Here is a 57,671-nt window from a genome sequence, read left to right on the forward strand (position 1 = left end):
TCAGAGGCCATCCTTTACTACATATGCAATAAACAAATGCAGACCATCCGGTATTAGCTCCGCTTTCGCAAAGTTGTCCCGGTCCTCTCGGTAGATTATCCACGCGTTACTCACCCGTGCGCCGCTTTACTCAGGGACCGAAGCCCCCTTTCTCGCTCGACTTGCATGTGTTAGGCACGCCGCCAGCGTTCATTCTGAGCCAGAATCAAACCCTCCAGTTAAAATAACTAGAAAGCTACCTATTAGTAACTCATTCAAAACAAACTAGACCCGTAAGCTTCCACTCGAAAATGAAAAACCTACTTGAATCTTAAAAATCGGCTCACTATTTAATTGTCAAGGAACATGATGTCGAAACTATAATTTTTAGATGACTTTCAATTTCTTGTCAATCATTTTTTTAATTATTTAAAGTTTCGACTTTATAGCTGAGAATCAAAGATCACTTCCCGACTTTTCCGAGCCGGGAAGAGAGTATTTAAATACTTGTAACTGGATTGTCAACAGAAAGTTTGCAAATCATCACTATCCACAGCAGCTTGAAATCATTAACAAGGCAAAACAGATAAATCTGGGAGGCCACGTCTGTGGCTGATGGAAGAAAAAACTATTTTGTTGTTTGCACAAATAAATTTTCCGGATCCATCCAGGAAATTCACCCATGAGGGCCAGGACATCAGGTGTCCTTGCCAGGCCCTGCCAGGAATCCTATATATGAATAATGAGTAAATGAGCCACAGACCGGCTTGCCAGAGATAAAAAACTGATCAGAATCGGCCATGACCAGCAGGCCATGGTTAAGCAAGGCAAAGCAGACAAGCCTTCAATTAGGTTTCTTAATGAATCAATTGATTATACAGCCAGCGATAAACACCCAGGGAGCAAGAAATGAGTCATGACCGGCCTTCCAGGGCCAACCTCAAAAACATCCTGACCCCCATCCAGTTTATGGTCACCCAGGAAAACGGAACCGAACCCCCTTTCAGGAATGAATACTGGGACAATAGGGAGCCGGGCATCTATGTTGACGTGGTGTCAGGGGAGCCTTTATTCAGTTCAACCCATAAGTTTGAATCAGGAACAGGCTGGCCAAGCTTTACCCGGCCCATAAGCCCGGACAGTGTAACAGAGCACCAAGACCAAAAGCTTTTCATGGTCAGAACTGAAGTCCGAAGCAGGCAGGCCGACTCTCATCTTGGCCATGTCTTTGATGACGGACCTGAACCAGACCGAAAAAGGTACTGCATCAATTCAGCAGCCCTGAGATTCATCCCGGTCAGCAAGATGAAGCAAGCCGGCTATGAAGACTATCTGCATCATTTTGACTGAACCGGGGTTCATCCGACTGCAGCCTGCTTATGAGAAAAGAACTGCCCCTTTGGGTAAAGAAACAGAATATGTCATCTCCAAGCTGAAGCAGGTCTTGAACTCTGGAGTAAAACCCGGGAATAAAATCTGATATCCATACCCACCGAGGCAGTGGCCAGGAGTAGTCTGCCCCCTGTCCAGGACAAGAGATCTTTTCTCATTGCTGCACCTGGCAGACAACCTGTTCAGCCCTGGCCGGAAAGCAGGCAAAAGAAAAATATCAATACACTTTGCTCCAAAAAGGACCTCAATTGTCAGGCCTGCCATGGACGCCTGCCTTCCTTCAGAAAGCACGGTTCGAACCTTTTCCCGGCTATATTAAGAAGACTGCAGGACCTTAGGTCAGCTTTGCCCGGAACATGCCCCGGACCGAATTGATCAAAAATACTCCGGAGCATTTTTGCATATCTTCTAAATAAAGAACCTTTTCCTGCAGGACACCTGATGCCAGCAGAAACTGTCTGTAAGTCCCGGCCAGCAGACCGCTTCTTACAGGAGGAGTCCAGAGAATCCCCCCTATTTCCAGGGCGATGTTGGCCATGGAGGCTTCAGTGATCTCCCCCCTTTCATTCCAGAAAAGAGTACTGTGGGCCTTGGGGTTTGAAGACCCTGCGTCATCAAATGCCCTGCGGCTGGTTGTCTTATGATACAAAAAAGGGTCATCAGAACTTATTCCCCCTGCTGCCAGACTCAGCAGAAAGGGACTGGGAAGATCTTCAACCACCTGCTTTTGAATCCTTATCCGGCCTGTTTTATCAACCAGAAGCCTGACCTTCCAGTCCCTGGCTCCGAGATTTTTTCCAAACTCCCGGAGCGAACTCAGTACCTTTTTCATATCTACGCAAAAATCAAAATAAACACCTGACTCTTTAAGCCTTGCCATGTGGGCTCCCAAAAGGTGATAGCCGCCCTTTCCGGTCCAGAGAATGCTTTCCAGGAGTGAAAACTCCGGGCTGATCCTGTGCAGAGCCCTGCTCTTGGTTTTGCATTCATTCCACTCGTCTTCCGGGGTTGAATCCCAGACTATCCCTCCGCCCACACCATATTCGGCCTGTCTGGTTCTGTTATCCACCAGGACAGTTCTGATGGCCACATTGAACTGAGCCCGGCGTCCTGGCCCGGCATATCCGATGCAGCCGGTATAGATACGCCGGGGCGAAACTTCCAGACCGGCAATGATCTTCATGGTGGACGGTTTGGGAGCACCGGTAATGGAAGACGGAGGAAACAGGGCCCCCATGACCGAGCCGAGCCTTGCCCTGGTCCGACAACTGACCCTGGAAGTCATCTGCCAGAGAGTCGGATACTTTTCAGCCTGGAAAAGGTCTTTAACCTCAACGCTGCCCGGGTCGGCAATTCTTCCCAGGTCGTTTCGGACCATGTCTGTAATCATGACATTTTCAGCCCTGTTTTTGTCGCATGACCGGAGCATTAACGCCTGGGACTGGTCCGGCCAGAATGCAGGTCTGCGGGCAAGGGTCCCTTTCATGGGCCTGGATTCCAGAATATCTCCGGTCAGCTTGAAAAAGAGTTCCGGAGAAAAGCTGCACACAGAGTATTGCCCGGTGTCAACAAAAGCTGCAAAAGGAGGATCATGACTTTGGGCCAGGCAGGTGAAAAAACAAAAAGGATCCTGTTCCAGCCGGGTCCGCAGACGGTAGGTGTAATTGACCTGATAAGTATCACCCTGTTCAATATGCTTCTTGATGACCTTGATCCGGTTTTGATATTCCGGAAACTTGAGTTCCGGAACCCAGACCGGTCTGCCCGGCCTTATTCCAGGATCAGGCAGGGCCTCAAGTTTACGTAAGGACTGGAAAAGTCCGAACCAGAGCTTGGGAAAAACATCATCCGTAACAGTCTGATAAGAATCATCAAAAGCAGGCCCGGCCTCATAAGAAATAAACCCCGCAGCATAAACCCCTTTAAGCCGGATCTGATCCTGGATCTTAAGCAAGGCATCCTGAACTTCATCCAGGCTGAAGGTCTCAATTACTGCCACTGGCCTCTCAAAGCAAAGCCAGCAGTTCTCAGGCTGCGCCCTGAGCAGGACCCTGTGGCTGTCAGCCCTGGCCGTCATAAGATAGCCCTTTTATACCAGTGAAGGAGTAAAAAAAACTGGCCGGCATCAGTTCAGGAGCACCAGACCCAGGTTGAGGTAAGCGGCAAAAGCCACCCACAGGGCATAGGGAATAAAAAGGATTGAAGCTGCTCTGCTCAGCGGGCGGGCCTTCCTGATAAAGACCAGGATAAGGAGAAACAGCATTAAGATGTTGACAAAGGCAGCTCCAGGACTTTGCAGGCCAAAGAAAAGCCAGGACCACAGCCCGTTCAAAACCAGCTGTCCGGCCCAGAGCAAAATGGCCGGCTGTCTCAGGACCGGTCTTTGAATCCACACCAGCCAGCCTGCCACAGCCATGAAAAGATACAGGACCATCCAGACCGGAGTGAAAATCCAGCCTGGCGGGGTCAAGGCAGGCTTGACCAGTTCATCATACCACGGACCAGGCCTGAAAAAAGCTCCGAACATAGAGGCAGCAGCAACCAGGACCATGAACCCTGCCAGGGAAAGAATATGCTTTTCCCTGATAAGCTTGAAAAAAAACCCGGCAGATGATTGTCTACCGGGTTTTTGGGGGGTGCTTTTCAAAAAAGGTGCCTTTGCTATCTGTTAAGTTGGCCTTTAAGGGCCTTAATGCGATGATCCAGAGGCGGGTGGCTCATAAAAAGCATTTTCCAGTCAAACCCGTCCGCCTTGCCATTAATGCCAAAAGAAGCCATCTGATCAGGAAGGGGCTCCTGAATTCCTTTTTTGAGCTTTTCCAGGGCTGAAATCATTTTTTCTGTCCCGGCCAGCTTGGCCCCGCCGGCATCTGCCCTGAATTCACGCTGCCTGCTGAACCACATGACAATGGTGCTGGCCAGGATACCGAAGACGATCTGGGAGACGATGGTGGCCACGAAAAATCCGATTCCATGTCCTTCCTCGTTTTTCAGGATCACCCGGTCCACAAAATGCCCCACCAGCCTGGAAATGAATATGACAAAAGTATTTACCACGCCCTGAATCAGGGTCAGGGTAACCATGTCCCCATTGGCCACATGGCTGACCTCGTGCCCCAAAACAGCTTCCACTTCATCCTGGTTCATGTTCCTTAAAAGTCCGGTGCTCACCGCTACCAGGGCATTATTTTTGTTCATGCCGGTGGCAAAGGCATTCGGGGCTGGGGAATCAAAAACAGCCACCTCAGGCATGCCGATGCCAGCCCTGGAAGCCTGCTGTCTGACTGTCCGCACCAGCCAGCTCTCAAGCTCGGTTTTGGGCTGGGTGATCACCTTGGCCCCGGTCATGCGTTTGGCCATCCACTTGGATATAGCCAGGGAAATGAACGATCCACCAAAGCCCAGCACAGCTGCCAGAATCAGCAGGTTGCCGTAATCAATGCCCACCCGCTGCTCATCCAGAATTCCGCTTACCCCTAAAAGGCTCAGAACCACGAACAAGACAGCCAGAATGGCTATGTTAGTCACCAGAAACAGAAAAACTCTTTTCATTTTGTATAGTCCTCCGGATAAATTATATTCCATGAGTTAAAAGCAAATCAACAAGCATAACAATCTGTTATATCAAAAGTTATTATTATACAAAGGCTGCAGATTGTCAACATTGGCCCTGTCAGCCGGTCCTTGACAAGAGCAGATTCTTTACAGTCCGGTTTGTTGCAGGTAAAAGAAAAATTTAAGGAAAAATAAGACCGTGCCGGGCCATGGTCAACACCAAAAACGGAGAACATGATGATATCCAGAGACCAAGCCCTGGAAATGCTTAAGCAGAATCTGAAAGAAGAAAACCTTGTCAGACACTCCCTGTCCACAGAAGCTGTTCTGAAAAACCTGGCCAGAGAGCTTGGTCGGGATGAAGAAGTGTGGGGTCTGACCGGACTCCTGCATGACCTGGACTATTCACTTACTGCGGATAACCCTTCCCAGCATGGAATAGAGAGCTCGGCCATGCTCACAGGCCAACTCCCTGAAGAGGCCTTGCAGGCCATAAAGGTGCATGCAGCTGAAATGAACCGGTCCGGTCATCCTGAATCTGAACTGGACTTTGGCCTGCGCTGCGGCGAAACAGTAACCGGGCTGATCATGGCTGCCGGGCTGGTCAGGCCCAATGGTCTGGATGGCATGAAGCCCAAAAGCCTGAAAAAGAAAATCAAGGATAAGGCATTTGCTGCTTCGGTCAACAGAGAAATCATCCAGGAGCATGAAAAACTTGGGTTGGACCTGACCTCGTTTTTGGCCCTGTCCATAGCCGCCATGCAGTCCATAAGCCGGGAAATCGGATTTGCTCAATCACCCTGAGAAGAATATACTACATCCAGGATCTCCCTGCCACCGCCATCCAGAACCTTTCTGGCCAGCTCAACCCCGATCTTTACGGCGTCCTTGGGCTTTCCGGTCTTGGTCCGGCGGATAACGGTCTGACCCAGGACATCCGACACCAGACCGGTGGCATAGAGACGATTGTTTTCCTGCAGGCACAGGCAGGCAATGGGGACCTGGCACCCTCCTTCCAGTTCAGCCAGAAAAGCCCGTTCACAGGTCACGCAGAATCTGGTACTGGAATGATCCATAAAACCCAGGAACTCATCAAGCTCAGGCCGGTCTGAGGCATATTCAATACCCAGCGCCCCCTGCCCCACTGCCGGCAGAAAATAGGGCGGCACAAGTTCGCTCTGGTACGAAGCCCTGAAACCCAGCCTTTTCATGCCGGCAGTAGCTATGATGATGGCGTCGTACAGGCCGTCTTTCAGCTTTTTCAGCCTGGTATCCAGATTGCCCCTGAGCATTTCTATCTTGAGATCAGACCTTAAATGAAGAATCTGGGACTGCCGTCTCAAACTTGATGTACCCACCACTGCCCCCTGGGGCAATGACGCCAGATCAGGGTATTTCTCAGACAAAAGCAGGTCATACCGGGACTCTCTTTTAGGAATGATTCCCAGCTTGAGCCCCTCAGGCAGCACTGCAGGCACATCCTTCATACTGTGGACAGCAATATCGGCCCGTCCATCCAGGATGGCCTCTTCAATCTCCTTGACAAAAAGACCCTTGCCTCCAACCTTGGCCAGGGGCACGTCCAGGATTTTGTCTCCTGTCGTCTTGATCTTCAAAAGCCTGACTTCAAGCCCGGGATAGCGTCCCTTGAGCCTGGAGCCGATGTGTTCGGCCTGCCAGAGGGCCAGCTTGCTTCCCCTGGTGGCAATGGTAATTTTATTCATACGAGTCTGATCCAGAGTTAAACATTTTCTGCGCAGGGTATGAATTCTTTTCTGACCGGCAGTTCTTTTTTTCTTCCCTGTTCATCCACCCGAACAAAGGTAATCCGGTTGGCAAAGACCCTTTTCTCCTGGTCCTGGCCGGGGCCATCAGAATAAACCACAACTTGGTAGGTGGCAGAAGTCCGGCCCTGGCGGACAAAATCAATACTAAAGCGCAGGATCGATCCCAGGGGCACCTGTTGAGAAAACCTTATCTCATCCATGGCCACGGTGACCAGTTTACACCCCCGGAACTCCTTGCTGGCGGCCAGCCAGGCAAATTCATCCACCCACTTGAGCATGACTCCGCCAAAAAGAAACCCGTGGTGGTTGAGATGTTCCGGCCGAACCAGAGTATAATTGTTCATTTAATTATTCACCGAATAAGGAAATATCCTTTTAAAAGGCCGAAGCACCCTGCCAGCATCATGTCTCCGCCTGGACACAGAAAATTCACATCAAAGCCCTGAAGCATTGATCTTTTAGGCCCAAGCACAAAAGTAGGCTTGAAGTCATGATCCAGGGCCGAATCCAGAATCAGGCAGCCATGGCCGTTTTCATCAAAGACCTGCTGGTTGGTCAGGTGTCCGTGCTTGAAAAGATTTAACTTTTCCCACAGGCTTTGTCCATCCAAAAGACCGGTGTGGTGTTCCAGGATCCCATGAACCCTGTCCTGGTAAACCAGAAAAGCAATTGTATGGCTGTTGCCCACGTTGACCACACAGATCCCCCTGTTCCTGGCCAGCTCTTCCACTTCCGGGACAAAAAGGGCTCCCAGCAGGGCAGCTGCACCGGTATCAGCCACAAAACCGGCTCCAATGGACTCTTTCAGACTGATCAGCCTGGTCATTTCAGCTGGCGGACGGGAAAAGATCAGCCTTTGAACATGACCGCTGCTCTGAAGCAGAAATTTCTTCCAGATTTCAAAGCGACCAAGCCGGTTGCTTGCCCCTGGATGAAAACCGTGATCCTGGGCACAGGCCAGAATCATCTCAGGATAGGAAAGACCGGCCTGGGCCAGAAATGAACCCCAGAAGCCCGGATCAAAATCGGCCAGATAAACAGGAGCGTACCCCTCAGGACAATGGGCAGAGATCTCCAGCCCCATGCCTTTAACCGCCTCCATGGAATCGGAAAGGGAGTAAGCCGCCTCCGGATGGATAGCCGCCTGAAGTCCCTGCCCGAGACATTTTTTAAGGACCCTGTAGAATCCTCCGCCCATATTCCGGCCATACAGGTAAATGCTTCTTCCGGCCCGGTGCAGTTCTTCAATCCTTTTTGCTGTTCCCAGAGCTGGAGATGGCAGCACAAACTTGGGACAGTTTTCCAGCTCCCGACCGGACATAAAATAAAGCACATCCTGGGTTCCGCTTCCGATATCCAGGCAAAGTATGTTTTGATCAGTCAAGACAGGACTGCTCCTTTGGTTGCGGTTAATTACAAAAACAATCAGGTCATTACTCTGAGAGCTTTGATCCTTGGGACCAAACATCTGAAATTCAGTAATGACTCTGCCAGCCTGCTTTAACAAATAAAAGGCAGGTAAAATACCTGCCTTTTATTGACCCGGTTTGTCCAGGTCTCAGGAAGAAGTAATTTTCAACTGCCCGTCTTCCGTGTCCACCAGAACCTTATGACCATCCATGAGTCTGCCAGAAATAATCTCCTTGGCCAGCGGGGTCTCGATCTTCTGCTGAAGATACCTGCGCAGCGGCCTGGCTCCATAAACAGGATCATAAGCTTCCCTGGCAATAAATACCCTGGCCTGGTCTGTAAGTTCCAGCTCGATCTTCCGGTCAGCCAGGCGACTTTGGATATGCTTAAGCAGCAGATCAATGATTTTTTCAATTTCCTCAATAAGCAGGGGCTTGAAAAGAACCACTTCATCAATACGGTTCAAAAACTCCGGCCTGAAATGGGAGCGAACTGTTTTCAGGACCTGATCCCTGGCCTCCTCCTGCAGTTGTCCAGCGTTGGAAATCCCTTCCAGCAAAAACTGGGAACCGAGATTGGAGGTCATGATAATCACCGTGTTTTTGAAATCAACTGTCCGGCCATGGCTGTCAGTGAGACGACCATCATCCATGATCTGCAGAAGCACATTAAAGACATCGGTATGGGCCTTTTCCACCTCATCAAAAAGGACCACACTGTAGGGTTTGCGCCGAACCGCTTCGGTCAGCTGCCCTCCTTCATCGTATCCGATATACCCTGGAGGAGCGCCAATGAGTCTGGCCACAGTATGCTTTTCCATATATTCAGACATATCCAGGCGAACCATGTTTTCCTCTGTATCAAAAAGGTTCTGGGCCAGAGTCTTGGTCAACTCGGTCTTACCCACCCCGGTGGGGCCAAGAAACAGAAATGATCCAATGGGCCGGTTGGGATCCTTGAGCCCGGACCTGGCCCGGAGCACGGCATCAGCCACGGCATCCACAGCCTCATCCTGGCCGATGACCCGTTCATGAAGGATATCCGACAACTTGAGCAGCTTTTCCCGCTCACCCTCCATAAGCCTGGATACCGGGATGCTTGTCCATTTGGAAACTATATCCGCAATATCATCCGGACCCACTTCTTCCTTTAAAAGGGTCTTGGTGTCAGTGCCATGGCCCAGGGCCGACTCTTTTTCTGCCAGCTCCTTTTCCAGCTGATTGAGTTTACCGTACCTGAGTTCAGCTGCCTTATTCAGATCATAGGCCCGTTCTGCATTTTCAATTTCATACCTGGTCTTTTCAATGGCCTCCTTTAAATTGCGCAGAGAGTTTATGGAGCCCTTTTCCCTTTCCCACTGAGCCTTGAGGGTGGTCTGGGCCTCCTTTAATTCGGCCAGCTCCTTGCCCAGTTTTTCCAGCCGATCCCTGGAAGCCTCATCCTTTTCCTTTTTCAAGGCCTCCTGCTCGATCTCCAGCTGCATGATCTTTCGGTTGATCTCATCAAGTTCAGTGGGCAGGGAATCGATCTCACTCCTGATCTTGGCAGCTGACTCGTCAATCAGGTCAATGGCTTTATCCGGCAGGAAGCGGTCGGAAATATAGCGATGGGAAAGGATGGAAGCTGAGACCAGGGCGCTGTCACTGATCCGTACTCCATGATGGACCTCAAAACGCTCCTTGAGCCCCCTTAATATGGAAATGGTGTCCTCCACGCTGGGTTCATCCACCATGACCGGCTGAAATCTGCGTTCCAGAGCCGGGTCCTTCTCAATATATTTTCGATATTCATCTATGGTGGTGGCCCCGATGCAGTGCAATTCTCCCCTGGCCAGCATTGGTTTGAGCAGGTTGCCGGCATCCATGGCTCCCTCGGCCTTTCCAGCCCCCACAATGGTATGAATCTCATCAATAAAGAGCAGAATCCGGCCCTGTGAATTCTGAATCTCCTTTAAAACAGCCTTGAGCCTTTCTTCAAACTCCCCCCTGTACTTGGCTCCGGCAATCAGGGCACCCATATCCAGGGCGAAAATGGTCTTGTCCTTGAGTCCTTCAGGCACATCCTTATTCAGAATCCTCTGGGCCAGTCCCTCGGCTATGGCTGTTTTACCCACACCTGCCTCACCAATGAGCACAGGATTGTTTTTAGTCCTTCTGGACAGAATCCTGATGCAGCGCCTTATTTCGCTGTCCCGGCCAATGACCGGGTCCAGCCGGCCCTGTCTGGCCTCATCCACCAGGTCCCGGCCATATTTTTTCAAAGCATCATATGTTTCTTCAGGATTGGCAGATGTCACCCTCTGATTACCCCGGACCTCGGTCAGGGAAGCCAGGATCCTGTTCTTGTCCAGCTTTAGTTCCTGAACCACTTTGCCCGCTCCGGTGGAAGGAGATTCATCCAGCAGGGTCAGGAGAATATGCTCCACACTCACATATTCATCCTGCATGGCCTTGGCCAGATCCTGGGCCTTGAGAAGCAGGGAGTTGAGCCTCTGAGTAACATATATCTGGCCGGGCTGAACCCCGGGACCGCTGACGCTGGGCATTTTTGTCAACTTGTCATCTATGGCTGTTCTGACTGCTTCCGGGTCATAGCCTGCATGCTTGAGCACCCTGGGAGCCAGGCCATTGTCCTGATCCATAAGGGCCTTGAACACGTGCTCCACATCCACCTGCTGATGTCCAAGACGGACTGCGGTTTCCTGAGCCAGGGCCACAGCCTCCTGCGATTTCTGGGTAAATTTATTGATATCCATGCTTATCCTCCATTGTTCATTATTGTGGATCTTAAGAAGACGTCATCAGATCAGATTTCTGAGCTGAGTAATCTCTTTTTCCATGACCTCTATTCTCTCCAGAAGGTCAACAATTATAGTTCCGCCAATGGTGGGAAGCTCAAAATCCCGGCAGATTCGCATCAGCTTCTGGACCCTTAGGATCTCCCTTTCCGGAAAATGGAAATTTTCATCGGAAATCCGAATGGCTTCAACCCAGCCCATCTCCACAAGCTCAGAAAGACGATACGGACAGACTCCGGTTCTCTGGACGAACTGAGACCAGTGGATGAGGTTGGATCTTATCAGAGACCCTTGGGTTTTCTTCTGAATTCCATGGTTTTGCATATAATCGGCCTCCACCTTGCTGAACAGACGATCCAAAGACCGCCCTGCTAAATAATTCTATCCCCGGGGATTATAGTCCGAAGCTTTGGACAACTCCTCCCACAGCTCCCTTTCCCTGAGTGACGCTTCTCTGGGAACCCGGATCATGATCCGCACCAGCTGGTCACCCTTGGCAGATCCCCTGCCCATGCCTTTTCCCTTGATTCGCATTTTCTGGCCGCTGCTGATTCCCTGGGGAATTTTCATTTCCACTTCTCCGTCCAGGGTGGGTACCCGGACCATGCTTCCCAGGGCGGCCTCCCAGGGAGCCAGAGGCAGGTCATAGATAATATTATTACCGTCAAGCTTAAACACCGGGTGTGGGATAATCCTGACCTTCAGATAGAGATCGCCGGATTGTCCGCTTCCCATACCCGGGGACCCCTGCCCGCTAAGCCTGATCCTGTTCCCATCCTTGATTCCCGGCGGAATATTCACGCTCAGGGTCTTGTTCTGGACCATGGGTCTTCCATCAGGTCCAATAACCTGCTCCTGAAGGGTTATACTTTTGCTCCCGCCCTTATAGGCTTCTTCCAGGCTGAGTTCCAAGGCTGCTTCAGCATCCTGTCCTTTGCGGGCAAAAGTCCTTCCGGAAAAAGGGTCCCTCTGGAAGCCCTGGGCACCACCCCGGCTGAATCCCCCACCAAAAATCGTTTCAAAAAAATCACTGAAATCAAAGCCTGCTCCCTGCTGGTCTCCACGAAATTCAAAATGGACGTTTTCATAACCAGGAGGCGGCTGAAAATTCTGGCCGTGCTGCCAGTTGGGACCAAGGGAGTCGTAAAGCTTTCTCTTTTCATCATCCTTGAGCACTTCATAGGCTTCGGTGACTTCCTTGAATTTGTCCTCTGCCTTGGGATCATTGGGATTGAGGTCTGGATGATACTTCTTGGCCAGCTTCTTGTAGGCCTTGGAGACCTCCTCCTTGGACGATTTCTTGTTAACTCCCAGGATTTTATAATAATCCTTGTATTCCATATTAAGATGATCCCCCTTGACATTTTTTTGCCTGATCAAAGCAATTATTATATTGACCGCCAAAGCTGCCATCCCATGGCCCTGGCCTGACAAAACTGACTATAATACTGGCCCCATGAACAGGTAACTTTTTAAAAAACCGTACCAGGTCCGGCACTTTGCTGACCTGTTGAGTTCGCTGCTGCCTGTCCCGGTCCAGACCCAGAAAGCCTGGAATAACAACCAAAAAACTTTGCCTGGTAACGGTTTCCTGAACTGCAACCAGCCGGACATTGATGTCCCTTAAGGTCTGCACATCATAATAACCCGACATTCTTAATTAAGTCAGGATGCATCCAAGTCAAGTCATGACCTCCTCCGAGGTCTTGGCCAAGCCATAGCACAACCATCCAAAACCTTTCAACGAAAAAGGTGGAGGGGTTAAATAATCAAATGCCCCGGCCCCTTGAGGTACCGACCGTTTACTTGGTCAGCTTCCCAAAGGATCGGGGCATTGCAGGACCGGGAAAGCCCTGTTAACCGGACAGACCCGGGTTAGAGCTTTTCCAGAATACTCTGGGCAACCTTTTTACCGGACATGAGCATACCCCCGAAGATAGGTCCCATGCGAAAAGACCCAAAAGTGGCATTGGCCGACATCCCGCAGACATAAACCCCTGGGAATGCCTCCCTGGTATTCTCCAGGGTGCTTTGCTCGGCCTTTTCCGCCCACATGGACTTTTCTCCTTCAAGACTTCCGGAAGGAGTATTCAGTCTGGCATCTATCTTTCTCTGGATGACCTGCATGACTTCTACCGGATGTCCAGTGGATTCCACCATGTATTTGGTCCGTACAGTCAGGGGATCAACATGCAGACCAGAGGTTTCCACTGCTGACCAGTTTATGACCAGGCCGGTGACCCTGTTTTCCCTGATCATGACGTCTTCCACAGAAACCAGATTAAAGAACCTGGCCCCGGCCCGGCAGGCTGCAGACCCAATGGTGCAGACCGCTTCCACTGAATCAGCAGTAAAGTATCCGGGCTGATATTCCCGGGACCTGACTCCAAGCTCGTCCAGGATTTCCTTGGCTTCTTCCTGAATCACGATCTCGTTGAACATCATTCCTCCGCCCCACATTCCCCCTCCCAGGGAAAGCTTTCGCTCAAAAACCGCAACTTTCTTTCCTGCACCAGCCAGGTAATAGGCTGCAACCATGCCCGAAGGGCCTGCCCCGCAGATGGCCACATCAAGTTCAAGGCAATCCATCAGCTTTCTGGTGTAGGTGTCGATGATAGCCCGGGAAATAATGATCTCATCCAATGCCATGTTCTTCTCCTTTGGTTGGGGTTAAAAAAAAGGGCTGATTCCGGAGAAGGAAACAGCCCTGAAAAACACCCCAATCAGGAGGAATGTCCAAATTACTTCCAGTGCCGCTTTCCTACGCCGGTATTAACCGGATCAGGTTCCAGGGGTCTTCCGGCAAACCGGAATCTCAGGAAAAACCTCCCCCAGCGACTTAAACACAGGCTCCACAATCAGCCCGTAAACAAAGAACGTCAAACTGACCCCAGCTATACCTCAAAAAAAAAATCCGGGCAACTGCCCCAAACCGGAAACTTTCAGTACCAGGTCCGGATAATGACATTCAAAGGCTTTTGTATTACCAGGACCCATGAATTTTATTTCCAGGTTAAGCTCCCTGGCCCTGAAATGGCTGGCTGTATTTGTAACCGGAGCAGCCCTTTTGGGGGCTTGGCAGCCTGAATTTTTCTCCTTTTTTACCGGCCATGTCCCCCTTCTTCTGGCCATCATCATCTTCGGCATGGGCGCCACCCTGACCCTGCCTGACTTTGGCCGGGTCCTGAAACATCCTGGAAAGATTTTCTTTGCAGCTCTGCTTCAGTACACCATCATGCCGGTGGGAGCCTGGGGCATTGCGGTTCTGTTCAGCCTTCCTCCTGAACTGGCCGTGGGTCTGGTCCTGCTGGGTTCATGCCCAGGAGGCACAGCATCCAACGTCATCACCTACCTGGCCAGGGGTGACGTGGCCCTGTCCGTGACCATGACCGCCTTCTCAACCATGCTGGCTCCCCTGGTCACGCCTCTGCTGGTCTGGAGCCTGGCTGGTCACTGGCTGGAAATTCCCGTGGCCGGCCTGTTCAGGTCCATCCTGACCATCGTCATTCTGCCTATTGCCCTGGGCCTTGCCTGCAGAAGCCTGTTCCCCAGGACCATTCAGGCAGGGATAAACATCCTGCCCATCATATCCATGCTGGCTATTTGTCTGATCGTTGGAGCCATCACCGGCCAGCACGCCCGGGAATTTTTCAGAATCAGCCTCATGGGAGCTGCTGCCATTCTGGCCCACAACGTACTGGGACTTGGGCTGGCCTGGACAATGGGCTGGTGGGCAGGGTTTAAAAGACCTCAACTCAAGGCCTTGACCCTTGAAGTGGGTATGCAGAATTCTGGCCTGGCCGCCACCCTGGCCCTGGCCCATATCCACCCCCTGGCCACCCTGCCCGGTGTCCTGGCCAGCGTCTGGCAGAACATCACCGGCCCGGTTCTGGCCTCGTTCTGGACTTCAAAACCGGATTCAGGACCTGATGCCCTGGGTAAAAACAGGGCAGCCTGCCAAAAGAATATCACCTGACAAAAATAATTCAGATGCAATGATCAATCCGGAAGATTTTTTCAAAAAATGGTTTAAAAAGGCCTTTGCCCTGGGCCGGAAACGGACTATGCAGTCCTGCGCCATCAAGCTTGAGCAGACTGATTTTCCAGGTACTGGAAACAGCAGGGTCCAGGTGGAAAAAAAGGAGATATTGCGGCTCAACAACACTTTGATCAGTCCGGAACAGGGGAAAAAATTCGTTGAGTTTGTGCTGAAGGATTTAAACAGGGGCCTGCAGGTGGAAGTGAATTTCTCCCGGCGCACAACCTCCAGATGCTGGGGAAGCGTCACCAGGAAAGGGAAAAGAATCAACATCTACCGCTGGTCTGCCTGGGTGCTGATTCATGAAATTGGACACGTCCTGACCAGAGTTGAAAAAAAACAGAACGGACGCAGAATTATCCATGGCCCCGAATTCGGCTGGGCTACAACTCAAGTCTACAGACTCTGGCTCCAGTTCAGCCGGGATGACAGGTATTACTGACCCGGTTGCCTGCTGATCCTTTTACCGGACTCTCAGATGATCCTGTATAAAGGACCGCCCCGCTCTCCCAGCCTGTCTACCCGTTTTTCAACTTCAGGATCATCTTCCAGCACTGGTGGATGATACTGTTTAAGCCTGGCATCAATGAGCATGCCCTTGGTCGCACCAAAATGCTTGCAATGGACGAATTCGCCGATGCCGTAAATATCTGTGGCCGGATCAGACCTGGTAAAAACAACCCACAAAAAATTGTTCCAGCCGGCAGCCGTAAAATCAGCATCATCCGCCACCACCACCAGGGGAAATTGTTCCATTCCTGGAACCTGCTCCAGCCTGGAGCCCAGCTCAGCCATGGCTGGATCATGACTGTCCCTGTTCCGGGTGTTTCCAGGTCCCTGAACCACCATGATCCCCGGCGCCATGAACCTGACCCTGCTGAATCCCTGGCCAAGGTCCAGATCCCTGGGCAGCCTGGTACCCAGATCCCTTTTGATCCGACCGGCAGCAGCCATAATCAGCTTGGACCCCTGATTCAGGCTGATACCAGAATAGTCCAGGGTATCCATGGTCGTTCTGGTGATGAAATGCAGGTCCCTGGTAAAGTCCAGGCGTTTAAGCACATGGCTGAAAAAAGCTGGAATGCGCTTGGCAGAAAGGCCTGGATCATCTTCCCTGGCTGCAATGATCAGGTACTTGGATAAAGAGGTCTGACTCTGGCCAAGCAAATTCATGGCACAGGTCAGAAGCTCCTGGGGCTGCCTTTCCCGGGCAAAGGGTACATAACTTTCCCGGCCCACTGCCAGAAGCAGGGGGTGAACCCCGGCTGCATCCACGGCATGGACCTCGTGCACACCACTGAATACCGAAGGAATGAGCTGGTGGGTCAGTTCATGAATAAGTGTTCCAAAGACTGTATCCTCCTGGGGAGGTCGACCCACTGTGGTAAAGGGCCAGATGGCATCCTTGCGGTGGTGGATCTGGTCAACCCTGAGCACTGGAAAATCGTGTTTCAAACTGTAATAGCCCAGGTGATCCCCAAAGGGACCTTCAAGGAGTTCCCTGTTCAGATCGACCCGGCCTGAAATGCAGAAGTCCGCTTCAGCAGGCATGGGCAACCCATTGGCGGCTTTAACCATCTTGATCCTGTGTCCGGCCAGGGCCCCGGCAAAGATCAGTTCAGGCACGTTTTCCGGCAAGGGCATGACCGCAGCCAGGGTCATGGCCGGTGGTCCGCCGATGAACACGTTCACCCGCAATGGTTCATTCCTTTCAATGGCCTGCTGGTGGTGCAGACCAATGCCCCGGTGGATCTGGTAATGAAGCCCGACTTCCTGATTCAATTTGAAATCATTGCCTGTCAACTGGACCCGGTACATGCCGATGTTGGAATTCATAAGGCCCGGCCTGGCCGGATTCTGTGAATAAACCTGAGGCAGGGTCACATATGCACCGCCATCCATGGGCCAGGAAACAAGGTTTGGCAGATTCTCTATCCTGGTTTGTCCCTGCTGGATCGGTCCGGACTTGACCGGCCTGGGCCAGATCCTGGCCAGCATGGGCAGGACGTCAAAATACTTCCAGGGTGCCTTAAAAAAAAGCAGAGGGTCGATCTTGAGTTTAAACAGTTTGTCCAGGGTGGCCAGGGTGTCCCGGAAAATATACCTGGCCCTGGCCATGGTGCCGAACATATTGGCAGCCATGGGAAACCCGGTTCCCTTGACATTGGTAAACAAAAGGGCCGGGCCCTTGTGCTGGAAGACCCTGCGCTGAATGGCCCCGGCCTCTATGTACGGATCAACTTCCTGATCTATCCGGACCAGATCGCCCCTGGCTTCCAAAGCGTCAAGGCATTGCTTGGTATTCCTGTATCCCATAATATTTATTCCTTGATTACCAAATCAGTAAAATCGACCCGGTCTTTATCCGAACATGACCCAATTGCGAATAAGGCTTTCTTGCTCACTGGTCTGCTGTAGCCAGCTTGATCCCGAGGACTGCAAAACAGGCTGCAAAAGAACGCTGCATCCACTTTGCCACAACCGGAGAGTTCACCACATATTTACGAAAACCATCAGCCGAAATTCCGTAAACAATAAAAACCACCAGGGTCATGCACATGAACGCAATACTCAGCATGGTCATCTGCCAGATCGGAGAACCAGAACCCGGAGCAACGAACAAAGGCAAAAAAGCCAGAAAAAATATCGACAGCTTAGGATTTAAAATATTAATCAGAAACCCCCTCCTGACAATACTCCACACCCCAATATTAGATTGTCCGGAATCAAATTTCAAGGCACCTGATTCACGCCACATGGTCCAGGCCAGATAAAGCAGGTATGCTGCCCCGACATATTTCATGACCTGAAAAGCCACTGCACTCATGTGCAAAATGGCAGACAACCCCAGAACACTGGCCAGAAGATGGGGAACAATGCCCATGGTACAGCCCGCAGCTGCAGCCAGACTGGCCTTGCGTCCGCAGAACAGACCATTGGAAACCGTATAAATGACCCCTGTGCCCGGAATCATGACCACTACCAGGGAAGTAATCAGGAACTCCACACTGAACATAATAGTCCTCAATAATAGTTATTTCAATGGTGTCTAAAAATTATCAGATAACGACCCAAACATGCATACCTTAAAACAGCCTTTTTCTGCCCTGTTCTTAACGGATGATGGCCCTGGGCCGGGTCATGTTTTCCGGCTTTAACAGATCATCCAGCTCTTCCCTGGTCAGCCACCCCTTTTCCAGGACCAGATCAAAAACACTGCTGCCGGTTTCCAGGGCTTCCTTGGCAATGGCCACAGACCGTTCATAGCCCAGGACCGGATTAAGGGCAGTAACCAGGCCGATACTGTTCTGAACGTACTCCAGGCAGCGCTGTTCATTGGCTTCAATGCCTGCAATACACCTGCTGTTCAGGACTATGGCTGCGTTTTTCAGGATCATCAAGCCGTGCAGCAGGCAGTAGGCCATGATAGGCTCGGCCATATTCAGCTCAAGGTCGCCTGATTCAGCAGCCATGGATACTGTAACATCGTATCCAACAATGGTGAAACAGACCTGGTTGACCATTTCCGGGATGACCGGATTGACCTTGCCGGGCATGATGGATGAACCAGGCTGCATGGGTGGCAGGAGGATCTCGTTCAAGCCGCAGCGCGGTCCGGAAGAAAGCCAGCGCAGGTCCTTGCAGATCTTGGAGATCTGGACCGCAGCCCGCTTCATGTTCCCGGCCATCTGGACAAAACTGCCCGCATCCTGGGTGGACTGAACCAGGTTCAAGGCCTGCCGGACCGGAAGACCGCTGACTTCAGTCAGCTTGCTGGTAACCAGTTCAGCATAGCCTGGAGGGCTGTTAATGCCTGTGCCAATAGCTGTGGCTCCCATATTGATTTCCAGAAGACCATGGGCTGCCACCTGCATGCTGTCCATGGCCGAACCAATGGTGATGGCATAGGACCCGAATTCCTGGCCCAGGGTCATGGGCACGGCATCCTGATTTTCAGTCCGGCCCATCTTTAGAACATGAGAAAACTCCTGTTCCTTAATTTCCAAAACCTTTTTCAGCTCATCCAGGGCACCCAGAGCGTCCTGGATGGACAGATACACGGCCAGCTTGACTGCAGTGGGATAAGCATCATTGGTGGACTGGGAACAGTTCACACAATCATTGGGATGGACATGCTGGTATTCTCCCTTTTGATGGCCCAGGATTTCCAGAGCCCGATTGGCAATGACCTCGTTGGCGTTCATATTGGTCGACGTGCCTGCCCCGCCCTGGAGCATATCCACTACGAACTGATCATGCAGTTTGCCGTCCAGGATTTCATCGCAGGCCGCACAGATGGCCTGCATGTTCTGTTTGGACAGAACGCCCAGCTCTGCATTGGCCATGGCTGAAGCCTTTTTCACAAAGGCCAGGGATCTGACCAGGTGGGAAAAATTTTTCAAAGGCGTACCGGATATGGGAAAATTTTCCAAGGCGCGCATGGTCTGGATGCCGTAATAAACATTGTTGGGCACTTCGCGCTCTCCCAGGAGATCATGCTCCACCCGGACATCACGCAGCAAATTTTCTTTTCCACTGCCATTTCCAGAGGTCAGCTTGTCCGTAGCATAGCGCAGCCGGTCATTGATCCTGCGAGCCACCTGGGCCACAATCCGGTAAAATACTTCAGGATTGTCCTGACGCAGCTTTTCCCAGACCTCCCTGGACACCTGGACCACAGTAACCCCTTTACCAGTCAGTGCCCCCACTGCATGGGGCGCATCATCCAGAAGAGCAGCCTCACCAATCATGGCTCCGACTCCCAGGGAGGCAAGATGAACCTGAGAACCATGCAGACCGCGAACCAGCTCGACTTCACCCTCTTCCACAACCCCGAACCACAATCTGGGCGTTGATTCATGAAAAAGCCAGGCACCTGGAGCATAGGTTTTTCTGACCCCTTGGCTCAGGATGGTCTCAAGATCCTTCTGGGCTATCCCGGTTTTGGAAGAAGTGCGTTCAACAACCCGTTCACCTATGGGTTGGGCCTGATTATTCTTGTGCATGCAGGGTTTCCTTTAATTATTGGGCTGGGTTGATTTTGGACTGCTCCCGGCTTGAATAAGCCGGTTATAAAAAATACCATTTTCATCCAGAACTGGATCCGGCTGACAGGCATGAATCCAGGCCGGGCAGAATCAGTACCTGGCAAAGATAAAATGAGTATGGAGAAACATGACTTCTGTCAAATATAAAGCCGGGTTGGAGCAATGCTGAAACAGGCGGGCAATCAGGAGCGGTTTGGCCTGAGCCTTTGCTTGCGCTGGGCAGTATATTTCCACCAGGGCCGGGCCGGGGCACCTTCCATGAACCGGACAATGGAGATAAACACATCCAGCAGGCACGGATCATGTCTCTGCCCGGTTTTTAAGTTGATTTGATCATACATGGCATAAGGGTCCAGGCCGGGCAAGTCCGACGGTTTATCAATACCCAGGGTCCTGAGTCTGGCAGCTATGGCCGGACCCACATTGGGCAGGTCTTCCAGCCTGTTTATCTTTGTCCTGGACTGCTCCATCCTAGACCTGACCTTTGAGGTATTTCTGCCGCAGATCTTCAGGAAACTTTTCAATGGCATATCTTAACATGGTTCGAGGCATACTCTGATAATGGTTTTGCAAAAAAACATCTTCCACCTCTCTGTCCCGTTTGCCGATCTCCCTGAGCATCCATCCCACAGCCTTATGAATCAGATCGTGACTGTCAGATATGAGCTGTTCAGCGATCCTGAGTGTTTCATCAAACTCGCCTTTTTTTATAAAATAAAATGTAGACATGACTGCAATGCGCCGCTCCCAGATGTCGGTTGATTCGGCCAGCTGGTAAAGAAGAGAGCGGGAACGGCTGAAGAGGTAGGCTCCAACAATGTGCTCAGCCGATACATCCACCAGGTCCCAGTTATTGATGTACCGGGTATGATCCAGGTATGCCCGGAAAATTTCCTCCTGCTCGTGCCTGGCCCCCTTTTGATACTTGTGCCCGAGAATAATCAGGGCCAGAAGACGTTCCTCATGAAAAACCGATTTAAGCAGGATCAAAGCCTGATCAAGTTCAATATTCCGGTACTTCTTAGCCACCAGACGGACTAAGGGAACACTGACCCCGAGAAACCGGTCACCCTGGCCATATTCTCCAGGGCCGGTTTTAAAGAAACGCTGCATGGTACTGGCCCTGTCCTGGTCAGCATGGTCCAGGAGTGCACTTCGAATCTCTTCCACCCTTATATCCCCATAGATGACATTTGAATTACCAGCTGCTCAAAAAACTTTATCAGGCAGTTAAAAAACAGTTCCGGTCAACCTTCAATGAAGTAGTCCGTATCCACCTTTTTGACTTCATATACTACGGCAGAACTAACACCAACCCCGTGATCAATCATCAGCTGAACAAGATCGGAGCCATCTATCAACACTACCTTAGGATCAATTTGGCCAACATAGTCCAATGCTTCTTTAGAAAAGTAACTGGTGGTGATAAATACGCCCTTCTTGGCCCGCTGACCATGAAGCGCGCCCACAAACTTTTGAATCTCTGGCCGACCAACAACAGCTTCCCATCGTTTGGCCTGCAGGTAGATAACATCCAGGCCAAGACGATCTTCCTTGATAACACCATCAATACCTTCATCTGCTGTTTTTCGGGTTGCCTTCCCAGCCTCTTTTACAGAGCCTCCGTATCCCATGGAAACGATAAGGTGCACAACTAATTTCTCAAAAAATTCCGGGGTATTGCCTTTGATCAGATTAATCAATTCATTGGCCACTTCGTCCCGCAGCTGTTGATATGCCTGCTCTAATGATTCCTCGGGAGTCGCAGGTGATATTTGGTCATCGTCAGGTTGAATGCTTTTTCCAGTTCGGCTCCTGTTGCTCGCCTGCCGAAACTCTTGAAACTCTTTAAATCTTTCCAAATATTTGATGTCAATTTTTTCAGGACCTTCTAAAATAATTTTCCGACCACGGTCAGAAATATGGAATCTCCCTCGTTTTGGCGATTCCAAAGCTCCGGCTTGGGTCAGGTAAACCTTGGCCCATGCCACACGATTGGCAAAGGTGGTTTGCCGTCCACTTGGCAGCCTTTCCTGAAGATCTTCTTCGGAAAGCTCCATTATTTGTGCCAGTCCATCACGCGCTTCCTGCATCGTGTGTTCAACCCCGTCAGCTGAAAATTTAAGCAGCGGCAACATCAATGATTGGAAATCAGGTACGGCCAAGGATCACTCCTATTCTCTTGCAGGTTATAGTAAAGTACTTCCCAGACTATATGGATATCCTAAAATACGACATTTTCACCGGTTACAGGCTTTGAACTACCAGCACCAAACGCTGAGAATCGTTGTCAAAAACCAGATTTTCAGTCTTCATACAAAATGCAGTTCTATTCCACAAGGAAAAAACTGTATTGCTGCAGGCTGTTTGCGGCAGACAAGTGAATAGTCCAGACCGGCAGGGAGAAATTTTACAATGGCTGGGTGTTGGATCTGAAATACTTGGTATAAGATCCAAAAAACCCTTCACCCGCCTACTTAAAAACCCGTTTTGATGGGCCTGCAATGCCCTTTCCATATTGACTGCACTGACAAAATACACCATATTATAAGAAAAGCCTTTGTCTTTTTGAAAGCAGGGCGGACCAGGTAAAAAATGTCTTTTTGTCAGACTCAGCTGATCAGCTGATGAGTTATTCAATATCTAAAAACAGGACTCAAGTGACTAAGATGCAGAAGAGCACACACCAACACAGCAAGGTGGTCATAGTGGGCACAGGCATGGTGGGCATGTCTTATGCTTACGCCCTGACCACCAAGGGAACAGCCAGAGAAATCGGTCTGATTGATCGCAACCAGGCCAGAGCAGAGGGCGAAGCCATGGATCTCAACCATGGCCTGCCTTTTGTCAAACCAGTGGATATTCAGGCCGGAGGCTATGAGTTATGCAGGGATGCGCAGATTGTGGTCATCGCAGCCGGAGCCAGCCAGAAGCAGGGTGAAACAAGGCTGGACCTGACCAAACGCAACGTCAGGATAGTTGAAGAAATTGTTCCCAAGATCATGGCCTTTAATCCTGATCCCATAATCCTGATGGTCAGCAACCCGGTGGATATCCTGACATATGTAGCCTTGAAAATCTCCGGACTCCGGCCCGAACGGGTCATCAGTTCAGGGACTGTCCTGGACACCATGCGCTTCCGTTACCTCATTTCCAGACATTACAACATTGATTCACGAAATGTACATGGCTATGTCATTGGAGAACACGGCGACAGCGAAGTCCTGGTCTGGAGCAGAGTGAACATTGCCGGAATATCACTGATGGACTGGTGCAGGGCCTGCTCAAAATCGATTCACCCCCACAAACAGCAGATTGAAGACAATGTCCGGGATGCCGCCTATCACATAATCGAAAAAAAAGATGCCACCTACTATGCCATTGCCCTGGCCATGAACCGGATCACTGAAGCTATATTCCTGAACCAGCAGAGCGTACTGACCGTTGGCACCCTGATGCAGGGTGAATACGGCATCAAGGACGTATGCCTTTCACTGCCCTGCACTGTTGGCTCCGGCGGAGTCAGCCATGTGTTCTCCAACCCCCTGGCTGACAATGAAGAAAAGGCCCTGCGTGATTCAGCCCGTATCCTCAGAGAAAACCTGGCTTCTGTTGGGTACTAGTTAGCCTGCTCTGTGGGATCTGACCGAAAAACCATCCCTTTCCAGGTAAAAGGGATGATTAATTCCTGCCAGACAGGAATGAAAGGCAAAGGTCATCTCTCAAGGGGGGGGTAAACCCAAAGCACTACTCATCAGCCGGGTTAATCGTCAGAGGCTCATCCTGGGTACTCGAGTATACGCTCAGTGCAGTAACAGTCACCAGAATCAGCCCCATGCCGAAAAACTGGAGCAGAGCCAGATTTTCATTTAAAATCAGCAGGCCGAACAGCGATGCAGTAACCGGCTCAACCATGGCCACAATGGATGCTACAGCCGGTGCAGTCCGATTAAGGCCGACAATATAAAAGATAAACGACAATCCAGCGCCAAACACTCCCAGGATCACAAACAGCGGCCAGTCAGGTGTTGTCAGCACTGCCACGGCCTGATGGGAATCGCTGAACCAGAAAAGTATGGTGATAAGCACTGCAAAAGCCACCACCAGAATTGCCTGGGGGCTGCCATGGGGGGCTGCATACTTAAAGCCGAAGATAAATACGGCATAGGACAGTCCGGAAAGCAGCCCGGCACCGGCAGCAATGGGGGTGACATCACCCGCTCCAATCTCATACACACCTGTAAGCAGCACAATGCCAAGCATGACCATGGCGATGGCAGTCCATTTGCCCATAGTGGGCCTTTCCAGCTTCAAGGTGAAGGACACAAGATAGACAAACACTGGCGCGCAGTACATCAGGGTGGCTGCAACTGCGACGCTGCCCTTGGCAATGCTGATGAAGTAAAACGCAAAGTTGCCAGCCACTCCTACCCCGGCTATTACTGACCAGAACCATAATCGACTGTTTGCCAGTCCACTGCCCTGGGGTCTAAGGCCCAGCCAGGCCAGAACAAAAAGCAGCCCGATTACCCCCCTGTACAAGGAAACTACAACCGGGTCCCAGCCCTGGGCCGTGAGAATGCCTCCGATCCCGCCGGACAACCCCCAGAAAAGAGCTGCCAGGGCCACAAAAGCTGCACTGATTCCTACCATTTTATCTTACTTTTTCTTGATGAAATATTCACTGTTCCTGGACTCTCTCCAGACTGACGGCCCAGCACAAAACACTGGTCATTACAATGGCCGGCCCTGCAGAGTCAGCTCAATCTTCCAGGCAAACTTCTCCACCTGCTCCGGCAAAAGCTGCTCACCTTTATCCAGCCACAGCAGCTGCCCCTTGCAAGCAGGAGCGGTATTCAAAACCCCCTTAACTGGCTGGGCCAGCCTAACGGACTTTTACTGCGATGTGAATATTCACCTGCCCTGTTTTTTACATAACCAACACAGCATTGACCAAGGCCCTTGCCATTAATGCTGTTCTGCATATATATGGACATAGCCATTTCCAACCCAACAAGGAGGACATAATGAAAGAGCGAACCGGTCTGGTGACCATCAAAGGAAATCCCGTAACCCTGCTGGGCGAGGAAGTACAGGTCGGTCAGAAGGCCCCCGCATTTCAGGTAGTGGACAATGATCTCAAACCGTACACCTTTGAACCAGGACAGGGCAAAGTTACTATCCTGGCTGCAGTGACCTCTCTGGATACCCCGGTCTGCGACATGGAGACCAGGCGGTTCAATCAGGAAGCAGCCGCCCTGGGCAAGGATGTCCAGATCCTGACCATCAGCATGGACCTCCCCTTTGCCCAGAAAAGATGGTGTGCTGCAGCTGGAGTGGACAGTGTCAAGACCCTGTCCGATCACAGGGATGCTTCATTCGGCCTGGCTTACGGCCTGCTCATCAAGGAAGCAAGACTCCTGGCCAGGGCCGTGCTTGTCCTGGACAAGGGAGGGATCATCAGACATCTGGAGTTGGTGGATGAAGTGGGTAAAGAGCCCGACTACACTGCATCCCTGGAGGCTGTAAAAAACCTCATCAGCTGACAGCCTTTTCCTGCCTGATTGCCCGTTGCCTTTCTCCTGAATATATGCTTTAAAGCTCGACATTACATGTCTCAGGGGGAAATCAAGTGGGTATCAATAAGTGGCTGAAGCAGAACTGGTTTCTAGTCGGACTTCTTGGTGCGGCCTTCCTGGCCTGGCTCACCCCGGGCCTGGGAGCTGCAGGAGGGGCCCTCAAGAGTGAGATGACCACTAGGCTGGGGGTGGTCCTGATTTTCTTTTTTCAGGGTCTGACCCTTTCCCTGGCTGTCCTGAAAAAAGGGGTTATGCAGTGGAAACTGCATGTTTTTGCCCAGGCTTTCATATTCCTGGTCATTCCCCTGGTGGCCCTGGCCATGATCCTTGTGGTCGGAGACCTGCTTTCACCGGATCTCAAACTCGGTATTTTCTTTCTAGGTGCCCTGCCCACCACCATAGCCACTTCTGTGGCCTACACCGCCATGGTCAAAGGCAATGTGGCCGGATCTGTATTCAATTCCACCGTGGCCAACCTGGCCGGCATTTTCATTACACCTTTGTGGATAAGCCTGTGGCTGCAGACCAGCGGGGAAACCCTGCCCCTGGGCAGGCTGTTCCTGGACATCTCTCTGATGCTTCTGGCCCCCCTGGTGGCCGGACAGATCATTAGACCCCTGGTTTACCAATGGACCGATCCTCTGAAAAAGCTCTTCTCCACCCTTAGCAGCCTGATCATCCTCTTTATCGTCTATGCAGCCTTCAGCAATTCCTGGCAGCAGAATATCTGGGCAGCCCACGGAACCGGAACCGCTGTCCTGGCCGCTGCTGCAGCCATCATTCTGTTTTTCACGGTCATGGCTCTGGTCTGGTCGGGAATCAGACTTTTCCGGTTCAATCACGAAAACGCCATGTCCGCACTGTTCTGCGGCTCCCAGAAAACCCTGGCTGCCGGAGCACCCATGGCCAACCTCATCTTTGCCTCCCAGCCGGGTCTGGGCATCATCTTGCTGCCTTTGATGTTCTATCACATCATTCAGCTCTTTCTGGGCGGACTTTTGGTCAACCGGATCAACCAGAAGGCTGGGCAAGAAGATTGATCCGGTATTGCCCTGTTCCAGACCCGGCCTGAACAGGTTTATCAGGAATTAACCTGCAATCTGTTGTCACCCGAGCCCTGAAAGGGCCGGACAAGCCGGCATTTATCCCCTGAAGATGTTTCACCTCTCCCGGGTTGGAAAAAACCTTCCAGGCCGGATCAGTCCAGTTCGGATATCCCTGGGCTGGACACTGCCTAGAACCTGCGGATATGCACGTTGCCCTGGCTCATCCACTGGTCTATTTTCTTGATGAGCCAGAACTTGATGGGCTGTCTGGTGGGAGGAAACAGGATAAGTACACCCAGGACATCGGTCAGAAAGCCCGGGGTCAGAAAAACCAGGCCAGCGGCAAAGATCAGAAAGGCATCCAGGATGTCACTGGTGGGTGGAATGCCCTGCTGCATGTTGGTCCGCATCCTGAGCATGGTCTGGGCTCCCTGCATCTTGGCCAGGTATGCCCCTACAAAGGCCGTGGCAATGACCAGAAACACGGTCCATCCGGCTCCGATATAAGATCCGATCTTGATTATCACATAGATTTCCAGGATGGGGATAATCACGAAGGCGGCAAACAATTTCGCTAGCATCTCATGTCCTCTGTTTTTCTGTATCTAAGTTGAAGCTGGGATCTCTATTTAAAGAAACTCATTTCCCGGCTTTGAACTTGTTTATGGTGTTGCTGGGCTGAATGGCCCTTTTAGTTTTTTTCATGGAAAACCTGGTCCAGTCCTTGATCTGGTAAAAATAAAGCATAAGCAGAGCCTGGACAACCATGGAGATGAACATGGCCAGCCAGATACCTGTAGCTTCCTGCATATGGACATGCCCCAGGTACCAGGCCAGGGGAATCCTGACCAGCCAGGCCGAAGAACCCATAACAATCATCTGATAAAAGGTCGCACCAGCACCGGTCAGAGCCCCGCCAAGGATCATGGACACCAGCAGGAAAGGCATGGCAGCCATGTTATATTTCAGATAGTTAACTGCCTCCAGGCTGACTTCAGGATCCGGGGCAATGAATCCGGCTACAGGCTCAATGACCAGCCACAGGAGCAGAGTCAGGGTACTGACCAGCCCCAGACCAAAAAGCATGACCAGATACCCCATTCTCTTGGCCCCTTTTATGTCTCCCTGACCTAAATAGTTACCCACCAGAATGGAAGCTGTAAAATTAAAGGCAAAGCCGGGAAGAAAAAGAAGGGACTCCACCCTGATCCCAGCGCTCATCCCGGCCAGAGCTACCACACTGCCCAGGGGCAGAGCTGCAGTAATGGCATAAAGGACCATATAGGCAGAATGCCAGACCAATTGCATCAGCCCGGCCGGCCAGGCCACCTTGAACAGATATGGGAAGGCCTTTTTTATCCAGCACCACGGGGCAAAGCTTTTTCTCTTTAAAAGACCATGCCTGTAAAGCACCACCAGGCTGAACACCGTACCGCACAAAACAGAACCAAAGGTGCTCCAGGCCAGCCCCTTGTATCCGTATTCGGGAAAACCCCACATGCCCAGGCCAAAGGCGAAATCACCAAAGGTATTCACAGCGGTCACGATCATCATGGCAAACAGGGGAATCATGACCTTTTTCTGAGCCCGGAAAAAAGCATTACAGATGATCAGCAGATAGTATCCTGGCAGGACGTACAAGTAGACTTTAAGGAGGTAGGCGGCAATGGGCATGATTTCATCCGGGACCTGCAGCAGCTCCAGCAGCCCATCCCGGAAAAGGAATCCTGCCACCAGAAACACAAACCCCAGAACAACGCCGATTTCCAGTCCAAGACCGATATACCTCTGAACCCGCCTGATGAGACCGGCACCAACAGACTGGCTTATGGCGGCCACGCTTCCATTAGCCAGGGCAATGGCCACCACCAGGAAAAAAAACAGGGCCTGGGTAATCATGCCCATGCAGGCCTGGACGTCTCGACCCAGTCGGCCCGCCACCCAGACATCAACAAATCCGATGAGGAAATGAAAGAGCATCATCAGAATCTGGGGCCAGGCCAGTTTCCATATGGCTTTATATGAAGAGCTTAATGAATCCAATTCAACTCCGGACACCCCTCGCCAGGATGCCTGGTCCAGTTAATATTCCTCTAAAAGCTGATCAGAAGAGCATGTCCAGGAACCCGTGGCCGAAAAGGGCCATGAGCCAGGATTCAAGCACCAGAAACAGAGCGGACAGGCCAAACAGGAAATCAATTTTTTTCATGTTTTCCACTGTATCCACCATGATCATGACCAGCCAGCCTATGGCAAACCCGGCCAGAAGTCCAAAAAAATGGGCTCCCAGGTCAGTATTCTCCCCTCCCACACCCAGCAGGGCCAGGAGAGCCAGCCCCAGGACAACTGCATTACCTGCTGACAGCCTGGAATGTTTGATGGCATTGATGGACATAATGCCCACTGCCCCAAAAACTGAAGTGGAAAAGCCGATACTCAGGTGGGTCGAGGCCATGACCCAGGCATTGACATAGTTGCCCAGGGCCCCGGCCAGGATGATGCACAGCCAGCCAAGGCCCATACCCAGACTGGAGCACACGGTCAGCACAAAAGGAGCCCCGATGATCACGTTTCCCAGCACATGGGCCGGATCACTGTGCAGGGTCAGGGCTGTGACTGTCCGCCATATCTCACCTTGCATGATCAGGCCGGCATCCGCCCTGCCCTGTTCCAGCCAGGGAAGTTCGGCCCAGGCAGCATCCCCAAGCCCCTCATGGACCACGGTGAAAAAAAGCAGGAGCATGGACAGAACAAACAGATTGACGTAAACATTTTCCTGCTGAAGGACCTGAGACGGCCTGGCAGCCGGAAACAGTTTTTCCTCTTCTTCATAAAGCCTTATCTGTTCCACAGCTTCCGCGCTCAAAGAGACCGGGACCATGAGCTGTCCATCATCCCAGGAATATTCAATATCCATGGCTGTGAGCACCAGGGCCCATTCAGATTTTTTCCTGGAGTCCGGGTTGATTATTCCCGGAATCTTGAGATCATCAATTATGTTTCGTGTATTTTCTGACATCTATTAAATCGCAAAAAAATAATTTCCAGACCAAGGTTCAGCAATATCTAATTTTTCTCCCCTGCAAAGTAAACACCGGATCAGCAGGGCCTGATTCTTGATTTCCGGGATGTCCGGCTATATGAAATCAGGAATGCTTATTGTCCATGCCCGGGAGTAGAAAGATGCTCAGAAAGGCCCTGGAACTGATCCAGACCATCCACAAATCCGGATATGCCGCCCTGATGGTGGGCGGTGCAGTGCGTGACTCTGTCATGGCCCGGCCAATAAAGGATATCGACCTGGCCACCACCATGCCAGTGGCTGAACTGGCCAGGCATTTCCCGGTCTCTTCCATGGGCAGGGGGCGGGATTTCGGCCTGGTATCTCTCAAGTTTCAGGGACAGCGCTTTGAAGTAGCTCAGTTCAGGGTCAGTAAAATACTTGGAGGTGATCCCAGGACCTGGAAGACAAAAGGATCTGAGCTTTTTAAGATGGACGCCCTGCACCGTGACTTTACCATCAATGCTCTGGCCATGGACCCTGCTGGACAGGTACTCGACCCCTTGAGCGGCCTGGAAGATATCAAAACTAAAGTCATCCGAACGGTCACTGACCCAGAATCAGTGTTCAAGGCTGATCCTTTGCGCCTGCTCAGGGCAGTCAGGTTTTCTGTCCAGCTGGGCTTCAGCATTGACCAGAAGGCCTTTGAAACAATTCACAGGCTGGCCAGACTTATTCTGGATGTCGCATCTGAGCGCATTGGCCGGGAGATAATTATTCTTTCGTCCCTTTCAGGACCTGACTTTGCCCGGTCTCTGAGCCTTATGGACCGGACCGGACTTCTGGTCCATGTCCTGCCGGAAATACATGCCCTTAAAGGACTGCCCCATGACCCGAAACACCACCCAGAAGGTGATGTGTTTGAGCATACCCTGGCCGCCCTGAAGGCCTCTCCCGGTCAAGACGCCACCCTGAACATGGCTGTCCTGTTCCATGATGCAGGCAAGGCCTGCTGCCTGGAAATAAAGGGCTCATCACCAGCCTACCCCGGACATGGCCAGGCCGGAATTGAATTGATCCGGGCAGCAGGCAGACGTCTGCACCTGGCCGGCGATATGATCAGCAGCATGTGTTTTGTTGCTGCCGGTCACATGCAGGCCGCCCGGCTGGATGAAATGAGGCCTTCCCGGATATACCGGATCATGGACCATGACTGCTGGCCTCTGTTAAAAAAAGTAGTTCAGCTGGATCTCAGGGCCAGGTCCGCCAATAGGGCCGGCTTGCTGAAAGAAAAATTCCACCGGGCAGAAAAAAAAGTCGAGGCGTGGATAAACAGGGAGCAGGGCAAAATGTCACCGGTCATCACCGGGAGGCAGGTCCTTGAACATACCGGCCTGGCTCCAGGTCCCATGGTGGGCAGGGTGATCAGAATGACCACTCAGTGGGCCCTGGACCATGGAGTCACCGACCAGAGCCGGATTCTGGGCCAGGCCCTGGAAATAGCGGTAAGATTGAGCCAGACAGCAGACAAAAACGGCAATTCATCCTGAATCTACCCCATGCAAAGGAACAGAATTTTTCTTGTTCATTGACAAGCCATGGCTTGTAGTATAAAAATGATCGGCTAAGTAGGAATATTTTTCACATTAAAAAACTATGGAGGTCAAGATGATCAAAAAAAGTATCTTAGCCGGCCTGATCGGCTGTCTTATGATTGTATCAGGACTGCTGGCCGGACCGGTTCAGGCGAAAAAACTGACTGTTGCTGTTGATACTGCGTTTGTGCCCTTTGAATTCAGAGATCCGGATACCGGAAAGTACGTCGGCTTTGATATTGACCTCTGGGACGCCATAGCCAAGAAAATCGGCGTGGAATACACTTTACAGCCCATGGACTTTTCCGGAATAGTTCCAGCTTTGCAGACCGGCAGTGTTGACGCAGCCCTGGCCGGAATTACCATTACCGCTGAAAGGGAAAAAGTGGTTGATTTTTCGCATCCATATTATGACAGTGGTCTGACCATCATGGTCATGGCCGATAATGACGAGATCAACGGACCTGAAGACATTGAAGGCAAGCGTATTGCAGTCCGCACCGGCACCACCAGCGCCAACTACGCCCCCCGCCTCAACCCCGCGGAAATCGTCCAGTTCCCCAACATAGAAGCAGCTTACATGGAAGTCAGGGCTGGCCGCGTTGATGCAGCCATGCACGATACTCCCAATGTTCTTTACTACATTAACACTGCTGGAGACGGCCAGGTCAAGTCTGTAGGCCCCCGCATGCAGGCCCAGTCCTACGGCATCGGGTTTCCCCTTGGCAGCAAGCTGAGAAATGATGTCAATGTTGCTTTCCTGCAGCTGGTGGAATCCGGCGAATATGCCGAAATCTACCGCAAGTGGTTTGGCCAGGACCCCAGCCCTAGGTAAACAACCCACACAACCCCTGGGGAAAATTCCTTTCTCCAGGGGTTGTTTTTTTCCGGCACACCTGACTATAATCCGGCCATCGTCTGAACTGGTATCATGAGACTAAAGCCCTTTCGCGGACCAAGGCCTGATGCATTGCGACCTGCAATCTACAAGTAACTTTTATCAAGCGGTCAACTTATGGACTTTCAATACCAATTTGTGCTGAATACCCTCCCCCAGCTTATGCAGGGGGTCAAACTGACCATCTACATCACAGTCTACGGCCTGGTGGGCGGCATGATTCTCGGCCTTTTTACCGGCCTCTTTCTTGCCTACAAAATACCTTTACTCAATCTCATCGGAGCGGGTTACGTCTGGATTATCAGGGGGACACCCATTGTTGTTCAGGCCATGTTCGTATATTTTGCCCTGCCCCTGGCCATGGGAATCCGCATGTCCGGCATTAATGCCGCTGTCCTGGTTCTGGCCATCAATGCAGGAGCCTATATCGCTGAAATTGTCAGGGGTGCGGTTCTGTCCATAAACAAAGGTCTGGTTGATGCCGGTCTGGCCCTGGGACTGTCCAGACTCCAGGTTACAGCCTTTGTAGTCGGTCCTCTGGCCTTCAGAAGAATGATCCCCCCTCTGGGCAACCAGTTCATTATCGGCCTCAAGGATACATCATTATTTATTGTTATCGGCGTGGGAGAACTCACCAGACAGGGCCAGGAAATCATGGCCTCGTCCTTCCGGGCTCTGGAGGTCTGGACAGCAGTAGCCATCATCTACCTGGTGCTGACAACGGTTCTGGCCCTTTCCCTGCGCTGGCTTGAACGGAGAATGAAGATAATATGAAGATCGTTGAATGTAAGAAAATGTGCAAAAGCTTCGGCAAGACTGAAGTCCTCCATGATATTGACCTGTCCATCAACACCGGGGAGGTGGTAGTGGTCCTGGGCCCATCTGGATCAGGAAAGTCCACCCTGCTCCGGTGCATCAATGTCCTGGAAAAAATCACTTCCGGAGATTTGATAGTAGACGGAAAAAGCGTGATCGATCCCAGAACCGATATCAGGCTTATCCGCCAGGAAGCCGGGATGGTCTTTCAGCAGTTCAATCTCTTTCCCCAGATGACCGCCCTGGAAAACGTGGCCTTTGGGCCAAGGAAAGTCAGGAAAAGTTCCAAAAAGGATGCCAATGCCCTGGCCATGGATCTGCTAACCAAAGTCGGCCTGGCTGAGAGGGCCGGCCACTACCCGTCCCAGCTTTCCGGAGGTCAGCAGCAGCGAGTGGCCATTGCCAGGGCCCTGGCTGTCAAGCCCAAGCTGATGCTTTTTGATGAACCTACTTCGGCCCTTGATCCCGAACTCAAGGGGGAAGTTCTCTCGGTCATGCGCTCCCTGGCCGAGGAAGGAATGACCATGATCGTGGTCTCCCACGAAATCAACTTTGCCCTCAATGTCGGCAGCAGACTGATCTTCATGGACGAAGGAAGGGTGATCCACGATGGTTCACCCAGAGAGCTCTACAACGACCCTCCAACAGACAGACTCAGGGACTTTCTGCACAATATCCAGTAACATGGGAAGACAATGACCACAAACCGTCCCAAGATCCTCATAGTGGACGATACTCCCACCAACATCGAAATTATTGCTGAAATTCTTGAGCAGGAATATGAGATCGTCTTTGCCAAGGACGGACCTGAAGGGATAGCCATGGCTGAGCTGCACCGTCCGGACCTGATTCTGCTGGACATAATGATGCCGGAAATGGATGGTTTTGAAACCTGCCAAAAGCTTAAGCAGAACCCGGTGACCAAAAACATTCCGGTCATTTTCATCACTGCCCTGGACATGGAAGAAGACGAGGCCAGGGGGCTCCAGGCCGGGGCTATCGACTATATCACCAAGCCCATCAGACCATCGGTGGTCCGGGCCAGGATAAAAAACCATGTGGAACTTAAAAGACACAGGGATTACCTGGAGAACATTTCCATGATGGACGGCCTGACAGGAATTCCAAACCGGAGACGCTTTGATGAGTACCTTCTCCAGGAATGGCGGAGGGCTCAGCGTCGCAGGACCTGGATTTCCCTGCTCATGCTGGATATTGACCATTTCAAGCTCTATAACGACAATTACGGACATTCAAAAGGCGACCAGTGTCTGAAAAAAGTAGCCAGGACCATTGAAGACGTTTTGACCCGGCCGGCTGACCTTGCTGCCAGATACGGCGGAGAGGAATTTGCCTGTGTCCTGCCCGAAACCGACCCTGCCGGAGCCTCCACCATGGCTGAGAAAATTCATGCAGGGATTGCTTCCCTCAAAATTCCTCATGAATACTCTCCCATCGACCAATCTCTGACCCTTAGCATCGGTGCCTCCTCAACCATTCCTGAACCGGGTTCATCCCCGGATATCCTGGTCAGAAAAGCAGATCAGATGCTCTACCTGGCCAAACGTTCCGGCCGGAAACAGACCCGGTCTCAGAAGATCTGATCACCTTTGCACATCAGTGGTTCAAGCCTGCCTGCCGTGGTTGGCTGGCCTTGATTTTTTTGTTCCTGCCCGGACAATCCTGAACACCTGACTTGATCAATGCCCTGCAGGCCAGGATTAAATCCTTTGGATCCCTAAATAGCAGGCCCCAATGAATATCAGCTTTTTTCGGGCTTGACTTTTCCCCTGGCAACACCGATTGTGAAAATAAGAACTTAATTGTTTCACCTGGTTTAATATACCATTAAATTATCATGGTTGAACATAAGACCAGAGATTTAAACCTTTCAGGCTATCCGGAAATCAACTGTGCTGAACAGGAGAATATTTCCCGGTTTTTTTTCGACAAGAGCGACTATGAGCTCCTGCGTCTGGTTAATGATGTTTACAAAAAATCCAAATCACCTGAACAGAAAAAACTCCTGACCCCTTATCTCCACCCCCACGGCATCAAAGAGGCTGCCTCTCCCAGAGCCCTCAGGGTGGCATATTCAGTAACCCAGCTTCTGGGCTCCCTGAAAACCGGCCAGGCCAGTGACAGGATCAGCGCTCTGAATTCCCTGCGGGACGAGGTCCTGTCCACTTCCCACGGACCCATGCGCATCAATACGGCCAGGGTCCTCATCGAGATCATGAAAAACCTGGTCCGAAGCCACGGTGACTGCCGAAAACAGCTTGAACTGGCCAGGGACTTTTCCGAGGTCTCTTCGGGTAAACCCAGGCTGGTCCGGGCTCAGCTCCGGAAATACCGCCTCCTGGAAATGCCCGAGGAGTGGAATCAGGTGGCTTTTGATGAACATGTCCACGACGTCAACACCACCGGCCGAAAATCACCCACCCACCTGATCATGGACGCCTGGATCAAGGGCATCAGAAGCATCACCGTGGTCTATTACAACCACGTCCCCAGGGAGGCGGCCCGGGAACTTCTCCAGGCCGCTGCCATCATGGATATAAATGTCAAGATCGGCATTGAGTTCATTGTTCCCTTTAGAGGCAAACAGGTTCAGATGATCTGGATTCCCAGAGGGTTCAGCGGATCACTGGGATTTCTGGAGTTCCTGAGCGTCCCCAGAATTGTAGAATTCATGGACCAGGGAAAGCTGGTTTCCAGAAAAAATCAATCCTATACATTGATGCTTCTTGATTCTTTCAATAAAAATCACCTGGAACCGGTGAATCAGAAATACGGAATCAGGATGTCCAGGCTCAAAGAGTCGGACTTCATCAGTTCAGTAGGGCCGGGGCAGGCCTCAGTCCACCATCTGGGAAGATATATCAGAGACTGCATAGCAGCCCATACCGGGGCCGGAACTGAACCTGACATCAGCCTTCAACCTGTTGGCAGTGACAAATACGGTGCAGACAATACTTTTGAAGCCAGCCTGTCCATTCCGGATATCTACGACATCATTGAAGATTACCTCAGGCCCTCCAGGAACCCGCAGCTCCCCAGCCTGCTTGAGGGTTCGGACCTGCCGGAGCTGCTGACCCTTTCACCTTTTGAGCTGGCCTCCAGAATCAAGTCCCTGCACTCCAATTCCAATATCACCCTGAACCTGTGCGATTTGAAGGTAGAGGATGTCATTGAAATCCTCTATGACTGCCAAGGGCACATCACTCACCTGGAAATTCTCAACCTGAAAAATCAGGTCCTGGGCAGGGAGCATGACAAGGACCGGATCATCAATCTGCAGACCGCCATCAATGCCGGCAATATAATCAAGCTCAAGAAATACCTGAGCAAGATGCTGGACCAGGTCCAGGCCAAGGATGACATGGGCCGGGAAAGAAGAGGCAAGCTCATAGAAATCCTGTGCGACATCCCGACGTTTCAGTCCTTCTACAAAGACAACCCCCTTGGCTCATGCATTGGGTCAGATTCCACCGGACGCTCCCGGAGACTCTACGGTATGGGCCTGGTCCTGGCTGACTCCCTTCCTCCGGGTGCCCGCCGAGAACTCCGGAAACAGAAAAGCTCTTCCTACAGCCGGACCAGCGTTGGGGTTAAGGCATACACCAGACATACCCTGGTTCCGGTCAACAGGTCTCTCTGGCTGGGAGTAGTCCGGCCTGGAAGAATCCCAGGCCTGGGCAGGCTCAGCCATCGAAAGATCACTGACTGGGATATCCACGATTATTTCCCAGTCCCGGCCAGGCAAAGCAATATCTACACCATGGGCGGGATAAAAAAACCTTCTGCCCCAACCCAGACATCAAAGCCGGAAAACGGGCCTGATCAGACCAGAAGAATATCCACCAGGTATCTGAACACCAAGATCAAGATCACGGCCAAGATCGCCCTGGGATTCATTCCTGCCTTTCTGACCTTCTACCTCAACCAGGACTGGTGGCTTCTGGCTTATTTTGGAGCCGTCATCTGGTTTGCCATTACCGGAATCAGGAACATTATCCAGTCGGTCCTGGGCTGCGGAGGTATCAACAGACCATCCCTGGTCAAATGGAACAGCTATGTCAGCTGGGACCGGCTGGCTGACTCTTTGATGTATACCGGATTTTCCGTGCCCCTGCTGGACTACCTCATCAAGACCCTTGTTCTGGATCAATCTCTGGACATGACCGTATCCACCAACCCGGTCCTGGTTTATTCTGCCATATCCCTGGTTAACGGCATCTACCTTTCCACTCACAATTTTTTCCGGGGGCTGCCCAGGGCGGCTATAATCGGCAACTTCTTCAGGAGTATCCTGGCCATCCCCCTGGCCCTGACATTCAACTGGCTGGCCGGAGGAGCCCTGGCCCTGATGGGGGTGGTTGCTGTGGATCTTATTCTGCAGCAGTGGGCAGCCATCATTTCCAAACTGGCATCAGACACAGTAGCCGGAATCATTGAAGGGCTGGCTGACCGGGCTCAATACATCCGGCGCAGGGTCCTGGACTATAGAAGCAAGTTCAACCATCTGTTCAACACCTATGCCCAGCTGGAGGTCCTTTTCCCCCTGGACGACGTACTCTCCCTGCTGGAGTCCACCAAAGAACTGCTGCAAACCATTGAATACGAAAAAAGAGACATGGTGAACATCCTCATAGTCAATGCCCTGGACCTGCTTTATTTCTGGATGTATCAGCCCAGAGCCAGGGACGTCCTCAGGCAGATGTTCAAAAAGATGACCAGGGAAGAAAGAAAGGTCATTCTCCTGTCCCAGCATGTCCTGTTCAGGGAAAAACAGATCAGCCGGCTTCTCCTGGAAGGGCTGGTGGGAAAAAGATTTTCCAGACCACTGGCCTTTTACCTGGATCACTGGAGAACGTATCTTGAAGAACTGGAATATATGGCTGAAAAATGTCCACCCCTGAAAAATGACTCCAGTGCAGGTTCTTTTATGGACGACTTCTCCAGCCCAGGCCAGGCCAGCCTCCAGAATAGAATCTGAACTATACCCGGGATAAATCAGCACCGGGCTGCGTTCCAAAGCTCATCATTCCGGCTGCATCAGGATTTTTATCCTTGTCTGATATTTGATATTGCCATCATCTGGTACGGGGGTTATTAATAGTTCAAAATTTACCAACAATTTATCCCAGATGGAGACTTGCCATGGCCAGAATACTGAAAATATTGGCGTCAGTGATGGGAATTTTCATCATCCTCATCATCCTGGCCGGACTTATCCTGCCCAGAATCATTGATGTAAATGACTATAAAGACAGAATATCCGTGGAAATAGAAAAGGCCACAGGTTTTGAGGTGGTCATGGAAGGGGATATTGAACTTTCAGTCTTTCCATGGCTGGGACTGAGCCTGGGCCACACCTATGTGGCCAACCCTCCTGAATTTGAGGACACACCCATGGCCTCCCTGCAGGAGCTGCAGGTCAGAATCAAACTCTGGCCCCTGTTCATTGGCCGGGTTCAGGCAGACAGAGTGGTTCTTAATGGATTCAATCTTGACCTGATTATTGATGAACAGGGCCGGGAAAACTGGGCTGTCCAGAGGGTCCGGGACCCTGCACTTCCGGATCAGGGACAAGACCAGCCAGAGGAAGCTCCCCAGACCGAGGCCGGGACACTGGTCCTGCCGGAGATTGACATTGACGGACTGACCATTGCCGAGGCAAACATTTCCTACCAGGACAGACAGAAAAACCAGGTGGTCCGGGTCCGCAATCTCCACCTGAACACCGGCAGAATCAGCCTGGACAACCCGTTTGATGTATCAGGCAGCCTGAATTTTGAGGGCATTGACCCGGATCTCACCGCAGCCCTGCAGTTCAGCACCCAGACTTTGCTGGACACCCGCAACGAAATCGTCCAGCTCAACGGCCTTAGTCTTGCCGTGGATGCCACGGGCCAGATCCTGCCCAGGGAGATCAAAGACGCAAGTCTCAATGCTGACCTGATCTATGAGATCGCTGGCAACGCCCTCAGGCTGGACAACCTTGAGCTAAACATCCTGGACGCCAGAATCACCGGCCAGGCCGCAGTTCTGGATCTGGACGGAACCATGGACGTCCGCTTTGACATCCAGGGCCGGGATCTGGATCTGGACAAAATCCTGGCCCTGGATCAGGCCGGGACTGACCAGGCTTCTGCCAGGGAACAGACAGCCCAGAACACTCAGGCAGGATCTTCATCCAATGACCCCTTCAATCTTTCATTCCTGCATGATTTCAAAATCCAGGGAACAGCCGGGTTTGAGCGGATCAAAGTCGCCAACATCCGCGTGGATGAAGCTGGAGCAGACATCAGATCAGGTAACGGACAAATGACCCTGGAGCCGCTGACTGCCTCTTTGTATCAGGGAACTTACCAGGGGCTGATCAACCTTCAGGACTCAGGAGGGGGGGCGCTGGTCCTCAACACTTCCCAGAGTCTGGAAAACATGCAGGTAGGTCCTTTTTTAAGGGACCTGACCGACAATGACCTTTTGTCCGGGACTGCAATGATTCAAAGCGATGTCCGGTCAACCGGCCGAAACAGCGATTCCCTGGTCAAAAACTTGTCAGGCAAGGCCCGGTTCTCTGTGGATGATGGAGCCATCAAGGGGGTTGACCTGGAAAAAATGATCAGAGAGGTTTTTGCCCTGGCTGCCGGCCAAATCGACTCAACCTCGGAACAGGAAGGCGAAACAGAGTTCACCAATCTGGGAGCGACCTTCGACATCACCAGCGGGATAGCCGTATCCAGAGACCTTTCCATGAGTTCACCCGTCCTGGGCCTGCTCGGGGATATGACCCTGGATCTGCCTGAATCGAGCCTGGATTCCAGATCCAGGATCAGCCTGGACGGAGCCCTTAAGGAGGAATTGAGCTCAAGGTACAACCTGAGGGAAGTCACTATTCCCCTGCGGGTCAGAGGTCCTTTTGATAACCTCAGCTTCGGTCTGGACACTGAGACAATAATCAAAAGTTTTGTCCAGGAAAGAGGCCAGGAAGTGATCCGTGATCTTCTGGACCGGGTTGCCCCCCAGGAAGAAGCCGGAGAAAACGGCCAGGCTGAGGACCCGGTTGAGGGTATCTTAAGAAGAATTATTCCCGGCAGATAGGATCAGCCCATAACGCACACTTTTTTGAACAATGCCCAGGGATGTCCGGCAGTGGTTCAACCATGACCAGGACCTGTTCCATGACTAAAAGGACTGAAAATGTCTCGTAATAACTGCCCAAAGCTGACTAAGGTCGGCTGGTTCCTCTGTATTCTTATCTTCTTCTGTTTCAGTCAGGCTTCAGCCAGACCAGTGGAAGTAGTACTTTTTCCGGATTCAGCCAGGGTCTGGGAGGAGGCTGTGCTTCCCATTGAGCAACAGGGCCACCGGCTATCAACAAGATTCAACCTGCCATCCCAGGCTGATCCGAACACAGTTACCATAACTCTGGCCCAGGAAAGTCCCTTTTCAATCACGGATATTGCATGGGAAAAGACAATGGCCCCTGAGACCGATCAGATGGCCGGGCTCAGAGAACAGCTTGATGAATTGCAAAAACAAAAGTCAGGACTTGAAACAACCATCAAGTCCCGAAAAATAGGAGCGCTTTTCTGGGAAAACCAGGCTGGCTTCCAGGCTGATACAGGGGCAGACATGGCAGACCTGGCCGGGATCATCACCACCAGCCTTGAACAGGCTTACTCTGCAATAGAAAAGGACCAGCAGCAGCTGGAAAAAGTAGTCAGCCGGATTGAAGAGATAAAATCAAGGATGGAACAAATTGCCGGACCTGACAATATGGTCTGGAAGGCGCGCATTCTTCTTGACGGGCCCGGTAATGTCCGCCAGCTGGAGGTGGCCTACAGCTACATCCTGGGGAACAGCGGATGGAGTTCATTCTACCGCCTGGAAGCCAGACCAGGACAGGATCTGGTGGAATTTTCATGGGATGCGGAAGTCTGGCAGACTAGCGGCACTGACTGGGATAATGTCCAGATGAGCCTGGCTACCCTGGAACCACAAAGAAAGCTTGATCCCCGCCCTCTGCCCGAATGGATAGTTGGCCCCAGGCAGGTCCTGGGCCCGATGGTCCGCACTATGGACATGGCTAGAAAATCAGAGCCGGCCCTCATGGCCATGGAGTCGCAGCCCATTCTGGAAAGGACCGGGACCTTTTCCCAGTGGCGCCTGGGTCCAAGAAGTCTGGCTGCGGGTGAAAAATCCAGGTTCAACATCCAGCAGGAAGACTGGCCTGCCCGGTTCACCCACCTGTTAAGACCCAGTCTGGGAAACAGCGCCTTTATCAGGGCTGCTGTTGAGTTCGAGCTGGGCGGTGATTATCCCGGGGGACAGGCTCTGTTTTTTCTGGAGAGAGCCTTGACGGGTAAGAAATGGTTCAGTCTGACCGGGACAGAAGAAACTCTTTTCTTTGGCCAGGACCCCTTTGTCAGTGCCGAACTGATAACCAGGGAAAAGAAATCAGGTGCAGCCGGCTTCCGGGGAAACCGGCAAACCTATCTGTGGGACTTTGTAATTGGTCTGGAAAATAACCATTCATACCCGGTGGACTTAAGGGTGGAAGAACCAAGACCGGTTATCAGTGATGAACGAGTCAACGCCTCCTTTGATTTCCGACCAGAGCCCACGGAAAAGACCCAGGATATGTTCATCTGGGAACTGCCCCTGGAGCCCGGGCAAGAGGCTGAAATTCATATCAGGATAAACATGCAGGCTCCCAAAGACATGGATATGGACTGGGGCTGGAGAAGATAGGAGAAATAATGCTTCGGGATCCGGGAAACATCGAACTCTACGTTACTGACGATGGACTGGCTGTAAAAGTGAAAAGCTATGCCCCGCCTGGGGGCAGCAAAGCTCCCCTGACCCAGAAACAGATCACCGGGCGACTTAAAAAGGTCGGCATCCGGATTGATATTGACCACGAATTGATCAATGCTGTGGTGGCCAAAGCAGCTGCTGGGTCGGACATCACCGGGTTGACCGTTCTCAAGGGCAAGGTTCCCTTGAAAAAAGGCACCCTCTATTTCAAGCCCAGGGGTAATCCTGAGTTTCCGGTATTCAAGGGTATGGTCATAGGAAGCATGGAAAAACATGACCAGGATGTTCCGGGAGTGGATGTCTTTGCCCAGAAGGTTCTTCCGGAAAACAGCACCCGCTCCACCCAGAGCTTCAAAGTTGGATCAGGATGTGTCCTGGATAAGGAATCAAACCAGATCCTGGCCAGAGGATACGGTCAGGTCCTGAATTCCTCCCTGGAGGTGAAAGTCAAACCCCTCTTCCGCATCAGTCCGGACAAGACCAGGATAACCAGCATCATCTTTCATTCTGATTTTCAAGGTGAATCCATCACTCCGGAAAGAATCGTGCAGAGCCTGACTGAAATGAAGCTTGGCAGCAGTATTGACCATAAATCCATTGAAGCAGCCCTTTCCAAGGCCTACCAGACCAGGGCTCCCCAGATTGCGGTGGTGGCCAGGGGCAAACCGGCTCTTGACGGCCGGGATGGATATTTTGATCCTTCAGAAGCGGTCAAGCCACCGGATGTCAATGATCAGGATGTGAATGTCCGGGTCAATTTCCGGGAACAGAGCATTTTCCGGTCAATTGTCCAGGGTACTGTTTTGGGCAGGCTTTATCCCCCGGAGAAAGGACAGGATGGCCTGGATGTGTTCGGAAACACCATTTCAGCCCAGCCCGGCAAGGACTCCCCAATTCAACCGGGCAAGAACGTGGAAGTCCTGGATTCTGGAGATGTTTCCGCCCTGATCTCCGGTCTGGTTGTTCTGGACAACAGCCAGATTTCTGTTCTGGATTTTTTAAGTATCAACGGAGACGTGGACTATAACACCGGGAACATCCGGCTGGACAGCGGCTCTGTAGAGATCAAGGGGTCTATTAAAGAAGGCTTTTCCGTCAAAAGCCCGGAGCACGTCCTGGTCCACAAAAACATTGAAGAGGCCCAGGTTCTGGCCGGTGGAAACGTGGAGGTCTCATTCGGCATCGTCATGAAGGGTTCCGGAAAAATCAAAGCCGGAGGGCTGGTGCGCTGCAAATTTGCAGAAAATGCAGTTATTCAGGCTGGAGGCAACATAATCTTCTCCAGTAACCTGAACAACTGTCAGGTCAGCTGTACAGGGGTGGTATCCTCAACCGGCAAAGGCATTGTCATCGGCGGCAAAATAAGTGCCGAGGATCACCTGGAACTGGGTCAGATCGGATCGGACTACGGGGTCAAAACCGATGTCTTTGCCGGTCCCAGGCAAAAAAACGTGTCCAAGCTTCAGGATGAAAAGACAAAACTCATTAAACACCACAAGGAAATTAAGGAGATCCTAGTCCAGCAGGCCATGCAGAGTAAGACCGGCGGACTAAACGACCAGCAGAAGCAACGGACCAAGGAGCTGATGGAGACTTACAACACCATCCAGAACCGCATCAAAAAAATGGACAGGCTGATCCTGGAGAAAAGCACGGACTCTGTTGATCCCCAGAAACATTATGTGCTGGTCAAGAATATCGCCTACCCCGGCACCACCATCCACATTGCAGGCAAACAGCTGAAAATTCACGAACCTATCCGTTCAGCCCGCTTCTTTTTTGATCCATCCAAAGACGCTGTGGTCTGGAGCTGATTTTTTTCAATACTGCTTAAGTTTTTTTTTCATCCGCCGATAACCAGACTATACCCAACCGGTCCTGGGTTCCAGGACCGGCAGCACAGCTGCAACCCCCCCCAAGGCAGGATGATGTCATGAAAATAACTGAGTACTCCTTAAACCTGGACAGACCGTCCATGGTCTCCCCCGGTCCCGGTCCGGACATCAAAAGCACCCCCTTAAAGCAGGCCCAGGATCTGCCTGAAAAGCTCGACCTTCCCCGGGACACCCTGGATCAGGACAAACTGACCAGTGCAGTAACTTCCATCAGCCAGTACGTTTCTTCCATGGGAGTCAAACTCAAATTCAATATCCATGAGGAAAGCGACCAGTACCAGGTGGAGGTGGTCAACCCGGAAAACGACAAGGTCATTCGCAAAATCCCCCCGGATGAACTACTGGATCTGGCCGTATCCATTGAAAAAATGCTGGGGCTTTTTGTAAACAGGAATTTATAGCTGCCTCATCCGGGAATACCTTGAACTGTCTTTCAATTTCCCTGACCATGATCACCCAGGATTGCTTGGCTTTGCCCGCAGCCACAGAGGTGCCAAGCTTCTAAACTGAAAATCTCCCTGGTCCGGGCCGTAGATTCTAACCAGTCCAGGCCATAAACCAGGTCATATCTTTATTTTGCATCCAAACCAAAAAGGACCACCCCCAGGGGTGGTCCTTTTTGGTTTGTTGATACGTCTGTTAGATTTTCTACTGGTTCAAGCCTTTAATTAACTACCTCTTCATCTGGATGAGCACGTTAAGCATCTGGTCCGTGGTGGTAATGATCTTGGAATTGGCCTGGAAGCCTTTTTCCGTGGTGATCATTTTGACAAACTCAGTGGCCAGATCCACATTGGACATTTCCAGGGAGTTAGCTGATATTGATCCCAAACTTCCGGTACCTGCCAGGCCGGTGATAGCCGGACCCGAACTCCTGGTCTCGGTGAACAGGTTGCCCCCTTCCCGTCTCAGACCCCACTGGTTGTTGAAATCCGCCAGGGTCAGGGCGTAAAGGTCCAGGACCTGGCCATTGGAATATCTGCCTGTGAGCACGCCATCCCGGTCAATGGATATATTCTGCAGAAAGCCAGAGGTATATCCGTCCTGGGTCTGGAACAGGGTGGTGGAGGCAGAGCTGTAGTGGGTAGTGGACAGGGCGCTACGTTCGGTATCTATAAAATTTGGAAGATTACCCGGGTCAGTGCCAATCATATTTGCATTAAAAGTATCTGGATTGACATTCCAACTCCCTGTCCTGTTACGCAAACCAAAATTCATTTCTATATTTCTGGCATTGTCAGCCCCAGTATAGCTGGCATTATCTTCTCCCAAAAAGTTTGCTGTAAACACGGGATATCCATTTTGGGAAAAATCGGCAGGAACCCAGCTTGCGAGATTATCAGGGTTACCCAAACCATCCTCATCCAGGGTAAAGGCACTTTGCCCAATAATGTCGCCAGCAGCATTAAAAGTTAAAGAACCTGTCATGAGCACGCCTTGGCTCTTAGCTCCTTCCATTCCTTCCCTGTTGTCATTAATGGGATTTACCGTGACCATATATTCCCATTGCCTGTTCCCTCCTGATCCCGCAATTACATCAGGATCTCTGACAGGATCAAAATATGTAGTCAGATTATAAGACGAGCCATTGGCATCATATACTTTGATAGTACTTTGATAAGCATACCTGGCATCACCCAGAGGAACATCTTGATTAGCATCCCAGTTATTGAACATTGAAAAAAATGGATAAGGTTGCAATACGTTTACACCATGCTCAGATGCTGGATCTCCATCTAGAGGCCCTGCACCTACTAATATAAATTCATCTCCATCCCACTCAAGTTCATAGTTATTACCTCCAACATCTACAGTATACGGATTTCCTTCATCATCAATTAAACGATTCTCATCATCACTCCTTAAATATACTTGTGTGCCATCAATCTCATAAGTTAGAAAACCTTGGTTTATTGACACATCCACACCATGCTCAGATGCTGGATCTTCATCTAGAGGCCCTGCACCTACTAATATAAACTCATCTCCATCCCACTCAAGTTCATAGTTATTACCTCCAACTTCTACAGTATACGCAGTTCCATCTGCATATTTTAATCTATCATCACCTGGATCAAGAAAAAGCTCATCACCACCTACTTGATAGAGAACTGCAAAGCTACCCATCTCCTCTTCAGCTCTTCTAGGAAAACTTCTTGATCTCTCCACACTGTTGGAATCCAGGTTGACCATCATTTCAACCTGCCTGGTCGCTTCTGGCGGAGACTGAAAGTTTTCCAGCCTGATGTCTGTAGGTACACCCTGGATTTGAACTCCAGAAGCTGCAGCCAGAACCTGATCATCATCTGCAATGCCACCATCTGTATCCTGGCGCACCGACCATCCCTGGACAGCGTTGCCATGGGGGTCCACCAGGAATCCGTCCTTGTCGAACCGGAAATTCCCGGCCCTGGTGAAAAACTGCTGTTCACTGTTCTTGGGGCTGACCACAAAAAAACCATCACCACCAATGGCCACGTCTGTGGCTTCATTGGTGGTCTCCAGGGCTCCCTGCTGGAAGTCAGCCATAATGGCCCCTGTGGCTACGCCGCGTCCCACCTGGCCCACTCCGGCCGAGGTGTTCACATCCTGGCTGATAAAGTCCTCGAAATGCAGGCGTGACCCCTTGAACCCAACTGTGTTCACGTTGGAGATGTTGTTTCCAATAACCCCCATTTTCTGGCCGTGCCCCTTAAGGCCGCTGACCCCGGTATAAAGGGATGATGAAAGGCTCATATTATCCTCCTGTTAATTATCTTCAGATTCCTGATCGTCTGAATCTTCATACTCATCGTAAGAACCGACAATCTCGGTTACTTCTGAGAACTTGAGCAGGCGTCCGTCAGTAAGCCTGAGATAAGGCTCTCCTCCGAAATTCTGCACTCCGGACACCCTGCCGGACACGTAGCTGTCGATCATGACCGGCTCACCATTCAGCCCTTCGGCCGCCATGTACACCAGGTAGTTACCGTCGGCCAGACTGTTTCCATTGTAGTCCTTGCCGTCCCACTTGAACTCGTAATTCCCGGCCTGCCGGCCCTGGAGTTCAACTGTCTGAACCATGTTTCCATTCTGGTCAAAAATATTAATGTACATTTTCTTGGCTGCTTCAGGCAGGGTGTAGTACATGGTGGAAACATGACTGCCGTCCTTGCTCAGTTCATATCCATAGGCCATGACTTCCCTGCCGATGAAGCCCACCGCTCCAGTCAGATCATGGACCGTGCTGTTTTCCCGGATAGCGTTCACGTCCTCGGCAATATTGGTCATCTGCTCAAGACTGGAGAACTGGGCCAGCTGAGCAACAAATTCCTTGTCATCCATGGGATTAAGGGGATCCTGATTTTCCAGCTGGGTAATCAACAGTTTCAGAAACTCCATCTTGCCCAGTTGACCATGCTTGTCTGCACTGGGAATCTTTTCCGCTTCTCTGTCCCTGTCCCATTGTCCCACCATGCTGGGAGCTGCACTGCTGGTGTACATGATTTCTCCTGTTGCCACTTACCTGTTAATTTTGTTGGTTATGATCCAGTTTCTGTGCTCTGTCCTGGCCGATCAAATACATCGGATATTTTTTGCTGCAAGATTTCCGGCTGCTGCACTTTGTTTCCTGGTTGAGCCTGAATGGTCAGGCAAAGATATCCAGGCCCCTGCCACTTAAAAAGTCATCACTGATGATTATCCCCCCATCTTCAGAAGGAGCATCCTGCCCGGCCTCCCGGTCCAGACCGCGCATCCTGGCCATTCTCACTGCCTCCCGCATCCTTTCCCTGGCCTTGTTGTGCTCTTCCTGGCCTTGCCAGGTCTGGGTCTGCCCCTCCTGGGTCTGAGTCTGGACTTCAATCTTGTTTACCCTGAGCCCCTGCTGTTCAAGACTTGCTTTGAGCCTGGCCAGGTTGTCGCTGATGATCTGGGCCACTTCAGGGCTGGTGGGCCTGATGACCGCCCGGACCTCCTTGTCTTTCATCTGCAGCAGCACCCCCACCCGTCCCAGGTCCGGAGGATCAAGCTGGAGTGAAATCTGGGTCCTGCCGGCATCCATCCTTTTGAAAATCCCGTTCTGAACCTGCTCCAGGATCTGGCGGGAAACAAATTCCCGCTGCTGGAGATGGGGGTTCTGTCTGATTGACTCCGCCGAGTTCCTGGCCCTGAAGTCTCCGGCCACTGCGCTTTTCAAGTCAGTGGAATCAGGCGATGTTCTGATTCTACTCAAAAATTTATCCCAGTTATCATCATTTTTCTGTGGCTGGCCGGATGACTCACCTTTGGTCTGGTGACTGTTCAGCCGATCAAACAAAGAACGCTCATCTCTGGAATTGCCCTGGTGGTTCCTGGAATTGTCTGACTGGTCATGAAACCTGGCCATAGTCTCATCCTGCCTGATCCGACCGCTGCCCTCTTTATTTCCATCCAGGCCCTGGCTGACGATTCCCTTGGGTGCGTTCTCTTTTTTGGCCTTGATAAAGGACAGCTCCTTGATTTTGTCCCCCTTGTCCACTGCTGGTTCCTCTCTGGAGGCGATCCTGGCTATTTCTGCCAGCAGTGAAGACAGATTGCCTGACAGGGCTGCCTTCTGACCCTGAGGTCCGGTCAGCAGCTCGTTCAGGGTACTGCCTGTGCTGCCTGATGCTTCCTTCCTGACCATGGCCAGAAAGTTGCCCATTTCAGACTTTCCCAGGTGACGACCCAGAAATGAGTTGAACTTTTCCTGCTGGTCACTGCCTATGCCCATGACCTTGAAAAGGGCCTGAGCATGCTCCCTGCTAATGCTGAATCCTCTTTCCCCGGAGGCCTGGTCAAGTCTCTGAGAGACCTGTTCCCATGCCTGGGAAAATTTTCCATTCTCAAGCTTGTGAACAAGGTTTCCGCTTTCCAGGGGATTAAATCCCAGCATGCTGAAAAAGCCCATGAGCCGACTTTTTTCATTATTGGTCAGACCAGTTGAAGTCCGGGAAAGCCTGGTAAAGTCAAGGGCTGATAAAAGCTCTTTCCAGGTCAGACCGGACTTTTCAAACCTTTTTTCCAGCTCCTTGATCTCTCCGGCACTGACTCCGTGATCACGGAGCACCTTCTTGACTGCGGCAAAATCTTCCCTGCTCAGATCATCATCCTTGAACTGGCTCTGGCCGGTCCTGGAATTACGGTTTTTGTCCAGAGAGCTTTGTTTGGCTCCTGCGCTTCTGGGACTCTGATCATCCTGACCGGATTCCACTGCGCCTTTGAACACGCTTTTGAAATCATCTGTCCAGGTCCCGTGACCAGAGCTCTTCCTGGGCCCTGTATCAAAAAAGCCCGCTGCACCGGACAAAGGATCTGTGGTGGGAAAATTTTGCATGGTTGCACTCCTCAGGGGAGTACATATCAATTCTTGTTCCAGATTGAAGAGACAGGATAAAAAAAGACCGGAAATCAGGGTCCAGGGGAAAACAGATCTGCAAGCTGAGCAGCCAGCTCAATGGACCGGGTCAGGGACTGGCTGGAATAGTCGCTGTTCTGCCACATCAGGTGGACATAGCCGGTAAACGGCCTGAAATACGGAGGAGTATCCCTCCAGAAGGTACGGTCCGGCAGGCTGCCCCGGGCCATGAGCCTTTTCAGTTCCGCCAGGAAACTTACAGCGCATCGGGAAAACCTGTCCTTTAAAAAGGGGTGGGCATCATGTATTGCCAAAGCATTTTGAAAAAGACTTTCTTGGGATTCCAGGCCGAATTGAAATTTCCAGAAACTTTGCCAGAATCCGGCCAGGTCATTGGAAAGGACATGTTTGGCCTTGACAGATTCCAGGGCGTACAGGCCTCGCTTCCGGCCGGTCCTGAACACGTTGACCCCCTTGAAATCCCTGGCTGTGGCTTTTTCCGGGCCGGAGCAGAGCATCTCCCGGACCAGAACCATAACCTGCCGGACCCGAAAGGTGCCAGCACACATCGGATCCCTCCTGGTACATTCCCAGCAGCCGGTACAGCTGACACTGGAACGCATGACCAGATGACCGGGCTGATAAGGGCCTGTCTCCCATGGATTTACCGGCCCAAGGGAGAGGTTCAGGGTCTTCAAGCCGATCCAGGCAGCCAGATGCATGGGACCGGTGTCCGGGGTAATGAGCAGGTTCAGTCCCCGGCAGACCTTTCCCAGCTGGATAAGGTTCAGCCTGCCTACAAGGCTTAAGGGTTTGACCCGGCACCGCCCGATTATTTTTCCGGCCAGGTCCTTCTCACCTGGACCGCCCAGGATCACAGGCTGGTAACCGCATCTCACAAGTTCATTACATAAAAGGGCGTAAAACTCGGTCCCAGGCCTCTTGTTGCTCTGGCTGGCTCCAATAAAAAGACCGATCCGCTGATTTCCAGCAGTGGTTTCCGGCTGATTCCACCTGGTATTGCCTATGAGCTGCCAGGGTACGACATCCAGAGCATTGAGTTCAGCCCAGTGGAACCGGTTGTAGCGGTTGTTGTGTACAATACTTGATCGGTATAGCTGCCACTGACCAGCAATCCGCAGGACCTTGCTGTCTGTCAGGTAAGGCCCGGCCAGCTCTTCTGACTTGACCTTTCCTGCCAGCCAGGCCGCTTCTGGCCGGTGACTCAGGTTGATCACCAGGCGGTAGTCCTCTTTCAGGGCAAACTCCCGTCTCTGCCAGGGGACATATAAAACCTCCGGGGACATCTCCACCAGACCTTCATAAAAGATCTTTTCCCCCACAACCTGTATCCTGTGGCCCGGATATGTCTTTTTCAGCCACAAAAAAAGGGGGAATGACATGATCAGGTCCCCCATCCTCTGCATCTGAAGAATCAGGATCGGTTTAGCCATAAATCTTCTTCATTTGAGCACACAGGGCTCGCAGCCTGTGGTCATAGGTATGCTCATCCAGAACCCTCTTCCTGGCCCTGGCAGCAACTTCATTTCTCTGGTCCGGATTTTTCAAATAATACCTGACCAGGTCACCTATTTCATCCAGTTCATGATAACAGACAACTTCCCTGCCCGGCTCCAGCAGATCCTCCAGCTGTCTGCGGTGATCAGTGATCAGAAACGACCCGCAGGCCGGGACATCAAAGACCCTCTGGTTGACTGCCCCTTTCATCTGGGCGCTGGTAGTGTTGAAATTTATCCTGGCATGGGCATAAAAGCCAGGCAGATCAGCATAGTAATTCAGTTCAGGAACGTATGCCCATTTGTCTGAGCCAATAAAAGTCTCCTTCCATCCGTCATCTCCGGCAATCAGGGGATGAAAGGGGAGGATCCGTTCCACGCACTTTTTTCTGTAGATCCTGGTGGATTCCCAGGTGACCAGTGCTTCGTAATCCAGCCTTGACTCCATGTCCGGCAGGTCCTGGAAATCCCTCCACAAAGCAGGAAACTTTTCTTCCAGCAATGAGGATACCAGATTATGCCTGCTTTGAATAAAGGCCCCTGCCACCTCCTGAAAACCGGCCCCCAGCCTTTTGCCCTGGTCGGCCTTGAGCACCCTGTCCAGTCTGGCCCTCACCTTGTGGACCATAGAATTGCCCACAAAGGATATATCCCGGGCCTGTCCCGGGAATCCGGACAGCAGCCTGCCAGGGACAAAACGTTGGGCATCAGTGGCCAGGGGCAGATAATGCACCCTGTTAAACCCCCTTGCACTCAGGCTTGGCAAGTTGTCTGAGTCCCAGGTGAAGATTGTGCACAACGGGCTGGCCAGATTCTGGTAGCGGTAGAGGATCAGGTGGGGATTGTCCACAAACCAGGATGCCAGAGGCAGCTCCATTTTTTCCAGCAGGTCCACCAGGACCCCCTCCCTGTCCAGCCCCATGTGGTTGATGGTGAAGACAAAATCAGGCCGGAATTCCAGTACGGCCTGCAAAAAGTCCCGGACAAAATCTTCCCTGCCCATTTCCTTGTCCTGAAGATCAAGAAGGCGGTGGGGAACATCCAGGCGCTGGCAGGCGGCAATGATCTCCCCCATGAGAAAGTAGTCAGTGGTGATCAGGAGTATCCTGGGGTTATCAGCCTTGAATTTTGAATATCTGGACCTGGCCCAGAAGTCGTACTTTGCTCCTGTTTTGAGGGCTGTATCCAGTTCCTTGTAATAGCTTCGATCCAGGCGCAAGTAGGAGGGAAGGGACAAGCTCAGGAAAGGACGTCCCTGGTTTTGCATCTGCCATCTGGTCAGGACGGTCAGAGCGTCCGTGGAAGAGCCGGAATGAATCAAAAGGACCCGGTCCCTGAATTTTGCAAGGACCTGGTCGGTGCCGGTCATCTTCATGATCTGTTCTTCCTTGTCCACAACAGCCATGGGGCCTGGATGGGCTTTAAGAACCGCTTCCAGATATTGCCTGGAACCTGCCCCAACAAGGACCGGCAGCAGATCCTTTCCTTCTTCCAAAGCCTTGACAGCGCTGTCTGTCAGCCGGTGGCCAAAACGGCCCATGAGCCTGAATGTCCGGTTGCAGGCTGATATCTCCACATCCTCGACCTGTTCAGATCTTTGGACTGGGGACAGGGAATAGCTTATTTCAGCACTCACTGCGGACAATCCTGAAATAATCAGCCAGATTGACCAGCTTCAAAGTCTTAAGGACCTGGTCCGAGGGATTCTCCAGGACAAAGCCCCTGTTCATCTGGCAGGCCCTGTTGTTCATGGCGGTCAAGAATCCGATGCCTGAACTGTCCATAAACCTGACTCCAGAAAGATCAACCACCAGACTGTGCCAGTCCCGCATGAACACATTATTGAACAGTGTCTTTAACTCGGCAATGATCTCCAGGGTGATCTCCCCTTCCACAAAAATCTTTACCAGCCCATCCTCATTAATCAGACGCACTCTTTCCATTGATCCCTTCTTATTGTCTTTTTAAAGCAGAGAATATTGGACCCGTCCTTTCGCTCATAGCTGAAACCGCTGGCCACCCTGCGGATTATATATATCCCCCTTCCTGAATGAGAATCCTTGCCAGGCAGATCCAGGGGACAGGAAAACTCAACCCCCTGGTCAACCAGTTGAAAGCTGATTTCCCTGTTCAGGCTGACCGTCATCCGGATCCAGACCGGCCCTGAGCCACCGGGATAAGCGTGCAGGGCAACATTGGAGCAGGCCTCGGTCAGGGCCAGCTCGATGTCGTGCAGCACATCATCAGTTATCAGTTCCCTGAGAAAGTTGACCATGCCCCGGGTGATCATCCTTGCCCTGCATGGAGAGATGGTTGTCTTCAAGGTCAGGTCAAGCATGGGGCGTCACAGGGCAGAGGTTTGAACCACCAGGGCGGTCAGGTCATCCCGGAAAGCCGGGGGCATTTCAGGAATGGATTCCAGATGCGTCTTTAATCGCTGCAGGCAGAAATCATCTTCAGCCATCATGTTCCCGGCCAGGTCCAGGAACCTGGGCAGCCCCAAGAATTCATTCGGTTCCACTTCCCACTCATAAAATCCGTCAGTGAAAAGCATAATCTTGATCCAGTCGGAATAGGCAATCTTCACCGGCTGCAGGTCCAGTTTAAAGAAGCCCAGAGGTCTGGCAGTGGGCGGAGAAGCAAAGAATACCTGGTGGTCAATGCAGAACAGCCCGGGGCAATGTCCAGCATTTATAAAAAGTACGCTCTTCTCCTGAAGATTAAGATCACAGGCCGCCAGGGTGACAAAGTCCATTTCATCTCCCACGCTTCCGCACAGGTCTTCATTGATAAAAGTGATGACCTGGTCCAGGGACAGATGGTGCCGCCTGGATACCTGAAAAATCGTGCGCACCGTGTTCATGATAAAGGCAGCCCTGGCCCCGTGCCCTGAGACATCGGCCACCACAAACCGCAGCACATGATCATTTACCGCAAAATAATCAAAGTAATCACCACTTGCCCTTCCAGAAGGATGGTAAAGCCAGTCCAGGTTGATTCCAGGGATAACCGGATGTTCCCTGGGCAGAAGACGGTTCTGCAGATCAGCAACAGTATCCATTTCCGAAGATATGCGCCTGTAAGCCAGATGAAGCTGATGGACCAGACTGATCTGCCTTCTGGCCACCTCCAGCCGGGCCAGAAGTTCCTCCCGGACCAGAGTCTTCAGGATATAGTCATTGGCTCCGCAGTTAAGGGCCCTGATCATGAGTTCATTAGATGCCTGTCCGGACAGGACAAGAATGAACACATCATTGTCATTGGCTTGACTTCTGATGTATCTTATAGCCCCCAGGGATTCAGCTGCGTCTCGGCTTACATCCATAAGGACTATCTGAGGAGAAAAGGAAAGGTATCTGTCGATGAGACGATTCCGGTCAGAACAGGTTTCAACAATATAGTCGCTTCCCAGCAGGCTGACCAGAAACCTTCTGTACTCTTCTGAATTTTCCGCAATAAGAATTCTGATACCGTCCATAAGTCAATCCAGTCTGATCAGCAGAAAAAATCATCACTGTCCAGCATGATCGTCACTGGACCGAAATTGTTCAGTTCAACTTCCATTTCAGCCCCGAATACTCCAAGCGCAACCCCTGGCCCTTCCCGGGCAAGATCAGCTGCAAATCTTTCAAATAGATCCCTGGCCACGTCATAAGGCGCTGAGCCGGAAAATCCTGGTCTGCGCCCCTTCCGGCAGTCAGCGTACAAGGTGAACTGAGGTATGAGCAGTATCCGGCCCTGGACATCCTTCAGACTCAGGTTGAGATTTCCCAGGTCATCAGAAAATACCCTCAGCCTTGGAAGCTTGGCTATGATGGTCTTCCAGGGCCTTTGCCCCGGAAGGTCAGTATCCCGGGCTGAAAAGCCGATTAGAACCATGAGCCCGTTTTCAATCTCCCCGGCAACCAGACTGTCAACCTTGACCCTGGCCCATTTCACCCTTTGCACAAGAAGTCTCATAATCCTGACATGACCCCTTTAAACCTTGAGGCGGCAATACACCGCCCTGTTTCAACTGATCTGGACCTGCTGGTGCCTCCAGTCAGTACTGGTCAATCTTCCCGGTAACAGTGCTCCTCTCTGGGGAATCCTCCTGATCGGACATCCTGGACGTAATCCGTCAGGGCCTTTTTGATAATCACGGAAAGATCAGCATACTTTTTCACAAACCTGGGAGTGAATTCATCATTCATGCCAAGCAGATCGTTAATGACCAGGACCTGTCCATCGCACTCAGGCCCGGCCCCGATCCCTATGGTGGGAATGTTCAGTTTTTTTGTAATTCTTCCTGCCAGACCCGGAGGAATCGCCTCCAGAACCAGGCAAAAACATCCTGCTTGTTCCAACTGACCAGCCTGCTCAGCAATCAGTTCTCCCGACTTTCCCCGTCCCTGAACCTTGAAACCGCCGAACATGGCCACATGCTGCGGGGTCAATCCCAGGTGTCCCATGACCGGTATTCCGGATTCCACCATGGCCCGGATCTGAGGCACTATAGCGGCCCCGCCTTCCACCTTGACTGCCCCGGCCAGGGATTCCTTCATGAACCGGCCTGCATTGTAAACGGCCCGGCCTACCCCGGTCTGATAGGACATGAACGGCATGTCAGCCACCACCAGGGCCTTGTCTACTCCCCTGGCCACGGCCCGGGTATGGTGGAGCATATCCTGCATGGTCACCGGCAGAGTGCTGTCGTAGCCAAGACTTACCATGCCCAGAGAATCACCCACCAGAATCATGTCCAGTCCGCACTGATCTGCCAGTCTGGCCATGGAATAGTCATAAGCCGTGACCATGGCCAGCTTGTTTTGTCCCTTTGCCCTTAACACATCCGGTACAGTTGTCTTGTTCATTGCTTACCCGCTTGCTATCTAAACTGACTCTACTTTATAAAACTACACCAAGTTCGGCAACAATTTAATCCTGCCAGCCGGCTGGCCCGACACCATTGCTGAAATTCATGTCTCTGCCTGCAGGATCAAAGCAAACCCTGTTTTCACACAAAACCATCTGCCAGCAACCTGTTGACAAAGGATCATGGCAGCAGCATAAAATGATTACAAGAATAAAGTCATCTGATTACAGCCGTACTGCCATGAATTATTTAAAACAAATTGCTTTTACAGCTGCTGCTGTCCTGGTCACGGGGTTAATAGTGGGCATGCTGTCCGGGTGTCAGGATGATCAGTCATCCCGGGATTCCGGCATTGCTGACCCGTTTCCCGTAACCAGTCCAGCAGCATATCCGGACAGGACCAGGATCGTCCTGACCGGTCTGGTCGAGCCTGTTCAGGAGATCAGGGTCCATGCTCCGGTCCCGGCCAGGATCGAATACGTATCACCCAGACTGGACCAGGGTGAAATCATTGCCGCCCAGGAGGAAATAATCATCTTGGACAGTCAGGCCCAAAGATCAGCCTTTAAATCAGCCCAAAACCGGGTCCTGAGAGCTGAACAGCAGCTGGCCCTGCTGGAACATGCGGTTCTTGACGACCACCAGGACTGGAAGCTTTTCCAGACCAGGAGATATACTGAACCGGACCCCTTGCTTGTTTACGCCCCGCAACTGGAAAAGGCCAGACAGGAAATGACCAAGGCCCGGAATGAACTGACCAGGGCACGCAGGGAACTGGACGGAACTGTGATCAGATTTCCCTTTCCCTGCCTGGTTGTCTCCAGCCGGGTTTCTGCCGGAGAGCAGGTTACCCCTGACCAGAGTCTGGCTGTCTTGATACCCCTGGACCGGGCCAGAATCATGGCCCATATCCCTTCTGCCTCAGCAGGATGGCTGAACATTTCCGAAATCAACGACCAAAGTAATGCTCCCCGGGTCAAAATCAGGCTCATGGGCGACCATGTCCAGCGCTTTCGCGCCGGCAAAGTCACCAGAACAATTGAACGGCTGGATCCGGAAACCGGAATGACGGGCATAGTTGTTGAGTTCATCGACCCTTACGGGTTTGATGATCATCCAGGTGACAGATTCAGGATTCCTCTAGGTTCGGTGGTTGAACTGGAAATCACCAGCCAGGCTCCTTAAGCGTTTTAAATAGGCCATTTCCACCGTTGCACAGGATTAAAGGCCTGCACTGTTTAAAGAGGCTAACAGAAACTTTACCCAGTCATCCAGAAAATCAGCGGATAATTCAAATGACCAGCCTTGAAGGCCGAACCACTCTCCTGTTCAAGACCAGAACAGCACCCGGATTCACCCCGGACTCAATCACCCTGGAGGATGACCAGGAACGCCCCGGCAAAGGTCAAATCATCTGCAGCCTCTGCAGGGCCATCATTACAGAGGATGTTTACGCCGTAAACATCAACGGCAGCCATGCTCATGTCTTTGTCAATCCTCAGGGTCTGGTCTTTGAGGTGGGCTGCTTCTCCAAAGCAGAAAATATCACCGGGCTGGGTCCGGTAACTGAAGAGTTCACATGGTTTCCCGGCTACTTCTGGCAGACAGCCCTGTGTACTGCCTGCCGGACTCAGCTGGGATGGATCTATTCCGGATCTGAGTCTGGAGCCGTTTCTTTCTTCGGGTTCATCCTGGACCGTCTGATCCGGGAGTAGCTGCTAACCCTGAAACGGTTCCTTATTTTTCACCCAAAAGGACCAGGGGATCAACCGCCTCCCCCAGGATATAGACCCCCAAATGCAGATGCGGTCCAGTGGCCCTGCCGGTCATGCCCACCAGGCCGACCTGATCTCCCCTGGAAATAAATTCTTTCTCATTTACCTGGATTTCACTCAGGTGCATATAAACCGTCTGAAACCCGAGACCATGATCAATAATCACGGTCTTTCCTCCGTAATAAAAATCCCCGGTTAAAATCACCTGCCCGGTCTCCATGGCTGCCACTGGTACCCCTTCTGCCCCGCGCAGGTCCACGCCGCGATGGGGTGCCCGGGGCTGGTCATTTAAGAACCGGCGCACTCCAAAAGGCGAACTCACGCTTCCGGGAACCGGACGGACAAAGGAATCAGACCAGAACCGGTCAAGGCTGAAGGTGTTCACTGCTGCCAGGGTCTTTTCCCTCTCCCTGGCTATCCTGTCCAGGACTTCTGCGGGTGGAGTGACCATGGACTCGGGCAGACTGAGACGCTGAACCGGGTAATCTTTTTCAACTATTCT

General features: G+C 51.7%; 50 protein-coding genes, 1 rRNA gene and 1 riboswitch (1 of these 52 running past the window's edge). Of the genes, 19 read left to right on the top strand and 32 right to left on the bottom strand.

What is annotated here, in order from left to right:
- A 16S ribosomal RNA gene (locus tag P771_RS0107610) occupies positions 1-221 on the bottom strand; the annotation flags it as partial.
- Positions 222-888: 667 nt separating this feature from the next.
- On the opposite strand from P771_RS0107610, the gene msrB reads away from it, so the two are divergent.
- A complete protein-coding gene (gene msrB / locus P771_RS0107625; RefSeq protein WP_028574678.1) occupies positions 889-1,329 on the top strand; it encodes a peptide-methionine (R)-S-oxide reductase MsrB in 441 nt (146 codons plus the stop codon).
- Between the two features lie 376 nt (positions 1,330-1,705).
- Here the strand turns inward: msrB and P771_RS0107635 are convergent, their stop codons facing one another.
- The 3 genes from P771_RS0107635 to htpX all read right to left on the bottom strand — a co-directional run bounded on the left by P771_RS0107635 (position 1,706) and on the right by htpX (position 4,923).
- Entirely contained in the window at positions 1,706-3,370 is a 1,665-nt protein-coding gene (locus P771_RS0107635; protein WP_161635952.1) for a chorismate-binding protein, read from the bottom strand.
- Positions 3,371-3,496: 126 nt separating this feature from the next.
- The gene (locus tag P771_RS0107640) at positions 3,497-4,018 is read right to left on the bottom strand and encodes a TspO/MBR family protein (protein WP_244147308.1); all 522 of its coding nucleotides are present in this window, start codon (positions 4,016-4,018) and stop codon (positions 3,497-3,499) included.
- Positions 4,019-4,032: 14 nt separating this feature from the next.
- Positions 4,033-4,923 carry a protease HtpX gene (gene htpX / locus P771_RS0107645; protein WP_028574682.1) on the bottom strand — a complete coding sequence of 297 codons (891 nt, stop codon included), beginning with the start codon at positions 4,921-4,923 and terminating at the stop codon, positions 4,033-4,035.
- Positions 4,924-5,163: 240 nt separating this feature from the next.
- On the opposite strand from htpX, the gene P771_RS0107650 reads away from it, so the two are divergent.
- Entirely contained in the window at positions 5,164-5,730 is a 567-nt protein-coding gene (locus P771_RS0107650; RefSeq protein WP_028574683.1) for an HDIG domain-containing metalloprotein, read from the top strand.
- On the opposite strand, the gene hemC is transcribed toward P771_RS0107650, so the two are convergent.
- The 7 genes from hemC to P771_RS0107690 form a co-directional block, all read right to left on the bottom strand.
- Positions 5,718-6,650: a hydroxymethylbilane synthase gene (gene hemC, locus P771_RS0107655; RefSeq protein WP_028574684.1), complete on the bottom strand. Its 933-nt coding sequence runs from the start codon at positions 6,648-6,650 to the stop codon at positions 5,718-5,720. The two genes, P771_RS0107650 and hemC, sit on opposite strands and share 13 nt — an antisense overlap.
- A gap of 17 nt (positions 6,651-6,667) precedes the next feature.
- Positions 6,668-7,057 carry an acyl-CoA thioesterase gene (locus P771_RS0107660; RefSeq protein WP_028574685.1) on the bottom strand — a complete coding sequence of 130 codons (390 nt, stop codon included), beginning with the start codon at positions 7,055-7,057 and terminating at the stop codon, positions 6,668-6,670.
- 8 nt (positions 7,058-7,065) lie between these two features.
- Entirely contained in the window at positions 7,066-8,097 is a 1,032-nt protein-coding gene (locus P771_RS0107665) for a DUF1786 domain-containing protein (RefSeq protein WP_028574686.1), read from the bottom strand.
- A gap of 174 nt (positions 8,098-8,271) precedes the next feature.
- On the bottom strand, positions 8,272-10,878 hold the full coding sequence (gene clpB, locus P771_RS0107670) for an ATP-dependent chaperone ClpB (RefSeq protein WP_028574687.1): 2,607 nt from the start codon (positions 10,876-10,878) through the stop codon (positions 8,272-8,274).
- Between the two features lie 45 nt (positions 10,879-10,923).
- A complete protein-coding gene (locus tag P771_RS0107675) occupies positions 10,924-11,244 on the bottom strand; it encodes a chaperone modulator CbpM (protein WP_051617235.1) in 321 nt (106 codons plus the stop codon).
- A 57-nt stretch (positions 11,245-11,301) separates the two neighbouring features.
- Entirely contained in the window at positions 11,302-12,261 is a 960-nt protein-coding gene (locus P771_RS0107680; RefSeq protein WP_028574689.1) for a DnaJ C-terminal domain-containing protein, read from the bottom strand.
- 534 nt (positions 12,262-12,795) lie between these two features.
- A complete protein-coding gene (locus P771_RS0107690; RefSeq protein WP_028574691.1) occupies positions 12,796-13,569 on the bottom strand; it encodes a sulfide-dependent adenosine diphosphate thiazole synthase in 774 nt (257 codons plus the stop codon).
- 92 nt (positions 13,570-13,661) lie between these two features.
- Positions 13,662-13,763, bottom strand: a riboswitch (TPP riboswitch).
- 152 nt (positions 13,764-13,915) lie between these two features.
- Here P771_RS0107690 and P771_RS0107710 point away from each other — a divergent pair.
- Both P771_RS0107710 and P771_RS0107715 read left to right on the top strand, forming a co-directional pair.
- The gene (locus tag P771_RS0107710; RefSeq protein ID WP_028574692.1) at positions 13,916-14,896 is read left to right on the top strand and encodes a bile acid:sodium symporter family protein; all 981 of its coding nucleotides are present in this window, start codon (positions 13,916-13,918) and stop codon (positions 14,894-14,896) included.
- Between the two features lie 19 nt (positions 14,897-14,915).
- Positions 14,916-15,401, top strand: coding sequence for a hypothetical protein (locus tag P771_RS0107715; RefSeq protein WP_150112157.1), 486 nt, complete (start codon positions 14,916-14,918; stop codon positions 15,399-15,401).
- 32 nt (positions 15,402-15,433) lie between these two features.
- On the opposite strand, the gene P771_RS0107720 is transcribed toward P771_RS0107715, so the two are convergent.
- From P771_RS0107720 to P771_RS0107750, 6 genes are all read right to left on the bottom strand, one after another.
- Entirely contained in the window at positions 15,434-17,275 is a 1,842-nt protein-coding gene (locus tag P771_RS0107720; RefSeq protein WP_028574694.1) for a UbiD family decarboxylase, read from the bottom strand.
- Positions 17,276-17,360: 85 nt separating this feature from the next.
- Positions 17,361-17,975: a LysE family translocator gene (locus tag P771_RS0107725; protein ID WP_028574695.1), complete on the bottom strand. Its 615-nt coding sequence runs from the start codon at positions 17,973-17,975 to the stop codon at positions 17,361-17,363.
- Positions 17,976-18,072: 97 nt separating this feature from the next.
- On the bottom strand, positions 18,073-19,965 hold the full coding sequence (aspA, locus tag P771_RS0107730) for an aspartate ammonia-lyase (protein WP_084301758.1): 1,893 nt from the start codon (positions 19,963-19,965) through the stop codon (positions 18,073-18,075).
- Between the two features lie 224 nt (positions 19,966-20,189).
- On the bottom strand, positions 20,190-20,477 hold the full coding sequence (locus tag P771_RS0107740; protein ID WP_028574697.1) for a helix-hairpin-helix domain-containing protein: 288 nt from the start codon (positions 20,475-20,477) through the stop codon (positions 20,190-20,192).
- A gap of 1 nt (position 20,478) precedes the next feature.
- A complete protein-coding gene (locus P771_RS0107745; RefSeq protein ID WP_208595955.1) occupies positions 20,479-21,177 on the bottom strand; it encodes a DNA alkylation repair protein in 699 nt (232 codons plus the stop codon).
- Positions 21,178-21,254: 77 nt separating this feature from the next.
- Complete coding sequence (locus tag P771_RS0107750; RefSeq protein ID WP_028574699.1) at positions 21,255-22,172, bottom strand: restriction endonuclease; 918 nt, start codon at positions 22,170-22,172, stop codon at positions 21,255-21,257.
- Between the two features lie 504 nt (positions 22,173-22,676).
- Here P771_RS0107750 and P771_RS0107760 point away from each other — a divergent pair.
- Positions 22,677-23,630 carry an L-lactate dehydrogenase gene (locus P771_RS0107760; RefSeq protein ID WP_028574701.1) on the top strand — a complete coding sequence of 318 codons (954 nt, stop codon included), beginning with the start codon at positions 22,677-22,679 and terminating at the stop codon, positions 23,628-23,630.
- A 124-nt stretch (positions 23,631-23,754) separates the two neighbouring features.
- Here the strand turns inward: P771_RS0107760 and P771_RS0107770 are convergent, their stop codons facing one another.
- Positions 23,755-24,660: a DMT family transporter gene (locus tag P771_RS0107770; protein ID WP_028574702.1), complete on the bottom strand. Its 906-nt coding sequence runs from the start codon at positions 24,658-24,660 to the stop codon at positions 23,755-23,757.
- 374 nt (positions 24,661-25,034) lie between these two features.
- On the opposite strand from P771_RS0107770, the gene tpx reads away from it, so the two are divergent.
- The gene (gene tpx, locus P771_RS0107780) at positions 25,035-25,553 is read left to right on the top strand and encodes a thiol peroxidase (protein WP_028574703.1); all 519 of its coding nucleotides are present in this window, start codon (positions 25,035-25,037) and stop codon (positions 25,551-25,553) included.
- A gap of 86 nt (positions 25,554-25,639) precedes the next feature.
- Positions 25,640-26,626, top strand: coding sequence for a bile acid:sodium symporter family protein (locus tag P771_RS16880; protein WP_084301760.1), 987 nt, complete (start codon positions 25,640-25,642; stop codon positions 26,624-26,626).
- Between the two features lie 194 nt (positions 26,627-26,820).
- Here the strand turns inward: P771_RS16880 and P771_RS0107790 are convergent, their stop codons facing one another.
- From P771_RS0107790 to P771_RS16885, 3 genes are all read right to left on the bottom strand, one after another.
- Positions 26,821-27,213: an FxsA family protein gene (locus tag P771_RS0107790; protein ID WP_028574704.1), complete on the bottom strand. Its 393-nt coding sequence runs from the start codon at positions 27,211-27,213 to the stop codon at positions 26,821-26,823.
- Between the two features lie 58 nt (positions 27,214-27,271).
- Entirely contained in the window at positions 27,272-28,675 is a 1,404-nt protein-coding gene (locus P771_RS0107795; RefSeq protein ID WP_028574705.1) for an MATE family efflux transporter, read from the bottom strand.
- 61 nt (positions 28,676-28,736) lie between these two features.
- On the bottom strand, positions 28,737-29,651 hold the full coding sequence (locus P771_RS16885) for a rhomboid family intramembrane serine protease (RefSeq protein ID WP_051617199.1): 915 nt from the start codon (positions 29,649-29,651) through the stop codon (positions 28,737-28,739).
- 164 nt (positions 29,652-29,815) lie between these two features.
- On the opposite strand from P771_RS16885, the gene P771_RS18280 reads away from it, so the two are divergent.
- From P771_RS18280 to P771_RS0107860, 10 genes are all read left to right on the top strand, one after another.
- The gene (locus P771_RS18280; RefSeq protein ID WP_051617200.1) at positions 29,816-31,183 is read left to right on the top strand and encodes a CCA tRNA nucleotidyltransferase; all 1,368 of its coding nucleotides are present in this window, start codon (positions 29,816-29,818) and stop codon (positions 31,181-31,183) included.
- 121 nt (positions 31,184-31,304) lie between these two features.
- Positions 31,305-32,063: a glutamine ABC transporter substrate-binding protein GlnH gene (gene glnH / locus P771_RS0107810; RefSeq protein WP_492207325.1), complete on the top strand. Its 759-nt coding sequence runs from the start codon at positions 31,305-31,307 to the stop codon at positions 32,061-32,063.
- A gap of 180 nt (positions 32,064-32,243) precedes the next feature.
- Positions 32,244-32,900 (top strand): glutamine ABC transporter permease GlnP, encoded by a 657-nt coding sequence (glnP, locus tag P771_RS0107815; protein WP_028574707.1) that lies wholly within the window; start codon positions 32,244-32,246, stop codon positions 32,898-32,900.
- Entirely contained in the window at positions 32,897-33,625 is a 729-nt protein-coding gene (glnQ, locus tag P771_RS0107820; protein ID WP_279614514.1) for a glutamine ABC transporter ATP-binding protein GlnQ, read from the top strand. Before glnP ends, glnQ begins: the two co-directional genes overlap by 4 nt.
- Positions 33,626-33,637: 12 nt before the next feature.
- Positions 33,638-34,546: a diguanylate cyclase domain-containing protein gene (locus P771_RS0107825; RefSeq protein WP_028574709.1), complete on the top strand. Its 909-nt coding sequence runs from the start codon at positions 33,638-33,640 to the stop codon at positions 34,544-34,546.
- A 254-nt stretch (positions 34,547-34,800) separates the two neighbouring features.
- Positions 34,801-37,941: a hypothetical protein gene (locus P771_RS16895; protein ID WP_051617201.1), complete on the top strand. Its 3,141-nt coding sequence runs from the start codon at positions 34,801-34,803 to the stop codon at positions 37,939-37,941.
- A gap of 164 nt (positions 37,942-38,105) precedes the next feature.
- Positions 38,106-40,052: an AsmA family protein gene (locus tag P771_RS0107840; RefSeq protein ID WP_028574711.1), complete on the top strand. Its 1,947-nt coding sequence runs from the start codon at positions 38,106-38,108 to the stop codon at positions 40,050-40,052.
- Positions 40,053-40,151: 99 nt separating this feature from the next.
- Positions 40,152-41,705, top strand: a complete 1,554-nt coding sequence (locus P771_RS0107845; RefSeq protein WP_028574712.1) for a DUF4139 domain-containing protein — start codon at positions 40,152-40,154, stop codon at positions 41,703-41,705.
- Positions 41,706-41,713: 8 nt separating this feature from the next.
- A complete protein-coding gene (locus P771_RS0107850) occupies positions 41,714-43,585 on the top strand; it encodes a flagellar assembly protein A (protein WP_028574713.1) in 1,872 nt (623 codons plus the stop codon).
- Positions 43,586-43,704: 119 nt separating this feature from the next.
- Complete coding sequence (locus P771_RS0107860; RefSeq protein ID WP_028574714.1) at positions 43,705-44,067, top strand: flagellar protein FlaG; 363 nt, start codon at positions 43,705-43,707, stop codon at positions 44,065-44,067.
- Positions 44,068-44,338: 271 nt separating this feature from the next.
- Here P771_RS0107860 and P771_RS18285 read toward each other — a convergent pair whose 3' ends face one another.
- The 10 genes from P771_RS18285 to panB all read right to left on the bottom strand — a co-directional run bounded on the left by P771_RS18285 (position 44,339) and on the right by panB (position 55,392).
- A complete protein-coding gene (locus P771_RS18285; protein ID WP_051617202.1) occupies positions 44,339-46,402 on the bottom strand; it encodes a flagellar hook protein FlgE in 2,064 nt (687 codons plus the stop codon).
- Between the two features lie 12 nt (positions 46,403-46,414).
- On the bottom strand, positions 46,415-47,149 hold the full coding sequence (locus tag P771_RS0107870; protein WP_035244127.1) for a flagellar hook assembly protein FlgD: 735 nt from the start codon (positions 47,147-47,149) through the stop codon (positions 46,415-46,417).
- Between the two features lie 145 nt (positions 47,150-47,294).
- The gene (locus P771_RS0107875; protein WP_028574716.1) at positions 47,295-49,001 is read right to left on the bottom strand and encodes a flagellar hook-length control protein FliK; all 1,707 of its coding nucleotides are present in this window, start codon (positions 48,999-49,001) and stop codon (positions 47,295-47,297) included.
- Between the two features lie 74 nt (positions 49,002-49,075).
- Positions 49,076-50,476: a glycosyltransferase family 9 protein gene (locus P771_RS0107880; RefSeq protein WP_028574717.1), complete on the bottom strand. Its 1,401-nt coding sequence runs from the start codon at positions 50,474-50,476 to the stop codon at positions 49,076-49,078.
- Positions 50,469-52,175 (bottom strand): CgeB family protein, encoded by a 1,707-nt coding sequence (locus P771_RS0107885; protein WP_051617203.1) that lies wholly within the window; start codon positions 52,173-52,175, stop codon positions 50,469-50,471. Before P771_RS0107885 ends, P771_RS0107880 begins: the two co-directional genes overlap by 8 nt.
- Positions 52,165-52,482, bottom strand: coding sequence for an STAS domain-containing protein (locus tag P771_RS0107890; protein WP_028574719.1), 318 nt, complete (start codon positions 52,480-52,482; stop codon positions 52,165-52,167). Before P771_RS0107890 ends, P771_RS0107885 begins: the two co-directional genes overlap by 11 nt.
- Positions 52,464-52,877, bottom strand: coding sequence for an ATP-binding protein (locus tag P771_RS18290; RefSeq protein ID WP_051617204.1), 414 nt, complete (start codon positions 52,875-52,877; stop codon positions 52,464-52,466). Before P771_RS18290 ends, P771_RS0107890 begins: the two co-directional genes overlap by 19 nt.
- 6 nt (positions 52,878-52,883) lie before the next feature.
- Entirely contained in the window at positions 52,884-54,017 is a 1,134-nt protein-coding gene (locus P771_RS0107900) for a PP2C family protein-serine/threonine phosphatase (RefSeq protein WP_028574720.1), read from the bottom strand.
- Between the two features lie 17 nt (positions 54,018-54,034).
- A complete protein-coding gene (gene dtd / locus P771_RS0107905; protein ID WP_337833572.1) occupies positions 54,035-54,487 on the bottom strand; it encodes a D-aminoacyl-tRNA deacylase in 453 nt (150 codons plus the stop codon).
- 104 nt (positions 54,488-54,591) lie between these two features.
- Positions 54,592-55,392 (bottom strand): 3-methyl-2-oxobutanoate hydroxymethyltransferase, encoded by an 801-nt coding sequence (gene panB, locus P771_RS0107910; protein ID WP_028574722.1) that lies wholly within the window; start codon positions 55,390-55,392, stop codon positions 54,592-54,594.
- A 200-nt stretch (positions 55,393-55,592) separates the two neighbouring features.
- Between panB and P771_RS0107915 the strand changes: the two genes are divergently transcribed.
- Together P771_RS0107915 and P771_RS0107920 are read left to right on the top strand one after the other, a co-directional pair.
- On the top strand, positions 55,593-56,579 hold the full coding sequence (locus P771_RS0107915; protein ID WP_161635953.1) for an efflux RND transporter periplasmic adaptor subunit: 987 nt from the start codon (positions 55,593-55,595) through the stop codon (positions 56,577-56,579).
- A gap of 110 nt (positions 56,580-56,689) precedes the next feature.
- Positions 56,690-57,109 carry a cereblon family protein gene (locus P771_RS0107920; protein WP_051617205.1) on the top strand — a complete coding sequence of 140 codons (420 nt, stop codon included), beginning with the start codon at positions 56,690-56,692 and terminating at the stop codon, positions 57,107-57,109.
- A 22-nt stretch (positions 57,110-57,131) separates the two neighbouring features.
- On the opposite strand, the gene P771_RS0107925 is transcribed toward P771_RS0107920, so the two are convergent.
- Positions 57,132-57,671, bottom strand: the 3' portion of a protein-coding gene (locus P771_RS0107925) for a M23 family metallopeptidase (RefSeq protein WP_161635954.1). 300 nt of this gene lie beyond the right edge of the window; the window shows 540 of its 840 coding nt (coding positions 301-840); its start codon lies off the right edge, out of view — the gene reads right to left on this strand; its stop codon occupies positions 57,132-57,134.

Source organism: Desulfonatronovibrio hydrogenovorans DSM 9292, assembly GCF_000686525.1.
GTDB lineage: Bacteria > Desulfobacterota > Desulfovibrionia > Desulfovibrionales > Desulfonatronovibrionaceae > Desulfonatronovibrio > Desulfonatronovibrio hydrogenovorans.

Excerpts from the sequence above, each read along its gene's own strand:
- msrB (WP_028574678.1), top strand. The coding sequence starts at position 889 with ATGAGTCATGACCGGCCTTCCAGGGCCAACCTCAAAAACATCCTGACC.
- htpX (WP_028574682.1), bottom strand. The coding sequence starts at position 4,923 with ATGAAAAGAGTTTTTCTGTTTCTGGTGACTAACATAGCCATTCTGGCT.
- P771_RS0107650 (WP_028574683.1), top strand. The coding sequence starts at position 5,164 with ATGATATCCAGAGACCAAGCCCTGGAAATGCTTAAGCAGAATCTGAAA.
- hemC (WP_028574684.1), bottom strand. The coding sequence starts at position 6,650 with ATGAATAAAATTACCATTGCCACCAGGGGAAGCAAGCTGGCCCTCTGG.
- P771_RS0107660 (WP_028574685.1), bottom strand. The coding sequence starts at position 7,057 with ATGAACAATTATACTCTGGTTCGGCCGGAACATCTCAACCACCACGGG.
- clpB (WP_028574687.1), bottom strand. The coding sequence starts at position 10,878 with ATGGATATCAATAAATTTACCCAGAAATCGCAGGAGGCTGTGGCCCTG.
- P771_RS0107675 (WP_051617235.1), bottom strand. The coding sequence starts at position 11,244 with ATGCAAAACCATGGAATTCAGAAGAAAACCCAAGGGTCTCTGATAAGA.
- P771_RS0107680 (WP_028574689.1), bottom strand. The coding sequence starts at position 12,261 with ATGGAATACAAGGATTATTATAAAATCCTGGGAGTTAACAAGAAATCG.
- P771_RS0107690 (WP_028574691.1), bottom strand. The coding sequence starts at position 13,569 with ATGGCATTGGATGAGATCATTATTTCCCGGGCTATCATCGACACCTAC.
- P771_RS0107710 (WP_028574692.1), top strand. The coding sequence starts at position 13,916 with ATGAATTTTATTTCCAGGTTAAGCTCCCTGGCCCTGAAATGGCTGGCT.
- P771_RS0107715 (WP_150112157.1), top strand. The coding sequence starts at position 14,916 with ATGATCAATCCGGAAGATTTTTTCAAAAAATGGTTTAAAAAGGCCTTT.
- P771_RS0107720 (WP_028574694.1), bottom strand. The coding sequence starts at position 17,275 with ATGGGATACAGGAATACCAAGCAATGCCTTGACGCTTTGGAAGCCAGG.
- P771_RS0107725 (WP_028574695.1), bottom strand. The coding sequence starts at position 17,975 with ATGTTCAGTGTGGAGTTCCTGATTACTTCCCTGGTAGTGGTCATGATT.
- aspA (WP_084301758.1), bottom strand. The coding sequence starts at position 19,965 with ATGCACAAGAATAATCAGGCCCAACCCATAGGTGAACGGGTTGTTGAA.
- P771_RS0107740 (WP_028574697.1), bottom strand. The coding sequence starts at position 20,477 with ATGGAGCAGTCCAGGACAAAGATAAACAGGCTGGAAGACCTGCCCAAT.
- P771_RS0107760 (WP_028574701.1), top strand. The coding sequence starts at position 22,677 with ATGCAGAAGAGCACACACCAACACAGCAAGGTGGTCATAGTGGGCACA.
- P771_RS0107770 (WP_028574702.1), bottom strand. The coding sequence starts at position 24,660 with ATGGTAGGAATCAGTGCAGCTTTTGTGGCCCTGGCAGCTCTTTTCTGG.
- tpx (WP_028574703.1), top strand. The coding sequence starts at position 25,035 with ATGAAAGAGCGAACCGGTCTGGTGACCATCAAAGGAAATCCCGTAACC.
- P771_RS0107790 (WP_028574704.1), bottom strand. The coding sequence starts at position 27,213 with ATGCTAGCGAAATTGTTTGCCGCCTTCGTGATTATCCCCATCCTGGAA.
- P771_RS16885 (WP_051617199.1), bottom strand. The coding sequence starts at position 29,651 with ATGTCAGAAAATACACGAAACATAATTGATGATCTCAAGATTCCGGGA.
- P771_RS18280 (WP_051617200.1), top strand. The coding sequence starts at position 29,816 with ATGCTCAGAAAGGCCCTGGAACTGATCCAGACCATCCACAAATCCGGA.
- glnP (WP_028574707.1), top strand. The coding sequence starts at position 32,244 with ATGGACTTTCAATACCAATTTGTGCTGAATACCCTCCCCCAGCTTATG.
- glnQ (WP_279614514.1), top strand. The coding sequence starts at position 32,897 with ATGAAGATCGTTGAATGTAAGAAAATGTGCAAAAGCTTCGGCAAGACT.
- P771_RS0107825 (WP_028574709.1), top strand. The coding sequence starts at position 33,638 with ATGACCACAAACCGTCCCAAGATCCTCATAGTGGACGATACTCCCACC.
- P771_RS16895 (WP_051617201.1), top strand. The coding sequence starts at position 34,801 with ATGGTTGAACATAAGACCAGAGATTTAAACCTTTCAGGCTATCCGGAA.
- P771_RS0107840 (WP_028574711.1), top strand. The coding sequence starts at position 38,106 with ATGGCCAGAATACTGAAAATATTGGCGTCAGTGATGGGAATTTTCATC.
- P771_RS0107845 (WP_028574712.1), top strand. The coding sequence starts at position 40,152 with ATGTCTCGTAATAACTGCCCAAAGCTGACTAAGGTCGGCTGGTTCCTC.
- P771_RS0107850 (WP_028574713.1), top strand. The coding sequence starts at position 41,714 with ATGCTTCGGGATCCGGGAAACATCGAACTCTACGTTACTGACGATGGA.
- P771_RS0107860 (WP_028574714.1), top strand. The coding sequence starts at position 43,705 with ATGAAAATAACTGAGTACTCCTTAAACCTGGACAGACCGTCCATGGTC.
- P771_RS18285 (WP_051617202.1), bottom strand. The coding sequence starts at position 46,402 with ATGAGCCTTTCATCATCCCTTTATACCGGGGTCAGCGGCCTTAAGGGG.
- P771_RS0107870 (WP_035244127.1), bottom strand. The coding sequence starts at position 47,149 with ATGTACACCAGCAGTGCAGCTCCCAGCATGGTGGGACAATGGGACAGG.
- P771_RS0107875 (WP_028574716.1), bottom strand. The coding sequence starts at position 49,001 with ATGCAAAATTTTCCCACCACAGATCCTTTGTCCGGTGCAGCGGGCTTT.
- P771_RS0107880 (WP_028574717.1), bottom strand. The coding sequence starts at position 50,476 with ATGGCTAAACCGATCCTGATTCTTCAGATGCAGAGGATGGGGGACCTG.
- P771_RS0107890 (WP_028574719.1), bottom strand. The coding sequence starts at position 52,482 with ATGGAAAGAGTGCGTCTGATTAATGAGGATGGGCTGGTAAAGATTTTT.
- P771_RS18290 (WP_051617204.1), bottom strand. The coding sequence starts at position 52,877 with ATGCTTGACCTGACCTTGAAGACAACCATCTCTCCATGCAGGGCAAGG.
- P771_RS0107900 (WP_028574720.1), bottom strand. The coding sequence starts at position 54,017 with ATGGACGGTATCAGAATTCTTATTGCGGAAAATTCAGAAGAGTACAGA.
- panB (WP_028574722.1), bottom strand. The coding sequence starts at position 55,392 with ATGAACAAGACAACTGTACCGGATGTGTTAAGGGCAAAGGGACAAAAC.
- P771_RS0107915 (WP_161635953.1), top strand. The coding sequence starts at position 55,593 with ATGATTACAAGAATAAAGTCATCTGATTACAGCCGTACTGCCATGAAT.
- P771_RS0107920 (WP_051617205.1), top strand. The coding sequence starts at position 56,690 with ATGACCAGCCTTGAAGGCCGAACCACTCTCCTGTTCAAGACCAGAACA.